Annotated in this window: 59 protein-coding genes and 1 pseudogene (2 of these 60 running past the window's edge); 26 read left to right on the top strand and 34 right to left on the bottom strand. The window is 71.8% G+C overall.

The genetic code is table 11. The annotated features are described in order from the left end of the window. Positions 1-153: the 5' end (the start) of an LppY/LpqO family protein gene (locus IE295_RS08705; protein ID WP_190062925.1), read on the bottom strand. 786 nt of this gene lie to the left of the window's left edge; 153 of the gene's 939 nt are visible here — the first part of the coding sequence; the start codon lies at positions 151-153; the stop codon falls past the left edge of the window. A 358-nt stretch (positions 154-511) separates the two neighbouring features. After that, entirely contained in the window at positions 512-682 is a 171-nt protein-coding gene (locus IE295_RS08700) for a hydrophobic protein (protein WP_190062924.1), read from the bottom strand. Positions 683-838: 156 nt separating this feature from the next. On the opposite strand from IE295_RS08700, the gene IE295_RS08695 reads away from it, so the two are divergent. From IE295_RS08695 to IE295_RS08675, 5 genes are all read left to right on the top strand, one after another. Continuing rightward, positions 839-1,012 carry a CsbD family protein gene (locus tag IE295_RS08695; RefSeq protein ID WP_190062991.1) on the top strand — a complete coding sequence of 58 codons (174 nt, stop codon included), beginning with the start codon at positions 839-841 and terminating at the stop codon, positions 1,010-1,012. A gap of 394 nt (positions 1,013-1,406) precedes the next feature. Next, positions 1,407-2,510 carry an outer membrane protein assembly factor BamB family protein gene (locus IE295_RS08690; RefSeq protein WP_190062923.1) on the top strand — a complete coding sequence of 368 codons (1,104 nt, stop codon included), beginning with the start codon at positions 1,407-1,409 and terminating at the stop codon, positions 2,508-2,510. Between the two features lie 92 nt (positions 2,511-2,602). After that, on the top strand, positions 2,603-2,881 hold the full coding sequence (locus IE295_RS08685; RefSeq protein ID WP_190062922.1) for a hypothetical protein: 279 nt from the start codon (positions 2,603-2,605) through the stop codon (positions 2,879-2,881). 202 nt (positions 2,882-3,083) lie between these two features. Beyond that, positions 3,084-3,950, top strand: coding sequence for an HNH endonuclease family protein (locus IE295_RS33375; RefSeq protein ID WP_224323633.1), 867 nt, complete (start codon positions 3,084-3,086; stop codon positions 3,948-3,950). A 104-nt stretch (positions 3,951-4,054) separates the two neighbouring features. Then, positions 4,055-4,954, top strand: a complete 900-nt coding sequence (locus IE295_RS08675) for an aminoglycoside phosphotransferase family protein (protein WP_190062921.1) — start codon at positions 4,055-4,057, stop codon at positions 4,952-4,954. Positions 4,955-4,975: 21 nt separating this feature from the next. On the opposite strand, the pseudogene IE295_RS08670 reads toward IE295_RS08675, so the two are convergent. Continuing rightward, positions 4,976-5,738 (bottom strand): annotated as a pseudogene (locus IE295_RS08670) (tyrosine-protein phosphatase). A gap of 160 nt (positions 5,739-5,898) precedes the next feature. On the opposite strand from IE295_RS08670, the gene IE295_RS08665 reads away from it, so the two are divergent. Genes IE295_RS08665 through IE295_RS08655 form a run of 3 tightly spaced genes read left to right on the top strand, consistent with a single transcriptional unit; the run spans position 5,899 to position 7,267 of the window. Continuing rightward, complete coding sequence (locus IE295_RS08665; protein WP_190062920.1) at positions 5,899-6,411, top strand: hypothetical protein; 513 nt, start codon at positions 5,899-5,901, stop codon at positions 6,409-6,411. A gap of 1 nt (position 6,412) precedes the next feature. After that, positions 6,413-6,871 (top strand): hypothetical protein, encoded by a 459-nt coding sequence (locus tag IE295_RS08660; RefSeq protein ID WP_190062919.1) that lies wholly within the window; start codon positions 6,413-6,415, stop codon positions 6,869-6,871. A 57-nt stretch (positions 6,872-6,928) separates the two neighbouring features. Next, positions 6,929-7,267, top strand: a complete 339-nt coding sequence (locus IE295_RS08655; protein ID WP_190062918.1) for a peptidoglycan-binding domain-containing protein — start codon at positions 6,929-6,931, stop codon at positions 7,265-7,267. A gap of 116 nt (positions 7,268-7,383) precedes the next feature. On the opposite strand, the gene IE295_RS08650 is transcribed toward IE295_RS08655, so the two are convergent. Both IE295_RS08650 and IE295_RS08645 read right to left on the bottom strand, forming a co-directional pair. After that, positions 7,384-7,758, bottom strand: coding sequence for a DUF6355 family natural product biosynthesis protein (locus IE295_RS08650; RefSeq protein ID WP_224323632.1), 375 nt, complete (start codon positions 7,756-7,758; stop codon positions 7,384-7,386). A 203-nt stretch (positions 7,759-7,961) separates the two neighbouring features. Then, positions 7,962-8,270, bottom strand: coding sequence for a hypothetical protein (locus tag IE295_RS08645; RefSeq protein ID WP_190062917.1), 309 nt, complete (start codon positions 8,268-8,270; stop codon positions 7,962-7,964). Positions 8,271-8,531: 261 nt separating this feature from the next. Here IE295_RS08645 and IE295_RS08640 point away from each other — a divergent pair, with 261 nt between their 5' ends. Next, the gene (locus IE295_RS08640) at positions 8,532-8,804 is read left to right on the top strand and encodes a hypothetical protein (protein WP_190062916.1); all 273 of its coding nucleotides are present in this window, start codon (positions 8,532-8,534) and stop codon (positions 8,802-8,804) included. A gap of 49 nt (positions 8,805-8,853) precedes the next feature. Here the strand turns inward: IE295_RS08640 and IE295_RS08635 are convergent, their stop codons facing one another. Together IE295_RS08635 and IE295_RS08630 are read right to left on the bottom strand one after the other, a co-directional pair. Then, positions 8,854-9,453 (bottom strand): RDD family protein, encoded by a 600-nt coding sequence (locus IE295_RS08635; RefSeq protein ID WP_190062915.1) that lies wholly within the window; start codon positions 9,451-9,453, stop codon positions 8,854-8,856. A gap of 91 nt (positions 9,454-9,544) precedes the next feature. Continuing rightward, positions 9,545-10,411, bottom strand: coding sequence for an NAD(P)-dependent oxidoreductase (locus IE295_RS08630; protein WP_190062914.1), 867 nt, complete (start codon positions 10,409-10,411; stop codon positions 9,545-9,547). Positions 10,412-10,558: 147 nt separating this feature from the next. Between IE295_RS08630 and IE295_RS08625 the strand changes: the two genes are divergently transcribed. Next, complete coding sequence (locus IE295_RS08625; protein ID WP_443732319.1) at positions 10,559-11,524, top strand: GlxA family transcriptional regulator; 966 nt, start codon at positions 10,559-10,561, stop codon at positions 11,522-11,524. Positions 11,525-11,569: 45 nt separating this feature from the next. On the opposite strand, the gene IE295_RS08620 is transcribed toward IE295_RS08625, so the two are convergent. Beyond that, on the bottom strand, positions 11,570-12,427 hold the full coding sequence (locus IE295_RS08620; protein ID WP_190062912.1) for a helix-turn-helix domain-containing protein: 858 nt from the start codon (positions 12,425-12,427) through the stop codon (positions 11,570-11,572). A 151-nt stretch (positions 12,428-12,578) separates the two neighbouring features. Between IE295_RS08620 and IE295_RS08615 the strand changes: the two genes are divergently transcribed. After that, positions 12,579-12,950 (top strand): peptidoglycan-binding domain-containing protein, encoded by a 372-nt coding sequence (locus tag IE295_RS08615; protein WP_190062911.1) that lies wholly within the window; start codon positions 12,579-12,581, stop codon positions 12,948-12,950. A gap of 110 nt (positions 12,951-13,060) precedes the next feature. Here IE295_RS08615 and IE295_RS08610 read toward each other — a convergent pair whose 3' ends face one another. The 3 genes from IE295_RS08610 to IE295_RS08600 form a co-directional block, all read right to left on the bottom strand. Further along, a complete protein-coding gene (locus IE295_RS08610; RefSeq protein WP_190062910.1) occupies positions 13,061-13,633 on the bottom strand; it encodes a TetR/AcrR family transcriptional regulator in 573 nt (190 codons plus the stop codon). A 61-nt stretch (positions 13,634-13,694) separates the two neighbouring features. Then, positions 13,695-15,062, bottom strand: coding sequence for an amidase (locus tag IE295_RS08605; RefSeq protein ID WP_190062909.1), 1,368 nt, complete (start codon positions 15,060-15,062; stop codon positions 13,695-13,697). Next, positions 15,049-15,273, bottom strand: coding sequence for a hypothetical protein (locus IE295_RS08600; protein WP_190062992.1), 225 nt, complete (start codon positions 15,271-15,273; stop codon positions 15,049-15,051). The genes IE295_RS08605 and IE295_RS08600 overlap by 14 nt, the downstream gene beginning before the upstream one ends. 133 nt (positions 15,274-15,406) lie before the next feature. Between IE295_RS08600 and IE295_RS08595 the strand changes: the two genes are divergently transcribed. Then, entirely contained in the window at positions 15,407-16,366 is a 960-nt protein-coding gene (locus IE295_RS08595) for an MBL fold metallo-hydrolase (RefSeq protein ID WP_190062908.1), read from the top strand. On the opposite strand, the gene IE295_RS08590 is transcribed toward IE295_RS08595, so the two are convergent. The 5 genes from IE295_RS08590 to IE295_RS08570 form a co-directional block, all read right to left on the bottom strand. Next, the gene (locus IE295_RS08590) at positions 16,291-16,758 is read right to left on the bottom strand and encodes a nuclear transport factor 2 family protein (protein WP_190062907.1); all 468 of its coding nucleotides are present in this window, start codon (positions 16,756-16,758) and stop codon (positions 16,291-16,293) included. The genes IE295_RS08595 and IE295_RS08590 overlap by 76 nt on opposite strands. A gap of 114 nt (positions 16,759-16,872) precedes the next feature. Further along, positions 16,873-17,376 (bottom strand): carboxymuconolactone decarboxylase family protein, encoded by a 504-nt coding sequence (locus tag IE295_RS08585; protein WP_190062906.1) that lies wholly within the window; start codon positions 17,374-17,376, stop codon positions 16,873-16,875. A 117-nt stretch (positions 17,377-17,493) separates the two neighbouring features. Further along, positions 17,494-18,648: an AAA family ATPase gene (locus IE295_RS08580; protein ID WP_190062905.1), complete on the bottom strand. Its 1,155-nt coding sequence runs from the start codon at positions 18,646-18,648 to the stop codon at positions 17,494-17,496. 84 nt (positions 18,649-18,732) lie between these two features. Next, a complete protein-coding gene (locus tag IE295_RS08575; protein WP_190062904.1) occupies positions 18,733-19,947 on the bottom strand; it encodes an erythromycin esterase family protein in 1,215 nt (404 codons plus the stop codon). Positions 19,948-20,104: 157 nt separating this feature from the next. Next, positions 20,105-21,085 (bottom strand): alpha/beta hydrolase, encoded by a 981-nt coding sequence (locus tag IE295_RS08570; protein WP_224323630.1) that lies wholly within the window; start codon positions 21,083-21,085, stop codon positions 20,105-20,107. A 482-nt stretch (positions 21,086-21,567) separates the two neighbouring features. Here IE295_RS08570 and IE295_RS08565 point away from each other — a divergent pair, with 482 nt between their 5' ends. Then, positions 21,568-22,821, top strand: coding sequence for a DUF1266 domain-containing protein (locus IE295_RS08565; protein ID WP_190062902.1), 1,254 nt, complete (start codon positions 21,568-21,570; stop codon positions 22,819-22,821). 59 nt (positions 22,822-22,880) lie between these two features. Here IE295_RS08565 and IE295_RS08560 read toward each other — a convergent pair whose 3' ends face one another. Then, a complete protein-coding gene (locus IE295_RS08560; RefSeq protein WP_190062901.1) occupies positions 22,881-24,479 on the bottom strand; it encodes an amidase in 1,599 nt (532 codons plus the stop codon). 165 nt (positions 24,480-24,644) lie between these two features. On the opposite strand from IE295_RS08560, the gene IE295_RS08555 reads away from it, so the two are divergent. From IE295_RS08555 to IE295_RS08525, 7 genes are all read left to right on the top strand, one after another. Next, positions 24,645-25,325: a hypothetical protein gene (locus IE295_RS08555; protein ID WP_190062900.1), complete on the top strand. Its 681-nt coding sequence runs from the start codon at positions 24,645-24,647 to the stop codon at positions 25,323-25,325. A gap of 236 nt (positions 25,326-25,561) precedes the next feature. Then, positions 25,562-25,975 (top strand): hypothetical protein, encoded by a 414-nt coding sequence (locus IE295_RS08550; RefSeq protein ID WP_190062899.1) that lies wholly within the window; start codon positions 25,562-25,564, stop codon positions 25,973-25,975. 238 nt (positions 25,976-26,213) lie between these two features. Next, a complete protein-coding gene (locus tag IE295_RS08545) occupies positions 26,214-27,140 on the top strand; it encodes a pseudouridine-5'-phosphate glycosidase (protein WP_190062898.1) in 927 nt (308 codons plus the stop codon). Further along, positions 27,137-28,042, top strand: coding sequence for a carbohydrate kinase family protein (locus tag IE295_RS08540; RefSeq protein ID WP_190062897.1), 906 nt, complete (start codon positions 27,137-27,139; stop codon positions 28,040-28,042). Before IE295_RS08545 ends, IE295_RS08540 begins: the two co-directional genes overlap by 4 nt. An 87-nt stretch (positions 28,043-28,129) precedes the next feature. Next, a complete protein-coding gene (locus IE295_RS08535; protein ID WP_190062896.1) occupies positions 28,130-29,701 on the top strand; it encodes an AMP-binding protein in 1,572 nt (523 codons plus the stop codon). Positions 29,702-29,894: 193 nt separating this feature from the next. Then, on the top strand, positions 29,895-30,674 hold the full coding sequence (locus IE295_RS08530; RefSeq protein WP_190062895.1) for an SDR family oxidoreductase: 780 nt from the start codon (positions 29,895-29,897) through the stop codon (positions 30,672-30,674). 177 nt (positions 30,675-30,851) lie between these two features. Continuing rightward, positions 30,852-31,889: a PP2C family protein-serine/threonine phosphatase gene (locus IE295_RS08525; protein ID WP_308013222.1), complete on the top strand. Its 1,038-nt coding sequence runs from the start codon at positions 30,852-30,854 to the stop codon at positions 31,887-31,889. Between the two features lie 17 nt (positions 31,890-31,906). Here IE295_RS08525 and IE295_RS08520 read toward each other — a convergent pair whose 3' ends face one another. The 6 genes from IE295_RS08520 to IE295_RS33370 all read right to left on the bottom strand — a co-directional run bounded on the left by IE295_RS08520 (position 31,907) and on the right by IE295_RS33370 (position 37,314). Then, a complete protein-coding gene (locus IE295_RS08520) occupies positions 31,907-33,034 on the bottom strand; it encodes a hypothetical protein (protein WP_190062893.1) in 1,128 nt (375 codons plus the stop codon). Continuing rightward, positions 33,031-33,900, bottom strand: coding sequence for a PP2C family serine/threonine-protein phosphatase (locus IE295_RS08515; protein WP_224323629.1), 870 nt, complete (start codon positions 33,898-33,900; stop codon positions 33,031-33,033). The genes IE295_RS08520 and IE295_RS08515 overlap by 4 nt, the downstream gene beginning before the upstream one ends. A gap of 15 nt (positions 33,901-33,915) precedes the next feature. Beyond that, on the bottom strand, positions 33,916-34,701 hold the full coding sequence (locus IE295_RS08510; RefSeq protein WP_224323628.1) for a vWA domain-containing protein: 786 nt from the start codon (positions 34,699-34,701) through the stop codon (positions 33,916-33,918). 64 nt (positions 34,702-34,765) lie between these two features. After that, positions 34,766-35,599 carry a hypothetical protein gene (locus IE295_RS08505; protein WP_190062892.1) on the bottom strand — a complete coding sequence of 278 codons (834 nt, stop codon included), beginning with the start codon at positions 35,597-35,599 and terminating at the stop codon, positions 34,766-34,768. A 275-nt stretch (positions 35,600-35,874) separates the two neighbouring features. Then, positions 35,875-36,333 (bottom strand): hypothetical protein, encoded by a 459-nt coding sequence (locus IE295_RS08500; RefSeq protein ID WP_224323627.1) that lies wholly within the window; start codon positions 36,331-36,333, stop codon positions 35,875-35,877. 3 nt (positions 36,334-36,336) lie between these two features. Next, a complete protein-coding gene (locus IE295_RS33370; protein ID WP_308013221.1) occupies positions 36,337-37,314 on the bottom strand; it encodes a serine/threonine-protein kinase in 978 nt (325 codons plus the stop codon). Between the two features lie 227 nt (positions 37,315-37,541). Between IE295_RS33370 and IE295_RS08490 the strand changes: the two genes are divergently transcribed. Next, entirely contained in the window at positions 37,542-38,750 is a 1,209-nt protein-coding gene (locus tag IE295_RS08490) for a GDSL-type esterase/lipase family protein (protein ID WP_190062890.1), read from the top strand. A 28-nt stretch (positions 38,751-38,778) separates the two neighbouring features. Here IE295_RS08490 and IE295_RS08485 read toward each other — a convergent pair whose 3' ends face one another. Next, positions 38,779-39,927 (bottom strand): FHA domain-containing protein, encoded by a 1,149-nt coding sequence (locus IE295_RS08485; RefSeq protein ID WP_190062889.1) that lies wholly within the window; start codon positions 39,925-39,927, stop codon positions 38,779-38,781. Between the two features lie 127 nt (positions 39,928-40,054). Here IE295_RS08485 and IE295_RS08480 point away from each other — a divergent pair, with 127 nt between their 5' ends. Further along, positions 40,055-41,851 (top strand): serine/threonine-protein kinase, encoded by a 1,797-nt coding sequence (locus IE295_RS08480; protein ID WP_224323626.1) that lies wholly within the window; start codon positions 40,055-40,057, stop codon positions 41,849-41,851. 63 nt (positions 41,852-41,914) lie between these two features. Here the strand turns inward: IE295_RS08480 and IE295_RS08475 are convergent, their stop codons facing one another. Continuing rightward, positions 41,915-42,628, bottom strand: coding sequence for a transglycosylase SLT domain-containing protein (locus IE295_RS08475; RefSeq protein WP_190062888.1), 714 nt, complete (start codon positions 42,626-42,628; stop codon positions 41,915-41,917). A gap of 369 nt (positions 42,629-42,997) precedes the next feature. On the opposite strand from IE295_RS08475, the gene IE295_RS08470 reads away from it, so the two are divergent. Beyond that, entirely contained in the window at positions 42,998-43,468 is a 471-nt protein-coding gene (locus IE295_RS08470) for a hypothetical protein (RefSeq protein ID WP_190062887.1), read from the top strand. 64 nt (positions 43,469-43,532) lie between these two features. Here the strand turns inward: IE295_RS08470 and IE295_RS08465 are convergent, their stop codons facing one another. From IE295_RS08465 to IE295_RS08455, 3 genes are all read right to left on the bottom strand, one after another. After that, on the bottom strand, positions 43,533-43,991 hold the full coding sequence (locus IE295_RS08465) for a hypothetical protein (RefSeq protein ID WP_190062886.1): 459 nt from the start codon (positions 43,989-43,991) through the stop codon (positions 43,533-43,535). Positions 43,992-44,095: 104 nt separating this feature from the next. Then, on the bottom strand, positions 44,096-45,040 hold the full coding sequence (locus tag IE295_RS08460) for a hypothetical protein (RefSeq protein ID WP_190062885.1): 945 nt from the start codon (positions 45,038-45,040) through the stop codon (positions 44,096-44,098). A 148-nt stretch (positions 45,041-45,188) separates the two neighbouring features. After that, positions 45,189-45,812 (bottom strand): hypothetical protein, encoded by a 624-nt coding sequence (locus IE295_RS08455; protein WP_190062884.1) that lies wholly within the window; start codon positions 45,810-45,812, stop codon positions 45,189-45,191. 330 nt (positions 45,813-46,142) lie between these two features. Here IE295_RS08455 and IE295_RS08450 point away from each other — a divergent pair, with 330 nt between their 5' ends. Then, on the top strand, positions 46,143-47,135 hold the full coding sequence (locus IE295_RS08450) for a helix-turn-helix domain-containing protein (protein ID WP_190062883.1): 993 nt from the start codon (positions 46,143-46,145) through the stop codon (positions 47,133-47,135). An 18-nt stretch (positions 47,136-47,153) separates the two neighbouring features. Here IE295_RS08450 and IE295_RS08445 read toward each other — a convergent pair whose 3' ends face one another. Beyond that, positions 47,154-48,140 (bottom strand): glycoside hydrolase family 43 protein, encoded by a 987-nt coding sequence (locus IE295_RS08445; protein ID WP_224323618.1) that lies wholly within the window; start codon positions 48,138-48,140, stop codon positions 47,154-47,156. A 223-nt stretch (positions 48,141-48,363) separates the two neighbouring features. Here IE295_RS08445 and IE295_RS08440 point away from each other — a divergent pair, with 223 nt between their 5' ends. Next, positions 48,364-49,476, top strand: a complete 1,113-nt coding sequence (locus tag IE295_RS08440) for a YihY/virulence factor BrkB family protein (RefSeq protein ID WP_190062881.1) — start codon at positions 48,364-48,366, stop codon at positions 49,474-49,476. 47 nt (positions 49,477-49,523) lie between these two features. On the opposite strand, the gene IE295_RS08435 is transcribed toward IE295_RS08440, so the two are convergent. The 5 genes from IE295_RS08435 to IE295_RS08415 form a co-directional block, all read right to left on the bottom strand. Further along, positions 49,524-51,350: an ABC transporter ATP-binding protein gene (locus IE295_RS08435; RefSeq protein ID WP_190062985.1), complete on the bottom strand. Its 1,827-nt coding sequence runs from the start codon at positions 51,348-51,350 to the stop codon at positions 49,524-49,526. 75 nt (positions 51,351-51,425) lie between these two features. Further along, entirely contained in the window at positions 51,426-51,860 is a 435-nt protein-coding gene (locus tag IE295_RS08430) for a lasso peptide biosynthesis B2 protein (protein ID WP_190062880.1), read from the bottom strand. Further along, entirely contained in the window at positions 51,857-52,114 is a 258-nt protein-coding gene (locus tag IE295_RS08425; RefSeq protein ID WP_190062879.1) for a lasso peptide biosynthesis PqqD family chaperone, read from the bottom strand. The genes IE295_RS08430 and IE295_RS08425 overlap by 4 nt, the downstream gene beginning before the upstream one ends. Before the next feature lie 65 nt (positions 52,115-52,179). Further along, complete coding sequence (locus IE295_RS08420) at positions 52,180-54,030, bottom strand: lasso peptide isopeptide bond-forming cyclase (RefSeq protein ID WP_190062878.1); 1,851 nt, start codon at positions 54,028-54,030, stop codon at positions 52,180-52,182. 24 nt (positions 54,031-54,054) lie between these two features. Then, positions 54,055-54,165: a keywimysin-related RiPP gene (locus IE295_RS08415; protein ID WP_190062877.1), complete on the bottom strand. Its 111-nt coding sequence runs from the start codon at positions 54,163-54,165 to the stop codon at positions 54,055-54,057. A 479-nt stretch (positions 54,166-54,644) separates the two neighbouring features. Here IE295_RS08415 and IE295_RS08410 point away from each other — a divergent pair, with 479 nt between their 5' ends. Then, positions 54,645-54,821, top strand: partial view of a hypothetical protein gene (locus IE295_RS08410; RefSeq protein ID WP_190062876.1) — the 5' end (the start) only. Its footprint extends 711 nt past the window's final position; the window shows 177 of its 888 coding nt (coding positions 1-177); the start codon lies at positions 54,645-54,647; its stop codon lies beyond the right edge, outside the window.

Below are 54,821 nucleotides of genomic sequence, written 5' to 3'. Positions count from 1 at the left end.
GGGCCCCCACATCGCTCCCGTCCGGCGCAGCACCTGCGCGACGCCCTGCCAGTCGTGGAGGGTGGTGTCGACCGGCCTGAGGAGGCGCCGGTGGCCCGTACCGCCGACCGCCCTGGCCGGCGAGCGCGTACACCCCGCTGCCAGCCCTGTCACGACGGGAGCCACCGCCCCGGCGGCGGCCAGCAGCCCGCGCCGCGCGAGCCTTCCACCCGTCCCGTGTTCCCCGCCTGCCGCCCCTGTTCCCGGTCCCGGCATGTCCCCCACCCTCCCGCCGGCCCCGCCACGGCGAACCGGCTCGACGACACTCGCAGGGTATGCCTGATATGCCTGATCGCTGCACTGATGGGCGCTTTTACGACTCCATCAGGTGAAGGGGCCTGATCTGCTGTTTGCCTGCGCCACGGCGTGATGCCGGTCGGATTGCGCATCGCCCCCGCCGCCCCTGCGTGATAGGGGGCCCGGCACGTCACGTGCCGGGCCCTCGGTGGTGCGGAGTGCGGGTGCGCTCAGGTCACCATCGGTACCAGCGTCCCCGGCCACCGCCGGGGCCGGTGGAACGCATGACGAAGCCGAGGAGCCAGAGCACCAGGACGACGACGGCGACCCACCACAAGACCTTCACGGCAAATCCCGCGCCGAAGAGGAGCAGCGCGAGGAGCAGGACCAGAAGAAGGGGAACCATAGTTATCAACCTCCCGAAGCCGCTTGTTCCCCGAATTCGGGTGCGCACACCCATTCCCTTCCCCGTGATTTCCGTTCTTGGATGCTGTCGTTTACGTGGGGGCGACCGGGGCAGCTGATATGCGATCGCACGATGACCGAAGAGAAAGGCTGCCTGATGAGCGCGAGCGAGAAGGCCAAGGCGAAGGCCGAGCAGGCCAAGGGCAAGGTCAAGGAGGAAGCGGGCCGCGCGGTCGGCAACGAGAGCAAAACGGCCGAGGGACAGGCCGAGAAGTCGAAGGGTGATCTTCGCGGCGCCAAGGAGAAGATCAAGGACTCTTTCAAGGACTGATTTCCTCGGGCGCGCAAGTAAAACCAGAGGGTGACAACCGCAAGGTTGTGACCCTCTGGTTTTCACCCGGCTTCCGTGAATACGCCCGCGGCGGCAGGACTTTCGGTTTCCACGGTCATGCCGGTGCGGAGTATGTGCGCAGCCGGCCGCGCCGGCCGGCGCGGTGTCAGTCCGACCCACCCGGGCTCCCCCGTCCCACGGAACTTTCGGGCAACGGCTCCGGCACGATCCCCCCTTCTGTCACCCTCTGGTGTCCATGAGCTCCATGGATTCCGCGAACCGGCATCACGCCCCACGGCGTCGACTGCGCACTGCCTTCGCTGTCGTCGGCCTCCTGTGTGCCGTGGCCGCGTGCGGCGGCGGGCACCCGGCCGGGAAGAGCCGGGCAACCCGGGTGACGAAACCGGAAGTTGCGGCCGGATCCTTCCCGGAGACACCCACCACCACGTTCCAGGGCGCCTGGCCCGCCCCGGCCGACGAGGACGATCCCTCCGACGTGGTGACACTGGGCGCGCGCCTTGCCTATGCCTACGACCAGGACGACGTCGGTGTCACCGCCTTCCGGCTGGACTCCGGTGACGTCGCCTGGCATGCGGCCGTACCGGACGGCACCACCGTCGCACAGGCGCCGCGCCTGGTGGGCAACAAGGTGATCTGCGCCTTCGCCACCACGCAGCAAGACAGGGGGACTTACGCCGGCCGGCGCGGCATCACTGTCGTCGCCCTGGACGCCGGCACCGGCAGGAGTCTGTGGACACGCGAGATCGCCGGCGGCGAGGTCACGGACGCCGGGGCCGCCCCTCATGTGGTCGGCGCCGACACCCGGCACGTGCTCGTCTCCGCGTACGAGCAGGGCTACGCGCAGACGCCACCCCTGTCCGCCCTGCTCGACACGCGAACCGGGCAAGTCATCTGGACGGACACCGACTTCAAGGGAGTGGACCTGGAACCGACGGTGGCCGTCGGCGTGCGCGGCGACGGTGACTTCGCGGGCAAGTCCACCTCTGACGCCGCTCAGTTGTGGAAGCGGGACCTTCGACTCGGCGAGGCCCGGACGTCGGACCCCGGCCCCGGACTGACCTGGGCCGACGACGCCGAGGCGGGCGGCACCCTGCTGATCGACCCCGCGACCGGCGCGACCCGCCTGGACTCCGGTGACACCTCCCTGGAAGGCTGCCACTACGACGGCTGGAACACGACGGTCTGCGCCGGGGCCGACGGTTCCGGCGACGCGGCCGTATGGGCCGTGGACGTGCGCACCGCACGGGTCCTGTGGCGCCTGCCCGATGCGTCGGCGCACCGCATCGCGCCCGACATCACCTCGGCGTGGCACGGCGTGGTCTACGCAGAGGCCGGCCAGACCATGACCCTCGACGCCCGCACGGGCAGAGACCTCCGCACGGACATCGGTCCCGTCTCCCCCACCCTGGTCAACGACGGCTACGGCCTGGTCCACGATCGCGCGGCCCGGACGATCGACGTCTACCGGGCCCGCTGACGCCACCCTGAATGCCGACCTGTATGCCGCCCTGGTGCCGCCGTCTCCGGCCGGGGCGGCACTGCCCCTGATGACCGGGAGATGATGCTGTCATGTCAGACGAACCGAAGCGCCCCCTCAGCGAACTTCGCGCGGGCGAAACCGTCCGGGCGACCATCACCAGTCATCAGCCATGGGGCATCACGGCGAAGCTCGACGCATACGAGACGGTCGGCGCGTCACTGGACACCATCCGCCGCCGCGGCGAGCCGGGAGTCGCGAGGCTGGCCCAGGACCTCCCGCCCGTGGGAACGACCCTCGAGCTGGTCATCGGCGAAGTACGCTCCTGGCACCACGCACCGTGGGTGTGGGTGGATCTCACGAGCGTCTAGGCGGCGATGCTGCCGCTCGGCCCGGGGCATTGGGCCGAGCGGGTGGAACGTGTCGCACGGTTGCCCGAACGGACGCCCTGCTACTGCGTGGCCGGATCAGCCGGGTCATGCTCGTCAGCACGGCCTTTCCGAAGGCGATCGTCCTCGCGTTCAGCTTGTCGCCCGCGCGGGGCGTCACGGCACACCGTCGAAGGAAATCCTCATGCCCCCGTACCCGTACCGAGGCCTGGTCATAGCCTCCGCCCTTGTCGGCACCGTGCTGCCGGCAGCGTTGTTCCCGGGCGCTGCGTCCGGCGCGGAGACGTCGCGTCCCGGCTCGCACACCGGCCGGCAGCACAGTCCGCCGCAGAACTTCGACGAGCTCGACTGCGAGGGACCCGAGGAGGACCGGCTCCCGCCGTCCGATTCGGGCCAGGGCGGGGTGCACCAGCTCGGGGTCGGTACGGCCGGAACGGATGGCGGCCCAGGTGGCCCGCGCGCCCGCAAGGCGCTCCGTGCCCCCACCGTCAAGTGGCCCCGGAACATGCCCGACCTGGACGACGCCACGCGCATGCTCCGGGAGCTGGAGGTCCGGCCGTTCGACAGCAAGGGTTTCGACCGGACCCAGTTCGGCGGCAAGAGCTGCTGGGTCCTGCACGGTGCCGACAAGTGCTCGACCCGTGAGCTCGCCCTCAAGGCCCTGTCCGATGTCCCGGTCACCCTGCGGGGCAGCTGCAAGGTCGTCGGCGGAAGCTGGCACAGCGCCTACGACAACATGACGCTCACCAACCCGCTGCGCGTCGACATCGATCACATCGTGCCGCTCAGGGTCGCATGGGGCTCGGGAGCCCGTGACTGGCCGGAGTACAAGCGCCGCGCGTTCGCCAACGACCTCAGCGGCTCCCCACAGCTCATCGCGGTCTCCACGTGGAGCAACCGCGACAAGGGTGACAAGATGCCGGACAAGTGGCTGCCCCAGGGCCACGAGTGCCCCTACAGCCGCGCCTGGATCGGGGTGAAGGACTACTACGGGCTCAGCGTCACCCAGGCCGAGAAGAACAAGCTCGAGCTGGTCCTCAGCCAGTGCTGATCCGCGCGACGCCGTTCGGTGACCGGCCCCCGTGACCACGGCCGCGGTGCCGGCCGGTAAAAGCGTTTGACGGTTGCCGGCGTCCGGCGATCGGATGGCGGCCCATGAGCACTGGACACCTGCATCCCGGACAGCACCCCGTCGACGACGCCCTCGTACGGCGGCTGGTCGCCGGGCAGTTCCCCCGGTGGGCGGGGCTGGCGGTGGAGCGGTTTCCGTCCGGCGGCACGGTCAACGGCATGTACCGGCTGGGCGACGACATGGTCGTGCGGCTGCCGCTGGTGAAGGGCGGGGCCGAGGACGTCTCGATGGAGCGGGAGTGGCTGCCTCGCCTCGCGCCCCTGCTGGCCACGGCCATCCCCGAGGTGCTGGGGGCCGGGGAGCCCGCCGAGGGGTATCCGTGGCCGTGGTCGGTGTACCGGTGGCGGGGAGGGGAGAACCCCGAGGCTGGGGCGCTGAGCGAGCCCGTACCGCTGGCCGGGGATCTGGCCGGGTTCGTGGCGGCGATGCGGAGCATCACCCTGCCGGGGGCGCCGACGGCCCACCGCGGCGGGCCGCTCGCCTCGCTCGACGCGGACACCCGCGCGGCGATCGAGGAGCTGCGCCGGATCCCGCAGGAGGACGTCGACTGTGATGCCGTGACCGCCGTATGGGAGGACGCGCTGCGGGCCCCCGGCTGGGACGGGCCGCCGGTGTGGCTGCACGCCGATCTGATGCCGGGCAATCTGCTGGTGGCCGGCGGCAGGCTGACCTCGGTGATCGACTTCGGGTGCATGGGGGTGGGCGACCCGGCCTGCGATCTGTTCCCGGCGTGGAATCTGCTGCCGGCCGATGCGCGGCAGGTGTTCCGCGACGCGCTCGGCGTGGACGACGCGACCTGGAACCGCGGCCGGGGGCGGACGCTCTCGCAGGCGCTGATCGCGCTGCCGTACTACCGGAAGACGAACCGGGCGATGGCGAACAACGCCCGGCACGTGATCAGGGCGGTGCTGGGAGAGGGCTGAGCCCCCGGGCGCGGGACGGGCTCAGGGCTGCAGGAGCTGTGTGCGAAGCGCGCCCACCAGGTCGTCGCCGACGCCGAGTTGTTCGGCGGCGTAGCCGTGCACCGATCCGTACCGCGTGGTCAGGTCGGCCAGGAAGAGCCGCATGATCTCGGCGGGGGGCGCGGCCGTAGGCGGGCCATCTGAGGGTCAGGTCGGGGTGATTGGCGTGCCAGTCGGCGACCAGGCGTTCGGTGGCCAGCTCGGTCAGGGCGAAGTCGGCGACGATGTCGTCCTCGTGCACCCCGAGGAGGGCGAGGACCAGCATGGCCAGCAGGCCGGTGCGGTCCTTGCCGGAGTGGCAGTGGAACACCAGCGGAGCGGTGTCGTCGGCGATGACCTCCAGCGCGCGCCGGATCTCCTTGACGCCGTCGTGGGCGACCTCGGTGTACTTGTCGGCCAGGAACCGCCCGGGCTCGACGTCCGGGTCCAGGCCCGCCTGGTCGTACGGCCGGTGCTCGATGCTCAGGTTGTGGTAGGCCAGCCCCTGGTGGGACGGTACGCGGCCGCTGCGTTCGATCTCCCAGGGATACCGGAGGTCGATCACGGTGCGGATGCCCAGGGCGGAGAAGCGGTCCGTGTCCCGGCCCCGCAACTTGCCCAGCGAGTCGGAGCGGAACAGCCGGCCCCAGCGCACCGTTCGGCCGTCGGCCGCCCGGTAGCCGCCCAGATCCCGGAAGTTGTGCAGTCCTTCGAACGCGATGTGTCTCTTCACGTGGGCCACCTTACGATCGCCCGCGCGGGCCATGGCGGCGATGGAGAGTGACGTCACAACCGGCTGTCCGGCCACCGTTCGCCGGCCTCTTCCCGTCGTCAGCCGGGTGTCAGGCGCCGCTGCCAGCATCGGAGGCCTTCGGGCCGTACCCGGGCCACAGCGGACAAGGAAGAAGAAGCAGAAAGGCACCGCCATGCCTGTGATCCCGCCCCGCCTCGCGCGGCGAAGAACCCGCCCGCCTGTCACGGGGAGACGCCGGAGGGCAGCCGCCCTCGCCGCCGCCGTCACCGCCGTCGCCGGCGGCAGTGTGCTGCTGCCCGTCGGTCCCCCGGCGTCCGCAGCCACGGCCACAGCCCCGGACGCAGGCGCGGGCGAGTGCCTGGCGCGCCCCGCGCAGAAGCACAAGGACTGGACGTCCATGCTCTACACCGGGGACATGGTCTGCTCGCACGACCTGGACAACACCCGCGTCCAGTCGACGACGCAGAGCCCGGTGAACGGGCAGATGCTGTTCTCGCCGAGCTGGTTCGTGTGCTGGAAGCCCGGCACCCCGCTCAAGGGCAGCGACATCTGGTACTACACGCAGGCCGACACGGTCACCGGCAACAAGCAGACCAAGGGCTGGGGTTACCTCCACTCCTCGGCGCTCAAGGTCACGCAGCACCCCGTTCCGGGCCTGCCCCGCTGCCGGTGGGGTGAGGAGTGACATGCGCGCCTCATCGCCCACCCCCCGCCGCCGCAGGGCCCGCACGGCCGCCGCGCTGGCCATGAGCCTGCTCACGGCCGCCGCCCCCGCCGCCACGGCGGGAACCCCCCGGACCGCCGGGACCACGGCCGTATGCAAGCTGCGCCCGGGGCAGTCGCACCGGGACAGCCTCGGCAACGTCTTCCAGCAGGACCTGTACTGCGACAACCTCCCCTCGGACGTGCTGGGCCGGTCGGCCTACGACGCCCCGGTGACCGGCCGCCTCAAGCTCTCGCCGAGCTGGTTCACCTGCTGGACGGAGGGCGAGGCCCCCGAGGGCCAGACCCGCGTCTGGTACTACACGCAAGGCGACGAGGTCGTGAAGATGCCCCGGATCAAGGGCTGGGGCGTCGTGCCCGCACGGGTCGTCCAGGCGCCCCAGCACCCGTTCCCCGGGCTGCCGCGCTGCCCCTGGGTCTGACGCCCGCCCTGCCCCTGGCTCGCCTCCGTCACCTTTCCCCACGTCCAGGAGACCCTCATGCCCGTACGCCGGCTCCCCGTCCTCCTCGCCACGGCGCTGGCCGCCGGCGCGATCGCCCTCGCGCCCACCACCGCCGACGCCATCGACGCGGGCAGCGGCGAATGGCGCCTGTGCCCCTACAGCGGCGGACACCCCCAGATCGCCAAGGGCAGCGCCAACGACGCCGTCGGCCACGCGCAGTGCGTCCTCAACAAGGTCTACGGCTACCGCAACGTCGAGATCGACAACAAGTTCGGACCCACGACCCTCGCCACCGTCAAGGACTTCCAGCTGTCCTTCGGCATCGCCAACGACGGGATCATCGGCCCCAACACCTGGGCCGCGCTCCATCCGTAAGCCCATGGGCCGCCCCCCCCTGGCGGCCCATGCCCCCCGGCGGCCCTGCCCGCCGCCCGCCACTGACGGCAGGCGGCGGGCAGGCCGCGCGGCTCGTGCGTCCCGCGGGGCGCGGATCAGGGGCCGGTGTCCCCGGGGTGGGAGCACAGACCGCCCTGGTAGTTGCTGTCGTACCAGGCTCCCGTGGCATCGAAGTCCAGGTTGGTGCGGCCCGGCCCGACGCAGCGGTGGTAGTTGGACCGCGGCCAGCGCTTGACCTGGATCCAGACGTTGGTGTTGGAGGCACAGTGCTCGTAGTAGGCACGCTCACCGTTGGCGCCCGGGTTCCAGCCGCAGGCGTTGATCTTCACCGGAGCGGCGCTCGCCGGAGCGGCGACGCTCGCAGGCGCGGCCACCGAAGCGGCCAGGGCACCGGCCAGTACGACGGCTGCCAGGCCGAGCCGACGACCACGGCGGGCGGGCTCGGTCTCGGATGATCCTCGAAACATCATGTTCTCTCCCTCTTCGTTGGGAAGGCCGGCTGATGCCGTGGACATCAGCCTGGACGTCGCGCCCATAGCGTGGCCAGAGCCTTCGAAGGTGATCGAAGGGGGAGAAAGACATATCTGGGGACGAACAGGCTTTCGGGTGGCACCGCCTGCCCGTGCCCTCCGGCTGGTCGTCCGGAGGGCACGGGGTGGTGTCTGCGCGTTCTTCAGCGGTGGTAGTACAGGTGCCACTGGTAGTCGTACTGGCCGGTGTGCCTTTCCTCCCGCTTGCAGCGGTACTCGCTCCACTTGTGGTCCTGCTTGCCCTGCTCGCCGGCCTTCTTGCAGGCCGCCTCGTCGTCGTACCAGGCGCCCGGCTTCCAGTCGCCCTTCACCTCCTCGCTCACGGCGCTGCTCGTCGCATTGGGGGTCTCCTCCGACGGAGCCGCTACGGCCGTTCCCGCCGTGCCGGCGAACAGCAGTCCCGCGGTGGCCACCGCCACCGCCGGAGCGAGGCGGAAGTTCCTCGATTTCACGGGGTTCCCTCTCTCGTTTTGAGCGTTTGCCCTGATAGTGGGCTCGGAACCACGCCGTCGGTAGCCGATGCCCCGGGCGCGTGGGAGCGGGGTTCCCCACCCCTCCCGCGCGGGCGGGTTCGAACCTCACGCGCGTGAGGGGACCTGGCCGGACGTCAACCGGAGTGCACAGGACGGCGCCGCGACCCGGCGGTGTGCCGGGAAGCCGGGGCCCGGGGCGGCCGGTAACGGGTACGCCCGCCGATGCGGCAGACTGCCCGCGTGACCACAGCACCCGCCCAGCCGCCCCGCGACCGTGCCCTCGGCCGGGGCCTCGAGGCCCTCATTCCGAGCTCCAGCGCCTCCTCCGCCGACGTCGCCACCGCCCTCGTGGCGCTGCTGCGCACGGTCGAGGTCCCCACCGGGCTGCTCGAGGCCGCCGCCGCGGCCCTGGACGCGGCGGTCGCCGGCCCGCTGGACGACCGGGGCCGGGAGTCGGCGGCGGCCGTCACGGAGCTCCTGCGCAAGGCGGTGGACGAAGCGCCGGGCTGCTGACCGGGCGTCGGCGCACCCGGCCTCCTCCTCGGGTGCGCCCTGGCCGTACCTAGCGGCGGCGCAGGTCCCGGCTGTGGACGTACCGCAGCCCGCAGCCGTCCTCGTAGGGGTCGCCGTCATCGCCGAAAATCCCCAATATCGGCTGCATCGGAAGCCACGTCAGGCCGAGGAGCCAGCGGCGCACCGCCTGCCAGAAGCGCGGCCGCCCCGCGTCGTCCGCGCGCACCACGCGCGTCATGAGCAGGAACTTGCCCACGGTGGTCCGGAACAGCACGGCTCCCAGCACGTGGTGGACGAAGGACACGCCGAAGAAACAGATGGCGACGTAGGTCCAGTAGGTGCCCGTGGTCTTGTCCTCCGCGAGCTGCATGGCGAGGCCGAAACCGCCGAAGCAGGTGATCAGGGCGTCGATCCCGGCGAAGAGCATGCGGCGCTCGTCGCCGACCTCCCGGGGGGCGGCGGGGGGCTGAGGGGGCTGCTGCGGCTGCTGAAGGTACGGATGTGCCTGCTGGTAGGGATGTGCATGCCCCTGCTGGTACGGATGCGCCTGCGCCTGCTGGTACGGATGTGCCTGCTGGTAGGGGTGCGAGTACGGGGGCTGTGGAGCGTAGGGCTGCTGTGGAGCCTGGTGGTGCTGAGGATCGATCACAGGGTGTCATCTTGCTGCACGTATGTGACAACTGATGCACAGAATGATCTATGAGCGGTAACTCAACTCCCTCAGGCCCCACGGCGGGCGGTCACGCGCCGTGCGGCACGCGGACCCCCTCGATCAGGCGGGCGTAGCTGTCGCCGCCGTGGCCGGCCGCGACCGCGCCTTCGATGGCGTCCTTGAGCAGCTGAGGCAGCCGGGTGTCCAGGCCTCGTGCGGCGCCGGCGTGGAGGAGGTGCTCGATGGCGCCGAGATGGACGTCGAGGGTCGCGTCGTCGCCGGGGTAGACGCCGGCGTCGATCTGCGGGGCGTAGGTGGACATGAAGGTGTTGACGGCGGCCGTCCAGCGGAGCGCGACCGGGGTGAACGTCCTCGCGTCGACGTCGTCGGCGCCGGTGAGCGCCACGCCCTGCAGCCAGCCGGCGAGGGTGGCCCACATCATGCCGAGGAGTGCGGTGTCGTAGAGGGAGGCCACGCCCGGGTCGTCGCCGAGGTCGACCGGGTCGCCCAGGCTCGCCAGGACCTCGCGGTGCTCGGCGAACGCCTTCGGCGAACCGCTGTAGAGCAGCATGATCGCGGAGCTGCCGATGCCGGGCGGGGTCGACATGATCGCGCCGTCGAGGTAGTCGATGCCGTGGGAGGCGGCCCAGGCCGCGCTCTCGCGGGCCTGCTCGGGCGAGCCGGAGGTCAGGTTCACCAGGGTGCGGCCGCGCAGTTCGCCCGTGAGCGGGTCGAGGAGGTGGCGCACGGCGTCGTAGTCGGAGAGGCAGACGACCACGAGCGGGCTCGCCCCGACGGCGTCGGCGGCGGTCGCCGCCCTCGCGGCGCCCCGGGCGACGAGGGCCTCGTCCTTGCCCGCCGTGCGGTTCCAGACGGTGGCCGCGTGGCCCGCGTCCAGGAACGCGCCGGCCAGAGCCGTCCCCATCGAGCCCAGGCCGAGAACGGTAACGTTCATGGGTTTATCCCCGTTTCGTCACGAATGATGATCACGTACGGACACCCTCGCACCGCGACGGACACCCGGGACAGTGGCCGAAGTGACACCTGTCGAAAAATTCCTGCCACCCCCTCGCCTAAGCTGATGATCATGAACGCCGGAAGCGTGGCCGTGGTCGTCATCGACGACGACGTCCCCATGTGGGACCTGTACGAACTGGGGGTGGTCTGCACCGTGTTCGGCATCCCCCACCTCGACCTCGCCGACCCCTGGTACGACCTGCGCCTGTGTTCCGCCGGGGGCGGCGAGAAGCGGCCCGGCCCCTTCGGCCTCACCCTGCACACCGCCCACGGCCTCGAGGCCCTGGAGGACGCGGACACCGTGATCGTCCCCTCCGTGCCCGAGGCCTGCATCACCGGCGAGCGGGAACTGCCCGCGGAACTCCTCACCGCCCTGCGCCGGGCGGCCGGCTCCGGGGCCCGCATGGTCTCCCTGTGTGCCGGCGCCTTCGCGCTCGCCGCCGCCGGGATCCTCGACGGCCGTCGCGCCACCGCCCACTGGATGCACACCCAGGACCTCGCCCGCCGCCACCCGCGCGTCCAGGTCGACGACTCCGTCCTCTACGTGGACGACGGCGACGTCCTCACCAGCGCGGGCGTCACCGCCGGCCTCGACCTGTGCCTGCACATCGTCCGCCGCGACCTCGGCGCCCACATCGCCAACCAGCTCGCCCGCCGCCTCGTCGTCCCGGCCCACCGCCCCGGCGGCCAGACCCAGTACGTCGACCTCTCCGTCCCCGAAACCGACGACGACAGCCTCGCCCCCGTCCTGCAGTGGGCCCGCGAACACCTCGACGCACCCCTCACCGTCGACGACCTCGCCGCCCGCGCCGGCATGAGCCCCCGCACCTTCTTCCGCCGCCTGGACGCCGTCACCGGCACCACCCCCCTCCAGTGGCTCCTGACCCAGCGCCTGGCCCGCGCCCAGTCCCTCCTGGAAACCACCACCCTGCCCGTCGAACGCATCAGCCACCTCAGCGGCCTCGGCACCGGCACCAACCTCCGCCGCCACTTCACCCAGCACTTCGGAGTGACGCCCACCGCCTACCGCCGCTCGTTCCCACCCGCCTGACCGTGTCCGCGCCGGGCCGACTTGCCGCCGGCGTACGGCGGCCGCTCATCCGGTCAGCAGCACGCTCGTCACCCGGTCCGGCAGGAAGTCCAAGGGGTCGTCGGAGGGCGAGCCCGCGCGGTCGGCGCGGAAGCGGGTGGGTGTGCAGCCGATCATCGCCGTGAAGGTGCGGTCGAAGTGCGGCTGGTCGTAGTAGCCGGCCTCGGCGGCCACTTGCGCCCAGGTCATCCCGGAGGCCTGCAACCGCAGGGCCTGCTGCAGGCGCGCCACCTGGGCCGCGGCCTTCGGCGTCTGACCGATCTGCCTGCGGAAGAGGCGTTCGAGGTGACGGCGGCTGCGCCCGACCGTGGCGGCGAGATCCTCCACGCGCACCCGTCCGTGGGTGCGCGCTATTTCGCGCCAGGCCCGGATGACGTCGGGGTGACACGGCCGGCCGGCGTGCAGACGCTCCGTGAGGACCTCGTCGAGCAGTGCGAAGCGCGTCGCCCAGTCCGGGCAGGCGTCGAGGCGTTCGCCGAGCCCCGCGAGAGCCGGGCCGCCGAGCTCGGCCGCTTCGGCGGCCACCGGGCCCCATTCGGACGGAGGAACGGCGAAGATGCGGTGGGCCGCCGGCGGAGTCAGCAGGACGGTGATCCCGTGCAGGCCACCGGTGTGCTGCCCGACGACCGCGGTCGTCCCCAGGCCGTTGACGAGCGACCTCCCCCTGACCGCTCGCCGCTGATCCACCGCGTCCACCATCCGCACGGGCTCGCCGAAGCCGAACATCACCTTGACGAGACCGTCCGGGACCACCAGCCGGCGCCGTGGCGGCCGCGCCGCGATCGAGAAGCCCCGGTAGCCGAGTACGTGACCGGCCAGTGCGGCGCATGGTCTTCGGCGGACCAGCTCGCGCGCGTGCGCCATGCAAGCCTCCCCTCACCGCCCCAGCACGATACTCCCGCCCGCCGGAATCCAGGCCGTGTCGCATTCGTACAAGCCCTCGGGAGCCGGATGGGGCACCTTCGACGCTGCTGCACCTCGGTGCGCACGCACCGAGGACGACTACGGAGGACTCATGACGCGCTTACGACGCATGACCACCGCCCTGGCACTCGGCTCGGTCCTCACCCTCGGCGGCCTGACGGCGACGGCCACCGCTTCGGCGACGGACTCCGCGTCCCTGCCCGGGCCGTACGGGTGCAACCACACCAACGCCGAGCCCACCATCTCCCGCGGTTCATCCGGCGCGGCGGTCAAGCAGGCCCAGTGCCTGCTGAAGCACTGGAACGTGCCCATCGGTTCCACGGGCGTCGACGGCAAGTTCGGGCCCAGCACGGAGAAGGGCGTCAAGGAGTTCCAGGGACGCCTGCACGACATCTGCGGGCTGGCCGTGGACGGCATCGTCGGCCCGAAGACCTGGCACGCGCTCAAGCACGACATCTGCTGAACGTTCGGGGTGCCCGGCCGCGAGGCCGGGCACCCGGTCCCGTTCACGGCCGGAAGGCGAACCGGGACCGCAGTGCCCGGGCCGGCCCGCGTGACGGGGGACGCGGCGGGTCACGGCAGGGGCATCAGGCGGTAGAAGACCGTGGCGACCAGGTCACGTGCGTACTGGGCGTCCAAAAGACCAGGACGGAAGAGGACGCGGTACATCATCGGGGCGACGACGTGATCCATGACGACGTCGGTGCCGGGTACGTGCTCACCGCGCTGTGCGGCGCGCTCGAGGATGGCCTCGACCTGCTCGACGGCGTAGGCGGAGCACTGCCCGGCGTTGCTTCCGTCCGGGTCGCCGGCCAGCGCGTCACGGATGTAGGCGCGGCCGGGCGGTGAGGACATCTCCTCGAGGAAAGCGGCCGCCCAGTGCTCCAGGTCCTCGCGCAGGCTGCCGAGGTCGGCGGGCGGTGCGTCGGGGCGCAGGTGTTCCACCGCGACGTCGGCCAGCAGTTCCTGGAGGTCGCCCCAACGACGGTAGACGGTGGAGGGCGTCACGCCGGCCCGTGCGGCGATGAGGGGGACGGTGAGGCCGCTCCGGCCCTGCTCGGCCTGGAGCTCCCGGACGGCCGCGTGCACCGACTGCTGCACGCGGGCGCTTCGTCCTCCGGGGCGGACAGCTGGTCTGGGGCTCATGCCGTCACCTTAACGCAAAGGAATTGCGCACCTGCCTGAACGTGGTGGCAGGGGAGCGTGGTCATGCCTCGAGGGCGGCGGGAAGCGGGATGACACCCCGGGCCTCCTCGTAGGCGCGGCCGATGCGCAGCAGTGTCGTCTCGGCCAGTGGAGGGCCGATGAGCTGCATGCCGATGGGCAGCCCCGCCGCGTCGAGGCCGACGGGGAGCGAGAGTGACGGCATGCCGGTGATGTTCGCCGGTGCCGAGAGCCTGACGTAGGCGTCGGAGACCGTTTCCGTGATTCCGCCCGGCCATTCGATCGTGTCCTGCCCGGCGCGGGTGGCGGTGGTGGGCACGGTCGGTGCCGCGATGGCGTCGACCTCGTCGAAGAGCCGTCTCCACGAGGCCCGCATGAGGGTACGGGCGCGCTGGGCGCGCAGGTAGTCGCCGGCCGGCACGTGCTTCCCGGCCTCGAGCAGGACGCGGACGTCCGGACCGTAGAGGTGGGAGGACGAGCGCAGCGTCGGCTCGTGCTGGGCGGTGGCTTCGGGCACCATCAGCCCCCACTGGACGGCCTGGACGTATTCGGTCATCGGGATGTCGACGTCGACGAGAACGGCGCCGAGTTCGCGCAGGTGCGTGAGGGCTGTCCGCACCGCCGCCTCGACCTCGGGGGTGACGTGGTCGAAGTAGTAGGTGCGGGGGACGCCGATGCGCATCCCGGCCGGACCTGCCGTCGGCTTCCGGGCGCCGGAGGGCGGTCGGGGGCCGGCGAGGGCCGCGAGTACGGGCTCGGCGTCGCGGACGGTACGGGTGAGGGGGCCGACGTGGTCGAGGGACCACGACAGGGGGACGACGCCGTGCCGGGGCAGGAGGTCGTAGGTGGGCTTGAGGCCCACTACGCCGTTGAGCGCCGCCGGGACGCGGATCGACCCGCCGGTGTCGGTGCCCAGGGCGAAGGTGGCGCTTCCCGAGGCGACCGCTACGGCCGAGCCTCCGCTGGACCCGCCGGCCACCCGGTCCGGGGCCCAGGCGTTGCGGGTCTGCGGGGTGGTCAGCCCGTAGGCGAACTCGTGCGTGTGGGTCTTGCCCAGCACGACGGCGCCGGCGTCGCGGAGCCGTGCGGTGACCGCCGCGTCGGCGGCGGCCATGTGGTGCGCGCGGACGCGGGAACTGGCCGTGGTCGGCAGGCCGGCGACGTCGATGAGGTCCTTGAGCGCCACCGGGATGCCGTGCAGCGGCCCCCTGTACCGGCCCGCCGAGATCTCCCGTTCCGCCTGCGTGGCGGCGAGGAGTGCGGCGTCCTCGGCGACCGTGACATAGGCGTTGAGGTGCCCGTCCACTGTGCCGGCGCGGGCGAGGACGGAAGCGGTCAGTTCCACGGGCGACAGTTCGCCGGCGGCTATCGCCGCGGAGGCGTCGGCGAGCGTCAGTTCATACGGCCGCATCGGTCTCCTCCTGCCGGGCGCTGCAGGTCGCCTCGTGGGTCGAGTCGAAGGTCGCGTCGTACGTCGGGGCCGGAGGGGTGTCCCCCAAGTCCAGTGCGTGCAGGGCGCTGATGACCGTCCGGATGTGGCGGGCCGTGGCGGCGACCTCGTCGAGCGGGGCGGCTTGCGCGGGAGCGGGTGGGCCGGTGGGTGCGGGCGGGGCTGCGTCCACGGGAGTCGTCCTTTCGGGCGTACGGGCAGCGGGATGAACCCTCCGGCTCCGTAAAAGCGAAGGGTTTGCGTTAGTGGACCCTACGGGCTACGGTCCGTTAAAGCAAAGAAACTGCGTTAATGGAGGTCCACACATGAACGAGCCCCCGCTCTCCGACACTTCACGGGACCCGGCTCCCCTCTGGACCGTGGGTGACCATGTCGTGCACCGCATCGACGAAATGCCCCTGCCCCCGCAGACCGGCCGCTGGCTGCTCCCCGACGCCACCCCCGAGGCGGTCGCCCAGGCGCCTTGGCTCCGGCCCGACTTCGCCACCGCCGACGGCACCCTCCGTCTGGCAAGCCACACCTTCGCCCTCGAGACGAACGGCCTGCGCGTCCTCGTCGACACCGGCATCGGCAACGGCAAGCCACGGGCCAACCCGGCCTGGCACAACCTGAACAGCCCCTACCTCGGGCGGCTCACCGACGCGGGCTTCCCGCCCGAGGCCGTCGACCTCGTCATCCTCACCCACCTGCACACCGACCACGTCGGCTGGAACACCCGCGCCCAGGACGGCGCGTGGGTGCCCACCTTCCCCAACGCCCGCTACCTCACCTCCCGCACCGAGTGGGACCACTGGGCGGCCACCGACATGGACGAGCACCGCCGGCAGATGTTCCGCGACTCCGTCCACCCGGTCCGAGAGGCCGGACTTCTCGACCTGATCGACGTGCGCGACGGCGGCACCGAGGTGATCCCCGGACTGCGGCTGCTGCCCACGCCGGGGCACACGCCGGGACAGGTCGCGGTCGAACTCCGCGACGCCGGACGGTCGGCCGTCATCACCGGCGACTGCGTCCACCACCCCGTACAGCTGGCACGCCCCGGCATCCACAGCTGCGTCGACACCGACACCACCCAGGCCGCGCGCACCCGCCGAAGGCTCCTGGCCGCGCTCGCCGACACCGACACCCTGCTGCTGGGCACCCACTTCCCTCCGCCGACCGCCGGCCTGGTCGCCTCGGAGGGCGACAGCTACCGGCTCGTACCGGTGCCGTCGTCCGTCACCGGCCCCGCGCAGGCATCCGCGATGGCCGCCGTGTCCCAGTAGAAGGGGTGGACTTCGCGGATCCGCCCGTCCTCGACCCTGATCGTCTGCAGAATCGGGAAGGTGAGCTCGCGGCCGGTGGCACGAGCCCGCGCACGGACCCGGGTCAGCACCACCGCCGTCGCACCGGTGGCGAGGAATTCCTGCTCCACCATGTCGAAGGATTCCCACGCCTCGCTCATCGCGAGGAAGAACCGTTCCAGACCCGCGTGCCCACGCCAGGTTCCGCCATAGGGCAGTGCATCGGCCTGGTGCAGCACGACATCAGGCGCGAAGAAGGGGGCGAGGAGGTCGAAGGGGGCCTCCCCCGGACCCCCTGCCGCCAGATACCGCGCCTCGGCCGCATACATGCCGCTCAGGGCGGTTACCGAATCAGTCATGGCTGGACTCGTCATGACTCAAGAGTGATCAATCGAGAGGGACCACGCTGGCGGCAATCGGACATCGGCCTGCGGCCCGTCCCGGTCCCACGGCGGGACCAGGACGGGCCGGCACTCACGCGGCCGGTCTCACACCCACGGCTCGGCGAACGTCCGGCCGGGCACCGGCTTCGCGATGAGGGCGACCGGGATGAAGAAGTTGACCTGCCCGATCGCGATCATCAGGGTGGTGAGCGCCTTGGGGTCGTAGTGCTCGGACACCTGGGCGAACAGCTCGTCGGAGACCCTCTCACCGTGCGCGGACGGCTGGAGCACGGCTTCCACCAGAGCCAGCGCGGCACGCTCGGCACCGGTGAAGTACGGCGCGTCCTGCCAGGACGACACCGACGTGATCCGCTCCTCCGACTCCCCCGCCTTGCGCAGCAGATCCGTGTGCAGGACGGTCAGGTAGGTGTTGCCGACGATCTGGCCCGCCCGCAGCTGGATCAGGCCGATCGTGCCCCGCGGCACCGAGTGGTTGCCGGTGGCCTTGAACAGCGCCGCTGACACATCCGCCAGCTCGGGAACGAGCTCCACAGGGTCGGACATCCGCGAACTCATCGGCACCTCTGCAGTGATCGAACGTGCTTCCATGGCGTCTTCCTTCCGGGCTTTCACGTTGCTTTCACTGCCATGACGGATCGCGGCACACGAATGTGACAGCCGAGGCCTACGAACGTGTCGTCCGGTCCCGCCGTGCGATCGCTCGGCTCACCGCTTGGGCCAGTACCACAAAGGCTCGTCCAGGAGTCCTTCGCGCCCCGCCACCACCGTCTGCGCGCTCGCGTCCTTGACGAGGGTGATGGCGTTGACGTCGAGCCGGTGGCGTGCCGAGTTCCGGGCGAGTTCCTCGAGCAGTTCCGGGGCGTGGGTGACCACCACGATCTGGGTGTTCCTGGCCGCGGTGAGGATCAGGCCGGCGAGCGGGGGCAGCAGGTCCGGATGGAGGCTGGCCTCCGGCTCGTTGAGGACCAGGAGCGCGGGCGGCCGGGGAGTCAGCAGTGCCGCAGCCCACAGGAGGTAGCGCAGGGTGCCGTCGGAGAGTTCACCGGCCCCCAGCAGGCGCAGCAGGCCCCGCTGGCGCAGCTTCAGCTCGAACCGGCCGCCCTGGCTGTCGACCTGTACGCGGCTGCCGGGGAACGCCGCGTCCACGGCATCGTCCAGTGCCTCGCGGTCGCCGATCTCCCGGATCGTCTCCAGCGCGGCCGCGAGATCGGAGCCGTCGTGGCTGAGCACGGGAGTGCGGGTGCCGATCTGTGCGGTGCGGGCGGGTGCGTGCGCGTCGGTGCGCACGTGGTCGTAGAACCGCCAGGACCTGATGAGCTCGCGCAGCCGCAGCAGGTCGGGCGCGAGCTGCGGGTCGGCGAGTTCGCTGAGCATGCTGTCGTAGGGGCGGATGGCGTTGACCGAGCGGTGCCAGCCGCCGTCCGCGGTGCGGGTGCGTACGGCGGGGCCCGACCGGTCGCAGAGCAGGGTGGCCGGGCGCAGCACGGGGCCCGTCCACGTGCACTCGCGTTTGACCTCCGGGTCCACGTCGAAGATCGAGCCGTCGGGGACCGGGTGCCCGAAGTCGACGGCGTAGCCGAAGTCGGTCCCGGAGAAGCCGAGCCGCAGGCTCACGGGCTCGGCGCGGCCCGGGCCGTGCCCCGGTTTCTCGTGCCCCGCCCACAGGGTGGAGGGCAGCCCGCCTTCGCGGGCCAGCGCGGCGACGGCGCCGCCCCGGGCCGCCTCGGCGAGCAGCCGCAGGGCGCGGTAGAGGCTGGACTTACCGGTGCCGTTCGCGCCGGTGATCACGTTGAGCCTGTCCAGCGGCACGATCAGGCGGCGGAGGGAGCGGTAGTTCTCGACGGCAAGGGTGGTGATCATTGGTCTCACTGATGCTCGGCGGTCCTGTCCCCGCCAGTGTGCTGGGTGGGACTGACAACGCCGGGGTGGCAGCCGGGTCGCCGCTCACGGCAGCCATCGCACCGGGGACACCTCGCGGATGTGGATGAGCACGTCGAACGCGTCGGCGAGGGAAGCGACGGCCATGTGCCCGGTGTCGTCGCGGGAGGGGTCGTAGACGCCGCCGATGACGCGGAGCTTCGCCGGTCCGTCCCAGCGGCGGCGTACGCCGTCGTCGCGCAGGTCCAGCCAGTGGGCGGGCAGGTCGACCTGGCCGAGCAGCGCGTCGATCAGGTCCGTGCCCGGCGCCGGGACGGCGGTGACACCGAGGTCTCCGTGATGGAAGCCGATGGCCACGGAGACGTACGCGTCGCCGTACCGCTCGCGCAGCACGCTGCCGGTGCTGGGCTGCGGGCCGCGTTCGGGAGCCATGCCCAAGGTGGTCGCGGTCGCCGACGTGTGACCGATGCCGTCCCAGTAGACCACCCGCAGGCCGGTCCGGCGCTGGTGGTTGCTGATGACGTCGGCCCATACCGCGTCGTCGCCCACGTAGTTGCCCGTCCCGGCCACGCTGTGTTCATGGAAGTCGACGATCCGACGCATCCGCGCCAGGACGTCGTCGTCGCGGTCGAGGCCGGGCAGTGACCGGATCAGGGCGAGCGCGTCGCGGGCGTGGTCGGCGAACGGACGGCCGGGATGCGTCCCCCGGGCGCGCTGCACGTGCTCATCGGTGTGGTGAGCGGTCCGGATCGGGTCCAGGTGGGAGGCCAGCTCCGCCGACCGTTCCGGGGCCGACTCCTGGACGTGTGCGAGGACGGCATCGTAGTCCTGGGGCCGCGCCTGCGTGGGTTTCACACCGAAGATACGGACGGGGTCGTTCGGGTGGTCCCGGTTGAACTCCCGGATCCACTCCAGCGTCGCGGCCGTCTCGGCGGTGCGCCAGGGACGCCAGGCACCCTCGAGTGCGGCTTCGGCCGATCCGTCGCCGCCGTGCACGTACCGGTCGAGATGAGCGGCGGCGACGGCGGTGTCCTGTACGGCCAGTGCCCGGAACCCGTGGTTCTGGACCAGTCGGCGGAAGAGCCGGTCCCGCACGCCGAAGGTCTCCCGGGAGAAGCGCGTGGACTCCCCGAGGCCGACGACCAGTGTCGCGCCGGAAACCTTCTCGGCGAGCACATCGAACGCGGCGTCGGAGAGCGGGCGGGCGTCGGTGTGCCGCGGATCGGCCGGACGCACGGGGGAAGGGAAGGTGGCCTGAGCAGCGGTGGTGGTGTTTTCCATGCCGCCCAGACTCACACCTGAAGTTTGGTTGAGGTCAAGCGGCTTGAGCCCCGGCATGCGCGCCGGACGCGGCAACGCCCCCGGCACGGCACGCGGGCCGTGCCGGGGGCGTTGCCGGGCACAGGAAGTCGGGGCGCAGGGAGTCAGGACCTACGGGTCAGGGCCGGGGCGTGGGTCCCTGCATGTTCTTGCTGATCCACTCCATGGGGCCCGTGCCCAGGCCGCGGACGTACGTCTCGGCGTTGTGGACGCCGCCGGGTATTTTCGTCAGGTGGGTGTGGACGGGCCCCTTGTTGCCGTAGGTGCCGATGAACCCGTTGACGCCGTTGATGGTGATCGGGTGCTCCGCGGTGCCGTACTGGAAGGCGAGGTAGACGTCGGGGCCCTTGGTGTCGATGAGCTGCTGCGCGAGCTTCTGCGGGTTGTTGGCCTGCCGCTCGGCCTCGTGGCCCTTCCAGTGGGGCGAGTCGGGGACGATGTCGGGGCCGGAGGCGATGACCGCCTTGAACTTGTCCGGGTGCTGCAGGACGTTCTTCAGTCCGGCGAAGCCGCCGCTGGAGGAGCCCATGAACGCCCATCCGTCGCGGGACTTCAGGGTGCGGAAGTTGGCGCGGACGAAGTCGGGGACGTCCTCGGCGAGCCAGGTGCCCATCTTGGGGCGGCCGGGTATGTCGCTGCCGTCGTGGTAGTCCTCCTTCTTGTCGGTGCCCGGGTTGAGCACCGGCATCACCACGATGAACGGCTGGGCCTTGCCCTCCTGGGACCACTTCGCGATGGACGCCTGCAGCTTGAGGTTGCTACCGATCCAGTAGTTCCCGCTGGCGCCCGGGCCGCCGGGCAGGGCGACCAGTACCGGGAATCCGCTCTTCCGGTACTGCGGGTCCTTGTACTGCTTGGGGGCCCACACCCATACCTTTCCGGTGAAACCCGACTTCGCGCCGTGCAGCGTGGTCTTCGCGATGACCGTGCCGTCCGCCAGCCTGCTCTCCTCCCGCAGATCGGCGGCCGGACCCGTCGGCATCAGGGTCTCCGGCGCGTCGTCGACCTGCTCCTTCTGTTGGGGCTTGGCACCGGCCTGGCGGGAGGAGCCGGCCGCGTCGTCACCGAAGGTGACCGGCTCGCCCTTGCTGGACAGCACGCCGGTGTAGTGAAGGACCGGCCACGAAATGAGGCCCAGGCCGAGGACGACGACCGCCGCTATCCACCAGGGTCTGGCGCGACGGAAGCGATATCCCCGGCGTGGCGGCCGAGCGGGGTGGGAAAACGAGGGCATCAGTGGGCTCCGCAGCTGAAATCAGGTAGTAACGCCTCGGTACGGGCGTGGAGGACAAGGCCGCGCAGCCGTCCAGGGGCTGCGCGCCGGGTGGGCGAGGGACGGCCGGGCGTGCCGGCGGGGACGTGACGACGGGGCAGGAGCGGGCCGGGGACGGCACGCTGTGATCACTTATTGTGCGCCCTGCCTCCGCGGGCCGGAGAAGCGGCTGCCGGGGTCCGGTTCCGGACCGCACCGGACAGGAAGGGGAGGGGCGGGGCGAGGCGGGGAAGGGCCCCCGGTACCGTACCTGAGCGATCTTGAGGTCGTCGTCGGGACGACGACGGCAGCGGCACGGAAGGAACCCCATGCAGACGGCGTCCGCGGACGAGGCCCACGACGAGTTCTTTCCTGTCGTCCCGGCGCCGGACAACGGCAGCCTCTGGCAGGCGCCCACCGACCTGGAGCAGTACCTGTACAGGCTGAGCCGCGCCGGCAGGGCGTACGGCTACCTGCGCACCCTCGCCGTCGAGGGGGTGTACTACCCGGTGCGTCTCGACGAGGCCCAGGCGGCGGATGAGGACGAGCGCCCCATGCTGACCCTCCCGCTGCCCGACGGACGCACCGCGGTGCAGGTGTACACGTCGGGCCTGCTGCCGCGGCCGCATCCGCACCTGGTCTACGAGTACGCGAGCCTCGGCGCGCTCGCGGGGATCCTGCCCGACGGCGTGGACGTCCTCGCGGTCAACGCCGCCACGCCCTGCGAGGAGTACTTCTCCGCCGACGACGACGAACGGGAGACCTGGCTGGACCTGCACCACGAGCTGTTCGAACCGGACGGGCTGGGTGACCGCGTGGTGGCCCGCCGTACGGGCGCACCGCCGCAGGGCCCGCTGCTGCACGGCCTGGCCTGCGGCGCCCACCTGTGCTTCCAGAACGGCGACGCGTGGAACACCCCGCACTGGCACGGCATGGGCTACCGGGGCGAGGTCGAGCGCATCGCCGACAGCTGGGGCGTTCACGGGCGCGAGGACTGGCTCGCGATGCAGGAGCGGCTGCTCGAGCGCGACGTGAGCCCCTGGTACTGGGACTTCGTCCTCGGGGCCCGCGCCGCGCTCGCCCGCGTCCCCGGCACCCGCGTCGACCCCGGGCAGTGGCGCGACCTCGTCGCCTCGGAACTGCGGGCCCGTGCCCGGGAGGGCGGCGCCGCCACCGACGACCCGGAGTTCACCGGGTTCGTGGAGCAGCTGTGCGCGCTGGTGGGCGAGGTCCTGCGGTACGAGGCGCGGTTCCGCGCCGACGGGCTGCTGCCGCCGGACGGCTTCGTCCGCACGGTCGCCGCCTGGGACATCGGCCGTGCCTCCAAGATGGCCCGCTGGGGCCGGGGCGCCCGGTACGCCACGGAGTCAGAGATGTACACCGCCCTCGAGCGCGCGTCCCGGGCCGCGCGGGACGCGTACGGCTCGTGGGAGGAGTTCTCCGCCGGCTATGTGCTCGGCCGGTGCCTGCACTTCGACGAGGAGCACTTCGGCTCCTGGTACACCGAGGTCCTCCAGGCGCACCGCGCCCTGGCCGAGGACCCCGAGAGCCCGTGGCGTACGGTGCCGTTCGCCACCGCGTAGCCGTTGCGGCCGTTGGGGCCGTTGGGGCCGTTGGGGCCGTTGGGGCCGTGGGGCGGGCCCTACATGCCCGGACCCACCGACGGCAGGTAGCGCGGTGCCCGCCAGGCGTCCAGCCGGTGTTCCACCGCGGCCCCCAGCCTCAGCAGCCGGGCGTCCTGGTGGTCACCGGCCATGAGGAGCACGCCGACGGGCAGTTGGCCGACGAATCCGGCGGGCACGGACAACGACGGGTAGCCGGCCACGGCCGCGGGGGTGGAGGACGGGATCACGTCGTTGTCGCCTCGCGCGCAGTCGGTCGTCCAGGCCGGCGGGTTGGTCGGCGAGGCGATCGCGTCCAGGTGGTGGGCGGCCATGGTCTCGTCGATGGAACGCCGGGACAGGCTCTTCAGCTCGGCGCGCGCCGCCCGGTACTCCCGGCTGGTGGTGGGAGGCGCGACGAGAGCCTGTTCGAACAGCTCCTGGCCGGAGAAGCAGGTCCGCTCCGCCGGGTGGGTGCGGTTGAACTCGATCAGTTCGGCGAGGTTGCGCGGGCCCTGGCGGGTGGCGAGATAGGCGTCGATGTCCCGGTGGAATTCACTGAGCAGCGTGGGGTATTCGAGTTCGGCGAGTCGCTCCTGGTGCGGGAGCGTCACCTCGACGACCTCGGCCCCCGCGGTGCGCAGTTTCTCCGCCGTACGGGTCATCACGGCGTCCACCTGCGGCCCGAGCGAGGGCAGGCGCCACAGGCCGATCCGCCGGCCGCGCAGATCGCCGGGGTGTGCCGGCCGGTCCATGAGGTCGTGGGAGCCGCCGGGGCCCATGGCTTCGCCACCGCTGAGCACCGAGAGGGTGAGCGCGGCATCGGTCACGTTGCGGGCCATGGGCCCCGCGGTGTCCTGCTCGGCGGAGATCGGCACCACGCCGGCCTGGCTGACGAGTCCGCGACTGGGCTTGTGCCCGACCACCCCGTTCATCCCGGCCGGGCACACGATCGAGCCGTCCGTCTCGGTGCCGATCGCCACCTGCGCCAACGACGCGGCGAGCGCGGCGGCCGATCCGGAGGACGACCCGCACGGGTTCCGGTCCAGTACGTACGGGTTGTGGGTCTGCCCGCCCACCGCCGACCACCCCGATGTCGGCTTCGCCGCACGGAAGTTCGCCCACTCGGACAGGTTGGTCTTGCCCAGGACCACCGCCCCCGCGTCCCGCAGCCGGGTCACCAGGGCGGCGTCGGCGTCCGGCGGGGCCCCGGCCAGCGCCAGCGACCCGGCCGTGGTCGGCATGTCGCGGGTGTTCACGTTGTCCTTCAGCAGGACGGGGATGCCGTCGAGCGGGCCACGGGTCTCGCCGCGCCGATGCCTGGCGTCACTGGCGGCGGCCTGGCGCAGGGCCGTCGGGTCGGTGCGCAGGACCGCGTGGATCCTGGGATTGACGGCCTCGATGCGCCGCAGATAGGCGGTGGTCAGCGCCGACGAGGTCAACGAACCGTCCGCCATGCGGCGCTGCAACTCCGGGATCGTCACCCTGTCGAGATCGACCCCCGGCGTCCGGGGCGAACCGGACGGCGACGGACCGCCGGTGCCGGACCCCTCGGCTTGCGCACGCGGACCCGGCATTCCCGTCACAAGAGACCCCGCCATCAGAGCGACGATCAGTGCAGCAGTACTCCTCTTCCCCATGAGGCACAGCGCACTACATGCCCGCCTCCCGCGCAAGGGTGCCGCAACGGCCACTCGTGACCCCTGGCAGGGCAGTTGGGGGGCCTGACGAATCCCCGTACCCCGTGCGCGGGGGCCCGTTTGCTAGCGTCCCCCCGTCAAGGTCACTCAGGGGGGCGGCACACCATGCACGGGCACGGGCACGATCACACGGACGAACGTCAGCGGACCATACGGACGGCACCGTTCGGGTCACGGCGGCGCGCTGCCGCCCTCGGCGGCCTCCTCGCGCTGGTCGCCCTGCCGGCAACGGCATGCTCCTCCCCGGCCCCCGCACCCCGATCGAAGCCTGCGGCGACGTCGGCCCCCGCCACGCCCGCCGCACCGGCTGCCCCACAGGCACCAAAAGAGCCGAAGGAGCCGAAGGAAACAAAGGTCTACACCCCGGCGGACTTCTGCAAGGACAAGGACAAGGACAAGGACAAGGAGAAGCTGCTCGAACCGGCGAAACGGATCGTCCTCAGCATCGCGAACGCGGGTGACGACAAGGGCGTCATGGGTGCGACCGAACCGAAGCTCAACTGCGGCCCAGGGGTCGACAACGACGGCTACTTCGAGACCGACATGCCGATCGGCCCCTACTACCTCGCCGGCGACGCCAAGGTGCGCCTGCTGTCGTACAACGAGGCCACCAAGCGCTCGGAACTCCGGCCGGCCGACGTCGAGACACTCGCGGAGGTCGTCAGGACATGCGCGGCGGGAACGTCCCCCGCCCAGGGGTACACCTGTGCCGGCAACCTCTTCTACGCCAAGCTCGACGAGAAGACCGGAGTGGTCACCGACCTCACGGCCATCTTCCAGTCGTGAGCCCGGGCTGAGCCCGTCCGGGCGTCCCGGTGTCCCGGCGTCCCTCAGGGTCCCGTGGGAGATGACGTCCCAGCAGGTCACCGCGGGCTCGGTCCCCCTTCGGCCCGCCTTGGCGCCGGCTGCCTGACGGACGTGCCCGGGGCGGACCAGTCTGGTGCCGGACCGGGGGCGGCGAGGCAAGCGACCGCCCGCCCCGGTCCGGTCCGGCACCACGCTCATGACACGAGGGAGCCCACATGGACATCAGCAGCACCTCCGCACGCATCGGCCTCGGCGCGGCCGCCCTGGTCCTGGCAGGCGCCACCTTCGGCGGTGCCGGGGTCGCGGCAGCGGATTCTCCGAGCACGTCCGCGGCCTCCCGGGCGGCCACGTGCGAAGGGTGGAAGACGATCACACTGCCCGGCGCCAAGGTCGAGTACAAGGAATGCCACCGCACGCACGCCGGCAAGCGGCAGTCCAGCGTCTCTCTGTACGTCTGGGACAAGATCTACGCCGCGGAGCCCCGCGCCAGGGTCGTGATCGGCGCGTGGGAAGCCACGTACACGCACTTCAACCCCCATGCCCCGAACATCCCGCGCAGCCCGAAGTACGACACCGGATGGCACAACGGCAGTGACGCCAAGGTGACCCTGTCGATAAAGGTGGACTGAACCGTCCGGGGACGATGCCGGAGAGACCGCCGCTTCGCCGGAAGCGGCGGTCTCGATCGCGCGGTGGAGCGCCCGTACGGCCGGGATCGCGGCCAGGAGGACGACGACGTGGAACCACCTGTCCGACATGCCGTGATCAGACATGACAAGGCTTCCGGCGCCGTGGTTCGGGGAACGGCTCTGTGCATCAGCAATCGGGTGAGCGGCGCCGTGCTCGGCGTGATGGGAGGGGCCTGCGATGTCAGAGGTGTCAGGAGCACGGCTGCCGGTCGTGGCGGACGAGGTCCGGGAAGCTCTGGACCGTGGCCGTCCGGTGGTCGCCCTGGAGTCGACGATCATCGCGCACGGCCTGCCCCGGCCGCGGAACCTGCGGGTGGCCGAGGAGCTGGAGGAGCTCGTACGGACCGGTGGCGCCGTTCCCGCGACCATCGCGGTGCTGGACGGGCGGCCCCACATCGGCCTGGACGCGGCGCAGTTGGCGCGCGTGGCGGGCGAGGACGGCTTCCGCAAGCTGGGGCACCGGGACCTGGCACCGGCGGTGGCGGCGCGGGTGAGCGGGGCGACGACGGTGTCCGCGACCGCCTTCCTCGCCGCGCGGGCCGGCATCCGCGTCTTCGCGACGGGCGGCCTGGGCGGCGTCCACCGCGAGTGGGAACAGACCCAGGACGAGTCGGCGGACCTGCACCTGCTGGCGAAGGTGCGGATCGCGGTGGTCTGCGCCGGGGTGAAGTCGGTCCTGGACGTACCGGCGACCCTGCAGCGTCTGGAGACGCTAGGCATCGGGGTGCTGGGCTTCCGGACGACGGACTTCCCCGGCTTCTACCTCAGCAGTTCCGGTGAGCCGGTCGACTGGACGGCGGAAACGGCAACGGAGGTCGCCGACGTACTGCGTGCCCAGGACACGCTCGGCGGTCCGCCCTCGGCACTGATCGTCGCGAACCCCGTGCCCACGGCGCAGCAGCTGGACCCGGCCCTGCACGACCGGGTGCTGGGCCAAGCGCTGGAGGCGTGCGCGCGGGACGGCATCACCGGTCAGGCGGTCACGCCCTTCCTCCTCGACTACCTCGTCCGGCACACCGACGGCGCTTCCCTGGAGGCCAACGTGGCCGCGGTGCGGGGCAATGTGCGGCTGGCGGCCGGGATCGCCGCGGCGTACGCCTCATGACCGCTGTCGACGGCAGGGCGTTGCTCGTCGTCGGTGACGTGGTCACCGACGTCCTGGCCCGCCACCGCACACCGCTCGCCCCCGCGACCGACACGGCGGCCCGCATCGTCACCCTCCCGGGTGGCGCGGGTGCCAACGTGGCCTGCTGGGCCGCGCACTCCGGCGTCCAGGACGTACGCCTCCTGGCCCGGGTCGGCGCGGACGCGGCGGACCCGCACGAACGCGCACTCCGCGCGGCCGGTGTCCGGCCCCACCTCGTGGTCGACCCCGAGGCCCCCACCGGCACGGTCATCTGTCTGGTCGGCGCGGACGGCGAGCGGACGTTCCTCACCGACAGCGGCGCGGTGCTGCGCCTGTCGGCCGCCGACTGGAGTGACGGTCTCCTCGCAGGAGCCGGCCATCTGCACGTCTCCGGCTACCTCCTCTTCGCCGATACGAGCCGCGCGTCCGCCCGGCTGGCGATGGCGGCGGCCCGCGCCCGTTCCGTTCCGGTGAGCGTCGACCCGGCCTCCGCCGGCTTCATCGCCCGTTTCGGGGTGGACCGTTTCCTCACGGCCGTGGAGGGAGCGGACGTCCTGCTGCCCAACCACGACGAGGCCGCGCTCCTCACCGGACTGCCGGACCCGGCGGACGCGGCGGCCAAACTCAGCCGCCACTTTCCGCTCGTGGTCTGTACGCAGGGACCGCGAGGCGCGTTGGTGGCCGCATCCGGCACGATCGTTGCCAAGGTTCCGGCCGAGCCCGCCACCGCCGTGGACACCACCGGCGCCGGCGACGCCTTCACCGGCGCGTTCCTCGCAGCCCGCCTGGCGGGCCACGCCCCCGTCACAGCCGCACGCCACGGCTGCCGCGCCGGCGCCCGAGCAGCCGCCCACATCGGCGCCCGCCCCCAAAGCCCCTGAAGACTGGACGGGAGACACGGCCAACGGGCCGCAGTGCGCCGCACCGTTCCAGGTCCATTCCGCCAACGCCGCCAAGGAGAGCCGAACATGAGCGAGGACCACTCCGCCGCCTTCGTCAGCTACCCCACAGCGATCCTCGACGTGCTGTCGCGCACCCCTGACCGGCCCGTGCTGACCGCCGCCGACGGGCGGCGGGTCACCGCCGGGGAGCTGAGCGACAGCACGTACCGGACGGCCAGGGAACTGGCCGAACGGGGGGTCGGCCGCGGCGCCACCGTGGCCCTGCTCACCGGCAACACCCCCGAATCCCTCGTCGCACGCTATGCGGCGCACCTCGCCGGCGCCCGGGTGGTCCACCTCTACGAAGGGATGGCCCCCGCGGTGCTCGCGCGCATCGTGCGGAGCGTGGACACCACGATGCTGCTCGTCGACTCCACCCGGCACGCGGCCGCGAAGGAACTGCTGTCCCTCGTCGAGCCGCCTGCCGTGCTCGGCCTGGGGCCCGGCCCCTTCGGCGAGGACATCCTGGCGGCCTCCTCCCGGCACGAAGGGCATGTAGGGCGTGTAGGGCATGAAGGGCACGAACCGCCGGCGTTCGCGGCCGCGGTCGGACCCGGGGACGACCTCTCGATCGCGTTCACGGGCGGCACCACCGGCATCCCCAAGGGAATCCGCACGACCCACGGCCCGTACCGCCAGGGACTGGACCACCCGCTCCCCGACGCGGGCGAGCCGCCCCGCTACCTCGCCTGCACACCGCTCGCCCGGCTCTCCGGCCCCCTCACCGACAAGACCCTGTGCCAGGGCGGCTCCGCCGTCCTGAGGCTCGCCTTCGACCCCGGCGACGTCCTCGCGACGATCGAGCGGGAACGCATCACCCACATGTGGCTCCTGCCGCCCCTGCTCCACCGGCTGCTCGACCACCCCGCCCTGGCCGACACCGACCTGTCGAGCCTCACCCGGATCACCTACGGCGGCTCCCCCGCCTCCGCGACCCGCCTGCGCCAGGCCGTCGACGTCTTCGGCCCGGTCCTCTACGGCTGGTACGGCCAGACGGAGGTCCCCGCCATCGCCGAAGCCCGTCCCCACGAACACACGGTGACCGGGCGCGAAGGCCGGATCACCACCGGCCGTCCGCTGCCCTGGGTCGAGGTCGCCATCCGCGACAGCGGCGGCCGGACCCTGCCGTCAGGGGAGGAAGGGGAGATCCAGGTGCGCTCCCCCGGCGTCATGCCCGGCTACTGGAAGCGCCCCGACCTCACCGCCGAGGTCCTGCGGGACGGGTGGCTGCGCACCGGGGACATCGGCTACCTCGACGACGACGGCTACCTCTTCGTCGTCGGCCGCCTCAAGGACGTGATCATCGTGGTGGGAGGCCACGTCCACCCCACCGAGATCGAGGAGCTCCTCCTCTCCCACCCCGCCGTCGCCCGGTGCGCGGTCTTCGGCACCCAGGACGCCGACGCCGGCGAGCACGTCCACGCCGCCGTCGTCCCCCGCGACGGCCACACCCCCGACCTCGAGGGGATCCGCGCCTTCGTCACCGCCCACAAGGGCCCCATGTACGCGCCCGAGGCCCTCCACCTCCTGCCCGACATCCCTCTCACCTCGGCGGGCAAGCCGGACAAGGAACTGCTGCGCAGGACGCTGGGCGGCTGATCACCTCCTGGCCCGGCACGCCTGCGTCGTACCCCCACACCTGTACGCGGCATGACGCCCCGTCCGCACGGAAACAGCCCCATGGAATGCTGGGCGCGCGGGCGCGGCCGGTACGGCCGGGTCACAGGATGAGCAGGTGCCGGGCACAGCGCGGCCCGGCGCGGCCCGGCCGGACTTCGGAGGTGCGTGAGCAGTGGACAGCAGGCCGATCCTCGTCACCGGTGGCACCGGCACCCTTGGTCGCGCCGTCGTGGCACGGTTCCTCGCCGACGGCGTGCCGGTGCGCGTGATGAGCCGCCGGGCGCGGCGGGCGGAAGACGACCGGCCGTACGAGTGGGCGGTCTGCGACCTCGCCGACGGCACGGGCCTCGACGACGCCTTGGCGGATGTGCGGGCGGTGGTGCACTGTGCGACCAACTCCCGCAATGACGTGGCGACGACGCGGCGGCTGGTCGAGGCCGCGCGGCGGTCGGGGGTCCCGCATGTCGTCTACATCTCGATCGTCGGCATCGATCGGGTGCCTCTCCCCTACTACCGGGCGAAGCTGGAGGCGGAGCGGATCATCCGGGAGTCGGGGCTGCCCTGCAGCATTCTGCGCACCACGCAGTTCCACGACCTGGTGGCGACCGTGGTCCGCGTCCAGCGCCGGCTGCCGGTGGTGCTGACACCGCGTGGCGTGCGGTGCCAGCCCATCGAGGTGACCGAGGTCGCCGACCGTCTGGTGGAGCTGGCTCAGGGAGCACCGGCGGGACGGGTGGCCGACATGGCGGGTCCCGAGGTGCGGGACTTCCGTGACCTGGCGGAGGCCACGCTGCGTGCGGCGGGTCTGCGCCGACGCGTGGTGTCCGTGGCGCTGCCGGGAAAGATCTTCCGGAAGATGCGGGCGGGAGGCCTTCTCGCCCCGGACCGGACAGTGGGCACGCGGACGTTCGAGGAGTATCTGGCCGCCCGTGCGCGGGCCGGGCGGTCCTGAGGGCCTCCGGGGCGGCCACGGTGGCCGGTGTGCCCGGGGCGGATGCGCGGACGAGTGGACCGTCGGGGCCGCACGGGGGAACCTGTAAGCATGCGGTCGCTCCTCCGCTCACCGCCTCGGCCGGGAACGGGCGCCCTCAGCCGGCGCCTCTTCACAGTGGCGGAGTGCGTACCGTTCGTGATCGCCTTGCTGGTGGTGGGCATCGAGTTCTCGCCCGCGCACTTTCTGTACACCGGTCCTCTCCTCACGGCGACGCCGGCGCTGGCCGCGGTGACGATGGGGCCCCGGGGCACCCTTTCGGCGGCGGCTGTCGCGGTGGCCGTGAGCGTGGCCACCGCGACCCACAATGACGCCTGGGGCACCCAACAGGTCTACACCAATTTTCTCGCGCTTTTCCTGGTGTCCGTGGCCAGCATCACCACCAGTAGCGCCGTGCAGGCGCGCAGGCACAACGAGCTCGAGCAGATCCGCCGCATCGCCGCGGCGGCGCAGGAGGTCATCCTGCGGCCCGTACCCCCTCGGCTGGGGCCGGTCCGGACCGCCAGCATGTACCTCGCGGCCGAGACGGGGGCGCAGATCGGCGGCGATCTCTACGAGGCCGTGCAGACCCGGTACGGGGTCCGGATGATCGTGGGGGACGTCCGGGGCAACGGGCTGCCCGCCGTGCGCGCGGCCGCGGCCGTGCTGGGCGCGTTCCGGGAGGCCGTGCACTACGAGGACGACCTCGTGGAGGTGATCCACCACTGCGCGGCCGCGCTGCGACGGGAGTGCGCCGTACCGGGTGCGTTCGACCAGGAGACCCTGGCGGAGGCGTTCGTCACCGCCCTCGTGGCCCAGGTGCCGGACGGACCCGTGGTCGAGGTGGTCAACCGGGGTCATCCGCCTCCGCTGGTGCTGCGCCAGGGCAAGGTCCTGACCCTGATGCCCACCTCCGCGATGCCGCCCATGGGCCTGGAGGACCTCGTCATCGGCCTTCCCGACACGGCTGAGCGCTATCCGTTCGCGGCCGGCGACCGCCTGCTGCTGTACACCGACGGCGTGATCGAGGCCCGCGGCCACGACAACGGCTTCTTCCCCCTGGCCGAGGCCATGGAGCAGGTGCACGCCCGTACTCCGCAGGAGTACCTGGAACAACTGCACCAGGAGTTGGTCCGGCACACCCAGGGCCACCTGGCGGACGACGTGGCGATGCTCCTCGTCGAACGTTCCCCGTAGCCGGCCCGCCCTGGTGCTCAGGCGTACGTCATCAGGACCACCACCAGGATCAGTACGATCACGGCCGCCGCGATCAGCACCGCCCGCACCCCCCATTCCGGCTCCGGAAGGGGTGTCGCCCCGAAGGGGTCCTGGCCCGTGGTGGCGAGGCGGGCGCACCAGGGGCAGGCGTCCAGGTGGGATCCGTAGGTGTGGAGCGTGCGGGCCTTGCACGTTCGTACGCGCGGCCGTTCCTGGTCCAGGGCCAGCAGCCATTCCCGCGCGGAGGGCCGGGCCGGTGGATTGGTCACCCCCAGCCCGAAGGCGCGGTGGGCGAGGGCGAGCAGCGCGGGCGGCAGGACGCTCGGGTCGATGACACCGCGCGGGATGACCACGCGTTCGGGCCGTACGACGTAGGAGCAGCTGGCAGCGATGTTGTCCTTGACCGTGGCCTGCGAGTCGCTGTCGTGCAGCACGCCGCCGAAGGGGTGGTTGCCCCCCGTCAGGATCTGGTAGATGAGCACCGCCAGCGCGAAGTCGTCGCTCGCGCGGGTGGCCGGGCCGCCCGCCTGCCGTTCGGGGGCGGAGTAGTCGGCGGTGTGCATCAGGCAGGGGAACGCCTCGCGCGACACCGGGTCGGTGAAGGCGATGGAGTCGCAGTCGAGGAAGGTGATGAACCCGTTCCGGTCGACGACGACGTTGTTGCTGGAGAAGTCTCCGATGACGAGGTCCTCGTCGTGCATCCGGGCCGTCATGAAGGCCAGGTTCCAGCTCACCCCGAGCAGGAACTTCCAGTCGGCGCGGTCGGGGAACATGCGCAGCCGCTGGGCGCGGGAGAACAGGGCCACCAGTTGTACGTGCTCGGGTTCGCCGAACTTGCGCATGGCGTAGCCGACGAATTCCCCGCCCGGGTCGCGTGCGGGCGCGGTGGGCCAGGCGAGCTCCGGCTGCTGGGTGAAGTCCACGGGGCGGCCGCCCAGCGGCGCCATCGTCAGCATGCGGCACAGGCGTCGTTCCTGCTCGGGGCCGGGCGGCTCGTGGTAGATCTTGACGACGGATCCGGGGTGCCCCTCGACCGCGAACACGGCCGCCTGGCCACCGCTCTTGAGCGGGTTGTCGGCGAGCACGGCGCGTTCACCGCCGATGAACACGACGCGGCCGGTCATGGCCGCACCGCCCTGAGCAGCGTCTTGTCGTCTGCGTTGAAGGCCGTCAGCCGGTCGGAGCGCAGCAGTTCGGCCAGCGCCAGGTCGTCCGCGTGCGGATCGGGGCCGGGGGCGTCGAGGGAGCGCAGGACCGCCGAGGCGAAGGAGGCGTTGGCGCCGCGCGGCCGTCCGGCCGACCTGGACAGCGCGGCCTGCGTCAGCCCGTCCGTGGAGAGCAGGACGCCGTCGATCCCCTCGTCGCAGACGCATTCGGTGTGGACCCAGTGCTCGGCGTCGGGCGAGGTGAGGAAGACCGTCTCGTTGCTGTACTCGCTGACGGCGTCCGGCTGGGGAAGCAGGTGGAACAGCCGCTCTCCCCCCTCGGCCCCCGACCGGAGCACGACGAAGCCGTCACCGACGCTGAGATGCCCCAGCCAGGTGGGAGCGAGCACCACCACGGTGAGGGTTGCCGCGAAGTCGTCCGGGTCGCCGTCCGTACGGCTCACGAACTCCTCCCGTACGTCCTTGAAGGCGTCCAGCAGCAGGGCGTGCACCGCGTCGGCGCTCTGCGGCCGTACCTCGGCGCGCTGTCCGAAGTGCGAGGTGGCCAGCTGGACCGCGAACCTGGCGCCCTGGCCCGAGTGGGGACGGCTGCCGGCACCGTCCGCGACCGCCAGCACCACCACGGCGGCGTCCGGCGGCCCCACCACCGCGGAGTGCCACGCGTCCTGACAGGGGATGCCGTCCCGCCGGTGGCGGTACCCCTCGACGCTCATCCCGTGGATCCGCCACGCCGACTGCGCCGGCCCGTCGCGCCTGTCGTGGGCGTCGCGCCTGTCGTGGGCGTCGCGCCCGTCGTGCCTGTCCCGCCCGTCGTGCCTGTCCACGGCGCCCGGGCCCCGTCAGGATTCCCAGGCCGGGCGCTGGGTCTTGAACTGGCTGAATATCTTCTCGAACACCTCGTCCCCGGCGCCCTTCTGCTCGGCGGTGGCACTGGCCGACATCATCTGGAGCAGCTGGCGGAACGGGAAGCCGTTCAGCCGGGCGTTGAACTTCGGGGCGAAGGCCTGCAGCACTTCTTCGCCGCGCGGCGTGATGCCGCCCACGCCGATCGCGTACAGCCTGAAGTGCCTCGCCTGTTGCTCGGCGGCCAGCACGGGGACCACCCGCTTCCAGTTGTCGGTGAGATGTCCGGTGCCGTCGGTGGGCAGGCCGTCGGTCACCAGGCAGATCTGGGGGCGGTAGTACTGCAGCCCGGACCGCCGCAGCTCTGTCTTGCGGGCCGAGACGATCCACATGGCCAGTTCCAGGGCCTCGGTCATCAGCGTGACGCCCTCCGCGAAGAGCTGCGGGGGCCGGAAGGCGTGGGCCGGCACGAAGGGGCTGTCCGGCGACTGCGGGGGCAGCTGTCGCGATCCCTTCCAGGTGCTCACCCCCTGCTGCCCGAACGTGACGACGGCGACGTCGACGCTGTGGCTGAGGCTCACGTCGTCGTGCAGCTCCCGGGCCCATTCGCGCAGGGCCTCGTTGAGCGTCTGTATCGGGGGGCCGGACATGGAACTGGAGGTGTCCAGGCAGAGCACCAGGGGCAGGCGCTGGGCGTTGTTCTCGAACTCGATGTCTTCGTATTCGGTCCGCACTGTCCTGCTGCGGGCGCGGTCGTGGCGCATGGCTGCTCCGGAACTCATGACGGGATGGTGGGTGGTGAAGCGTGCGTGGTGGGTGCGGGTCCGCTGCCGTCGCCGCCCTCGCCTACCGTCCCGCGTCGCGCGGGAAGGCGAGGAGGACGCCGGGGCCGGGGCCGGGCCCCGCTCGCCCGTCGGCCTCGAAGACGTCGACGACCTCGCCGAGGGCGGGGGCCGGCTCGCGGGGATCCGCCCAGGCGGCCCGGCGCAGGCAGCGCCCGAGCTCGACGTAGCCCTGCGGGTGGAGTCCCGTGCGTACGGTGGCCGAACGCCGCGGACCGGACGGCACGGCGACGGGCTTGCGGCGCCGGGGGGCCACTGCCGGACGGGGCGAGGGGGCGCCGGGACGCGGGGCGGGGCCCGGACCGGTCGGGGCGGGGGCGGGCAGTGCGGTGGCGGGCGTCCAGTTCCTGCCGGAGGAGCGGACGATGAGGACGCCGAGGATCGCCAGCAGCGCCAGGAGTCCCCCGCCGGTCACGGTGAGGAGCCACCGCGAGTCGTCCGTGTCGTGTGCCTTGTTCGTGTCGCCCGGGCCGCTCGCGCCGGCCCCGTCTCCCTTGGCTTTGCCACCGTCCCTGGCGCCGATGATGATGTCGCGGTCGACCTCTCCGGCGAACTTGTCGTTGATCAGCTGCTGTCCCTTGATGTCGCCTTTGGCATCCCGGCTCATCTTGCACAGGTCCTCGCAGGGGGCGGCCCGGGAGAGGAACTTGCGGGTTTCGTCGTCCAGTTGGCTGAATACGCTGTCCCGGCCGACGAACCGGTTCCCGGCCAGTATGAGGAGCAGCGTCCCTCCGGGCCCCGTCTGTACCTTGTCCGCCACCTGCACTGTCAGCCTTGTGCGCAGAGCGTCCCTGAAGCCCTTGAGGTCCTCGTCGTTCGGCTGTTTGCCGTCCCTCAAGATGCCATCCGGCTTCACGGGCCCCTCAAGCCTCACCATGACGGGGCTTCCCGTCATGGCCCTTTCGGCCCAGCACTGCAGCGTGGCATCAGTGCACGGTGTGGACTCGGCAGCGGAAGCGTTCGTATGCGGCACTGCCGTCGTCAGCAGGCCGACGAAAAGGATCGCCAGCAATGACCGGCCCATGGCACCCCCCTCAGCCCGGGCGAAGTGCGGCAATTCTAGGGATGATTACCGGCCACCGCATGGGGATGCACAGTTTCCGCGCATATTCATTAAAGCCTGAACACCTGGTGGCACCTGGTGAACATCTGGACGGCCGCCTCGACCCACTCACCGGCGAGCACACGGAAGTCCGAGGCGGACATCCGGCAGGTCAGCGGTAGGACGCACGATCCGGCGAGACAGGGGTGCGGCCCGCGCACGTCCCAGACGGAGAGCACGGGGATCAGCTGCTCGACGTTCCAGGCGTTCGCGGCGGCCGCCCCCAGCGCCAACTGGCCCTTCGACAGGAACCGGCCGTCGGTCATAAAGGCGACGAGAAGCCTCGCCGTCGTCATGAATCTCACGGTCATCACACGCCCCACCTCTGGAAGGTCGAATTCCAGCGATATGGAGGTGGCGTCCGGGACGGAATGGAAATTGCTGTGCGCCGCCCAGTCGCTCACCATCCAGCGCCAGTGGGCGCCCACTTCGCGCTCGTCCCACGCCTGACCCGTCTCACCGTCCGCCACGGCTCACCGCCTCCACGACGCCTCCACGACCATGCCGTCGGTCAGCCCGGCATCGAGCAGGGCCTGGGCATGCGACAACAAGCAGGAGGACACGGAAGCACCGGGTGTGCCGGTCGACCCCCGCTCCGCCACCTCACCGGCACGCTCACGAATGGTCTCGGCGACCCCGGCGGGCGGCCAGGACTCCCCCGCGACCTCACCGGAACGGGCCGCGAACTCCGCCAGCAAGGCGTCGGTACCGGGGCGGTCCCCCGGCGACTTCGCCATGCACCATGCGATGAGGCTCCGCAGCCCGGCCGGTACCGCGTCCAGCCGCGGCTCCTCGTGCGCGATGCGGTAGAACAGCCCCTCCTCCGGGCCGAAGGGCGCCCGGCCGGTCGCGGCGAACACCAGCACGCCCCCGAGGGAGAAGACGTCGCTCGCCGGCCCGACCCTCGCGCCCCTCACCTGCTCGGGCGACATGAAGGGCGGCGTGCCCATGACCACGCCCGGCAGGGTGAGACCGTGCCGGCCGTCGACCAGCGAGATCCCGAAATCGATGACCCGCGGCCCGTCCTCCGCCAGCAGGATGTTCGACGGTTTGAGGTCCCGGTGCACCACATGCGCACCGTGGATCGCCTGCAGCGCCTCCACCAGGCCCGCGCCCAGCTCCCATACCTGCTCCTCCGGGAGCGGGCCGCCGGTGCGCACCGCCTCCGCGAGGGACGGGCCGGGTACGTACACGGTCGCCAGCCACGGCGGATCGCCCTGCGTGTCGGCGTCGACGACGGGAGCGGTGAAGGCACCGCCGACGGCTCGAGCGGCGTCCACCTCGCGCGCGAAGCGCTGCCGGAACGCCTCGTCGGCGGCCAGCTCCGGACGTACCACCTTCACGGCCATCGCCCGCCCGCCCGGCGAACGGCCCAGGTACACCCAGCCCATGCCCCCGGCCCCGAGCCGCCCCACGATGCGGTAGCGGCCGACCCGTCGGGGATCACCCACCGGCAACTCCACCCTCACCACCCCCCTCGCACGGCTCCGGCGGCCCGGCCGCACCGCCGTGGACACGTGGACGTGCAGAGTGTCCCGCGAATAGCCCCGTCCGGTACCTGCCCCGCGCACATCGGCGGGTGGCGTTGCAGCGTGACGGGGCGGCACGGACCACGGAGGAGACCGGGTACGGAGGAAAATCATGTGCGCCCCAGGTATTCGCTTGACAGGGTGGGTCCATGAATTCCCAGCTCAACGACGTCCCCGGCCGACGCGAGGAGGAAGAGGTGACCGCCTGGATCACCACGCCGGTCGATCCCCGGCTCCTGCGCGGCGCCCTCGACGTGGAACGCACCGAGCACGGCGTGCTGCCGCACCGGCTGCCCGCCCGGGCCCGGAAGCAGTTCCCCGACCAGTCCCTCGCCATGGTCGAGGCCCAGCCCTCCGGTGTGCGGCTGGTGTTCCGCACCCGGGCCACCGCCATCGAGCTGGACGTACTCCCCACCAAGAGGGTCTACCAGGGCGCTCCCGCCCCTGCCGACGGCGTGTACGACCTGCGCGTCGACGGCCGCCCGGCCGGGCGGGACAGTGTGGCCGGCGGCAACGTGCAGGTCATCGACATGGCCACCGGGTCCGTGGTCACCCGCCCCGGGCCGCCCGGCACCGTCCGGTTCACCGGTCTGTCCGCCGACGCGAAGGACGTCGAGATCTGGCTGCCGCATACGGAGATCACCGAGCTGATCGCCCTGCGCACCGACGCGCCGGTCGAGGCCGTGCCGGACCGCGGCCGCAGGGTGTGGCTGCACCACGGCAGTTCCATCAGCCACGGCTCCAACGCCGACAGCCCGACCGCGACCTGGCCGGCGCTCGCCGCCGACCGGGGCGGCGTGGAGCTGATCAACCTGGGGTTCGGCGGCAACGCCCTCCTCGACCCGTTCACCGCACGCGCCCTGCGCGACACCCCCGCGGACCTGATCAGCCTCAAGATCGGCATCAACCTGGTCAACACCGACCTGATGCGTCTGCGCGCCTTCGCCCCGGCGGTCCACGGCTTCCTCGACACCATCCGCGAGGGGCACCCCACCACTCCCCTGCTGGTCGTCTCCCCCGTCCTCTGCCCCATGCAAGAGGACACCCCGGGTCCCCTCGCCCCGGACTTCGATGGCTCGACCGTGCGATTCCGGCCGCTGGGCGACCCGTCGGACCGCACCCGGCTGACGCTCAACGTCATCCGGGACGAGCTCTCCCGCATCACCGCGCTACGGGCGGCCGACGACCCCAACCTGCATTACCTCGACGGCCGTTCGCTCTACGGCGAGCCCGACTTCGCCGAGCTGCCGCTGCCCGACGGGCTCCACCCGGACTCCGCCGGCCACCGCCGCATCGGTGAGCGCTTCGCCGAGCTGGCCTTCGGTGACGGCGGCCCGTTCGCCGCCGCGAACCGCTGAGCGGAGCTTCGGGGAGCGCCCCGAGGGCTCAGCGCAGCGACGTCGGCAGGGAGGCTTCCGGCGGAGCCGACGGGCCCGCGGGGCCGGTCCGCCAGGCTGCCGCCAGCTCCGCCGGGAAGCGCCGGCCGCTGCGGGTGAGCACCACGCCGGGCGCGAGTTCCACCTCGTCGCCGAGTCCGAAGCGCCGGTCCCGGTCCCGGGGCAGCCGCTCCCACGGGCCCGGGCGGCCACGGCGGTCGGCGGTGCGCATCCGGGTGCCGTACGTGCTGACGTCCCGGACCCGCAGGATGCCGTCGGTGGTGGAGACCACGACGTGTTCACGGCTGATGCGCGCCGCCACCTTCGGGGCCAGCAGGCCGTACAGGGCGATGCCGTCCGCGGGGTTGCGGCCGACCGCGGTACGGGAGCCCTCCTCCACGGTGTAGCGGGCCGCGCAGCCGCCGTCCACCATGGCCTTGAGCTGGGCCATTGCCGGGCGGGGGCCGGCATCGGCCAGCGGCCGGCCGTGCACCTCGCAGGTGGGGACACCGCGCAGCATGCGGGGCAGCAGCACGCGGCCGCTGCGCGGGTCGTAGAGGGAGCAGCGGCGCTCCGGGCAGCGCCAGAAGCGGTTGATCACGGCGGAGATCGGCTGCTGTGAGCCCTTGAGGAGTCCCTGCTTCTTGAACGCCGCGAGCTCGTCGCTCCGGGAGATCTCGGCCTCCGTGCGGACGCCCATGTCCAGCGGGACGAGCCGCACCGACCCGGACGGTCCCGCCACCGGCTTGAGGAAGCGGTCGGTGTTCCCCTGGATCCAGGGGTGTTCGCGACGGTGGCCGGTCAGGAGATCGCCGGTGACGGTCCGGGTGTGCGCGGCGCTGGTCATCTCCATCAGTTCCAGGATGCGCCGGTCGGCGTCGCCGACCTCCTCGACCAGGCCCTCCTCGACCCAGCGCCGCAGCGTCGCCGCGTCGCGCGGGTCGGTGAACTCGCGGGACCCGCCGAGCAGACTCGCGTCGGCCACGGGGTAGACGGGCACGTCGGGATCGCCGGTGAGGCGCACCAGGGCCCGCACGACGAGCCGGAACCGGTCCAGGGAGCGGGCCCCCGGGGCGCCGAGCGACCGGTCGCGCACCACGTTGGACAGGTCGACCAGATAGTCGGCCAGGTCCGCCGCGCCTGGCAGGTTGTGCTCCATCAGCCCTCCGGGCCTTCCCGTCGTTCATCAGGTTTTCGGCCACCGTGGCGCGGTGCCGCCGCTAGCATCGCACCCTCAGAACGACCGGGGAGGGATTCTCATCGAAATCTCGGGAAAGCAGGGGCACTTGAAGCCCCTGCGCACGGACGACCCGCGAGAGGTGGCGGGTTATCAGCTGCTGGCCAGGATCGGCGAGGGGGGCATGGGATCGGTGTTCCTTTCCCGCACCCGGGGGAACCAGCCGGTGGCTCTCAAGCTGATCCGCAGGGAGCTCGCGGACGAGGAGGAGTACCGCCTGCGCTTCCAGCAGGAGGCCCGCGCCGCACGACAGGTGCGCGGCTACCACGTCGTGCCCGTCGTCGACCACGACACCACCGGCGCCAGACCCTGGATCGCCGGCACCTACATCCCGGGGCTGCCGCTGAACACCGCGCTCGACGACTTCGGCCCGCTGCCCGCCCCGGCCGTCCTCCAGCTCGTCGGCTGCGTGGCGGAGGCGCTGCGTGCGGTCCACGCGGCCGGGATCATCCACCGCGACCTGAAGCCGAGCAACATCCTGCTCGGCTCCGAGGGGCCATGGGTGATCGACTTCGGCATCGCCCGAGCCGCCGACTCCACACAGCTCACCCGCAGCGGCGGCGTCGTCGGCACCCCTCAGTACATGTCCCCCGAGCAGGTCGCCGGGCTCCCCCTCACTCCGGCCGCCGATCTGTTCTCGCTGGGGCTGGTGGCGGCCGTCGCCGCCACCGGTCACCATCCGTTCGGCGAAGGGCAGGCGACCACGCTGGCCCACCGGATCGGCAACACCGCCTCCCACCCGCCCGACCTGAGCCGCTACCCCCGTGAACTGCGCCCGGTCCTGGACCGCTGCCTCGACGGCGACCCCGAACGGCGGCCGGGACCCGAGGAGTTGGCGGCGATGTGCGAGGAGGCGAGCGGCCGGAGGCTGCGCGACTTCGACGGCTGGCTTCCCGCCTCGATCGCCGCCGAGACGACCCGCCGGGAGCAGGCCCTCGGGGCGCTCCCCGAAGCTCCGCTCACCACGGAGGGCGAGTCCACGCAGACCGGGAACGGACAGCCGACGGGGAACGGACAGACGGGGTACGGGCAGTCCGGATACGGGGCTACGGCAGGACGGGACGCCCTCGGGCCCGACGGGCCGACCCAGCCGCCGCACACCGGCGGCCTTCCCGGCGGCATGTCGGCCGACGCGGGGTCGGCGACCGGCGCCACGGCAGCTCCGGGCGCACGCCGCCGCCGTACCCCGCTGCTCGCGGCGCTCGCCCTGACCGCCGTCGCCGGAGTGAGCGCGTTCGCGTACTGGTGGCCGGACGGCGACGAGGCGCCGTCTTCGGCGCGCAAGCCCGGGACGGGCGTGACCGCGCCGGTCGCACCGCCCTCCCAGAGCCCGTCCGTGAGCCGGTCCCCGACTCTCCCGCCGAGCGCCGCCGTCCTCGCCAGCCCCCCTGCGGGCGCTGCCGCCGGCACCGGAGCCGCGCCGGGCGCGCCCCTCTTCGCGGGAAGACAGCTGACGCTCCGCCCGCCGAGCAACGGCTCCCTCTTCGTCGACCTCGACACGCCGCAGAGCAGCACCGAAAACACCAAGTCGACGACCGCGGAACTGCGGTACGAGGCCGTGGACGGGGGATCCGATCTCTTCCAACGGTTTCGCTTCAGCACGACGACGGGCGTGAGCAGCGGCACCACCTACCAGGAGTGCCTGGCCGGCGCGCAGACCAACGTCCTGCCGGCGGACGTCACCAAGAAAGACCTGGTCGACCACACCACCCTCCACAAGGGCATGGTGCTCTGCACCATCACCACGGAACACAACCTGGCGATGATCGAGATCAAGGACGTCGTCGGCCAGAACGAACTGCCTTCGTTCGACACGCTGCTCACCCTCTGGAGGTATTCCGGATGAGCCAAGGCCCCCCGGGAACGAGTCCCGGGGGGCCTTGGGTGGTGTGTCGTCCGCTGAGTTCGATCAGTAAGCGGAGTTGACGTTGTCCATGGAGCCGTACTTGTCGGCCGCGTAGTTGCAGGAAGCGGTGATGTTGGCGACCGGGTCGTAGATGTCCCACGAGGTGCCCTCGACGTGATACGCCTTGAACGTCGGGTCGATGATCTGCAGCAGACCCTTCGACGGCACACCGTTCACCGCATTGACGTCCCAGTCATTGATCGCACGCGGGTTACCGGTGGACTCACGCATGATGTTGCGCTTGATGCCCTCGTACGAGGCCGGGATGCCCTTGGAGCGCAGGACGTCCAGCGACTCGCTGATCCAGCCGTCCAGGTTGTCCGTGTAGGCCTTCTTCACCGGAGCGGCCGGCTTGGCCGGGGCGGGCTTGGCGGCGGGCTTGAGGGCCTTGCGCTCGATGGAACGGCTGGCGCGCTCACGGTCGGCCTTGGCCTTCGCCTCGGCGTCCGCCTTCGCCTTCACCGCGGCCTTCGCGTCCACGCCCGCCTTCACGGCGGCGTCGTCGGCAGCCTTGGCCAGCTCGCCGTCCTGCGTCACACCGAACTCCTGAGCGCTCAGCGCCACCGGCGCCACACCCGCACTGTGAGCGTCCGCGGCGGAAGCCTGCGGGACCAGGGCGAAGGTCAGAGCGGCGGCACCAGCAGCGGTCACGAGACCAGCGGCGGAGAACTTGTGGGCCTTGGACAGAGCGGTATAGCCGGAGACGGTGGAACGCATGAGGATCTGAAACCCTTCCGATCGCTTACGTCGCAGTGGCCGTCGTTGGCGCAAAGAAAGAGCGCCGTTTCTCGGTCGACGGCGCCGTGCGACTCCGCAATTGTTAGCGGCGCGAAAACCCGCTGGCAAAGGTGTGACCTACGGCGAAACGCCGTACCCCCACACCCCCGACACGAGATCAAATGCCGGAATCCGGCCACGAATCGGGTACGGCCCTCTTTCGTATGTGACCCACGCCCCATGAGCGGCCTCACAACCCGAGCCGGGTTCGCGCACTCCACGTGAGCAAGCGGGCACCACCCGGCGCGGAGGTCGGGAGGCAGACGCTAGAATGAGATGTTTGTTCGATTCCTAGGGGTGGGGACCAGAGTGAGAGCGGAACTGAGGGACGTCGCGAGCGAGCTGGCCGGCGTGCTGTGGCAGCGGCACACGATCTACCGGGACCGAGCCGGTCAGGTGGTCATCCGAGGCGAGCACGTACAGCGCTGGATCAGCCTCGCTTCCACGGGCGGCAGCGACGAGGCCCTTCTCCGGGCGGGACGGATCCTCGACGGCGGCACCACCGCCCCGGCGCGCGCGGAAGCCGTGGTCTCCCTCTCCGCCGGCACGGCCGCCCTGGCCGCGGTCTGCCGCCGGCTGCTCGCCGAGACCACCGACGACGCCACCGCTCCGGCGACGCGGACGCCCCGCGCGCCTCGGGGCCGGCGTCGGGCGCGGTCGGGGTCGCGCCGCGATGGGCACAGCGGCCCCCACACCGGGCTCACCTCGTGGATCGTGATCGTGTGCACGGCCGGATTCCTCGGCCTCTGCCTCTACAGCGCGTGGGCGAACGGCAGCTGAGCGCGGCGGCCCGACAGCCGCTTCGGCTTGTCGGCCCGCCGCGCTCCCAGCGGTGTCTCGTCGGTCAGCAGGCGTCGACCCAGTCGTGCGAGGAGATGTTGTCGTTCACCTTCTCGCCCTGTCCTCGGCCGGGGGCGGTGAACACGGTCCCCGCCGCGTTGAGGTCGGGAATCGACTCGCCCTGGTGGAGACAGACCCACGAGCCGGTCATGGCCAGGCCCCAGTGGAGCCGGACGTCCTTGAGGCGGCCGGGGAATCCGTTGTTCCACACGTCGGAGACCTTGTTCCGGCATCCTGCCCAGTTGGCGTTCTCCTTGTTCCAGCGGCAGTGGGCGCCGCCGGCGTGGTGGTGCTCCCAGGCGTAGAGGAAGCCGTCCGGCTCGGCGGCCCGGGCCGGGGCGGTGTGCGGCTGGGTGGTCGCGGCGGCCGTGGGTGCGGCCGCCTGGGCCCCGGCCGGAACCAGGGTGGTCACGATCGCGGCCGCCAGTCCGGCCAGCAGGGTGCGCGTACGAATCTTGTGCATGGTCCTTCGCTTTCTGTCACGGCCGTGCGGCCTGGTGCCGCACGGCGTCCGTCTCCCGCTCCGGCGGTCTCACCGGCGGGGGGCTTGTCGGTCCGGCCGAGTCGTCAGCGCTCACCAAGGGCGTCGATCACTGCGCGCGCCCGTGGCAGCGCCTGGGCCTCCAGGCGGACCTTCAGATCGATGTCGCGGCGGTACTGGCGGCGCAGCGCCGTTCCGTAGTGCTCGTCGAGGCGCCGGGCGAGGCCGGCGAGGCCGGACCGCCTCGCGCACCGAGCCTCTGCCAGGGCGAGTGCGGTCTCCTGCTCCCGCGGCATGGGGTCGGTGGTGGAGAGGGCGGCGGCACGGGTCCGGTCCGGGCTGGTGTACGGATGGCCGGCACGGCGCATGCAGTGCGCCCACGCGGTGAGGCCGTCGGTGTAGCGGGGGTCGGCCATGACCCGGGCCCTGCGCAGGGAGTCCAGGGTCCGTACGGTGTTCGAGTGCTGGAACCAGGCCCTCAGGTCGCCGTACAGCCGGCGCTGCGCGGTCGAGACGCATCCGCGGTCGCTGCGCTGCACCACGCCGCCGGTGGGAAGGGTGGCGCGCACCCCGTCGGGGCTGGGGCCGTTGGCGGTGACGAGGGCCTGGGCCCGGCGCCTCGGGGGCAGCGACAGGAAGTACCGGCGGTTGGGGTCGTGCCGGGCCAGTTCCCGCAGATGCTGCCGTGCGTCGCGGCCGTAGCCGTCCGCTTTCGCCCGGACCGGATCGTCGAGCACGTAGAGAACGGACTCATAGGGAAAGGAACGGTCGCCCGTGGGTGAAGCCTCGCTGGGCACCGGGTGGTAGTCGAAGCCCGCGCGGCGCATGCAGGACCGCAGGAGCAGCTGCTCCGCGTCGTGCAGCAGCCGCTGGACCTGTGCGGTGGGGGCACCGCGCGGGGCCCCCGCGCCCCTCGGCTCGTGGCCGGGGTGCGGCCATCGGGCCCACCACGCCGCCGTCACCAAAAGCGCGACCGCGGCACCGGCGGACAGGAAGGTCAAGGTCCGCGTGCGGGACCGTACGAACAGCATGTCGGCTCCAGAAGGCCGTCGTGGCGGTTCGGCAGGGTGCGGGCCGGCCTTCCGGCCGGGAGAGGCAGGGGGCCGGCCCGCGTCGCCGGTCCCGGTGCGCGGCGTCGTACCGACGGCCGCGCACCGGGGCCCGGATCCTGCCGGCGGGTCAGCCAGTGATGTTGACCGGGCGGTAGGCGTGGTATCCGTCGCGGCCGTTCACTCCGTAGGAGTGCTGCTTCCACCGCGTGCCGGCGCCGCCGCCGGCCTGCTCGTAGGACTTGTACGCGGTGTGGGCGGTGTTGGCCCAGCCGTCGAAGATGACGACGTGGCGGAAGTTGGCGCTGTCGCTGTCGGCCTTGATGACGAGATCGCCGGGGGCGAGCTGGTTCATGGCGATCGGACGGGTGTAGCGGCTGCTCTTGAGCTTGACCGTGTTGGGGCCGGGAGCCCCCAGGCGCAGGGCCATGGAGGCGTAGCCGGAGCAGTCCTGCCGGTAGCCGTCCTTCCAGTGCTTGACCTGGCTGTACGGGACGGGGCGGCCGTTGTTGGCGGTCAGCCAGGTCTTCGCCCGCTCCAGTACTTGGGCGCGGCTGATGCCGGGCGCCGCGACCGGGGTGTCCGGGGCGGGGTTGGCGGCGGCGTGGGCGGCGACCGTCGGCACGGTGGACTGAGCCGCGGGTGCCGAGGGAGCCGACAGAGCCGTGGAACCCGCGCACACCAGGGCGGTCAGCGCTGCCATTTTGCATCGCTTGATCACGGTGGCGGACAGGGGGTTGGGCATGACGGACATGGGTGTCTCCCGTGTGGGTGAAGGGTGATGCGGCGATCGGCGCGCCAGAACGCTGTGCGCCTCGTCGCGGGGATCGGCTCGGGGCCGCGGTGTTGTGGCGTCACACGCTCGTGTCGCCACGCCGTCGGCGCAGCGGTGGACCGGTTGCTCCCGGTCCGGCTGCCGAGCCGGTGATCCGAGTCTGTGGCGACGCGTCACCCACCACAAGAATGTCCCGTTTGCTTCGGCAAGGTCGGGATCCCTAGGGTTCTGACCTGCTGGGACGTGCTCATCCCGGGATGGGAGAACCTGTTGGGACGGGCATCGTCGGATGTGAGGACGGGAGACGCCATGGCCGGCGGTGACAGGCGTGACAGCAATCCGGCACGGCAACTGGGAAACGCGTTACGTGCTTTGCAGCGGCGGTCCGGCCGCACGCTGCGCTCCCTGGAGGACGACGTACCGACCAGTGACTCGTCGCTCTCCCGGTACTTCTGCGGGAGCACGGTCCCGCCCTGGGGCACGGTCCGTGCCCTGTGCCAGGTGCTGGGCGCCGACCCCATGGAGTACCGGACCCTGTGGGAAGCGGCCAACCGCAGCCAGGCCAGGCCGTTCGAGGACGCTGGGCAGGCTGAAGGGCCGGCTGAAGGACCGGCTGCCGGGCCGTCTGATGGACCGGCGGTGGAAGCAGTCGGCGAACCGGCCGACAAGTCGGCCGATGACCCGGCGGACGACTCGGCGGACGACTCGGCTGAGGTCCCGGCCCCTCAAGTCCGCCGTCGGCGCGGCTCAGTACGTACGCGGCTGCGCGGCCGCTGGGCGTACGCCGCCGCGGGAACCGTCGCGGGCTTCCTGCTCGGCGCCGCGCTCACGTCGCTCACCCTGCGGCCGGAGCCGGCATCCACGCTCGGCTCGCGCACCACACAGGCGGCCGGCAAGGAGGGGCACGCGCCGCAGCACGCGGTGAAGCTGTCGGACGACGTACGGATCTTCGTCAGCCGGACCACCGGGCGCTGTCTGGACGACAGCATCGACAAGAAACTGCGTTCCTACGACTGCAACGGCATGAGCTACCAGCGGTGGACGGTTCATCCCTTCCCGGACGGGACGCGGCAGCTGAGGAATCACGCCACGGGCGCGTGTCTGGCCGACGGCGACGCGGGGCTGCGAGCGGTGCCCTGCTCGACGGACGCCTCCGCCGCGCAGACGTGGACGGTGACCACGTGGCCGGACCAGGCGGTGGAGCTCAAGAGCAAGGCGACGGGGGCATGTCTGGACGACGACGGTGATGCCGGGCTGCGCGCCCTCCCCTGTGACCGCTCCCGTCACCAGCAGTGGGGCTGACGCGCGTTCCGGCCTCGGTCAGGCCGCTCCCCCGCCGCCCCGCACCTCGGGGCGGCCGTTCGTGAAGGCGAGGTCGGCGACGTACATGGCCCGGGGTGAACCGGGGGCGCGCCTGCCGTGGAAGACGATGCGGTCACGGCCGTCCGGGCCGGTGACGACGTCCTGGCCGCCGGGGCTGCGGATCGTGCCGGCGAAGGACCTGGTGCTCATCAGCGGAGCGTCGGCCTTCGTGTACGGGCCGGTGAGGCCGCTCGCCACGGCGTAGCCCGTCTTGTAGGCGTCCTCGCCGTAGAAGTCGGCGGAGTAGAACAGCACGTAGTGCCCGCCGCGCTTGACGAGGGTGGGTGCCTCGACGACCTTGCCCTCCCAGGTCCGGTCCTGCTTGATCAGCCGGATGGCCTGGCCCGTGGTGCGGGTTCCGTCCCGGGAGACGGGCTGGAGGTGGAGCCAGGTGTCCATTTCGCAGCAGTTGCCGTCGTTCTTCCAGAGCATGTAGCGATGGCCGTTCTCCGTATAACTGGAGGCGTCGATGGCTCCGCCCTGTGCCACCGGGCAGACCAGAGGGCCGTCGCCGACCGGCCGGAACGGGCCGTCGGGCGAGGACGAGAGGGCGACGCCGATGCACTGCTTGCCGCCGGCCCGGTCCAGCGCGGTGTAGTGCATGGTGAAGCCGGGGCCGTTGTCGTACACCTCCGGAGCCCACACCTTCCTGCGGTCCGGCACCGCCCAGGCCCCGAGGGCGGGCAGCGCGTCGGCTCCCGCGACCGTCCAGTGGACCAGGTCGCGCGAGGTGGCGTGCTGGATGTTCTTCCCGTCGCCGTTGGTCGCGTAGGCGTGGTAGGTGCCGCCCACCTTCACGATGTCGGGATCCGCGAATTCCCGGTCGATGACAGGGCCGCTCACGGCGGCGCCGGCCGGGGGCGCGGCGTGGCAGACGACGGCCGTCAGGGCGGCGAGGAGAACGAGGAGGCGTGTGGGCCAGTGCGTGGCGGCGTGGTGGAGCACGGGATCCTTCCTTCGGCTTGCCCGCTCGGTCGAGCGCTTCTTCAGCGCGAGTGTGGTGCGTGGGGGCCTCCCGCGGGGGTGCGACCGGCTCCGCGTCACGCTTTCGGATGGCGGCCCGCCGGCGGTCCGGCCGCCGCGCGGGCGTGGGCCGTCGGGATGACAGCGGGCGGCGTCGAGGCGTTCCCAGGGGTTGGCGGGGAGGGTTTGGGATATCCGTGCTGTCATGGCGCGGCATGGGCGGAACGACAGCGGGGGCGAGGAACACCGGCACTACGGCGGACGCGAACATGCCCGTCCGGACGCGGGGCCCGGCCGGGGCGAGGGGCCGGGGCCGTACGGTACGCGGGACGCGCCCGACCAGCCGACCGACATGGGCAGGAAGTCGTGGTGGGCGGTGTTGCGCCGCACGGCGGCGGAGTTCAAGGACGACGAGCTCGCCGACCGGGCGGCGGCGCTGACCTACTACGCGGTGCTGGCGCTGTTCCCCGCGCTGCTGGTGCTGGTGTCGCTGCTGGGCGTCGCGGGCGAGTCGGCGACGAAGAGCATCCTGGAGAACCTGAAGAAGTTCACGCCCGGCGCCGCTCGCGACATCGTCACCGACGCGGTCGAGCAGCTGCGGTCCACCGGTGGCGTCGGATCGATTCTGGCGGTGGTCGGTCTGCTGGCCGCGCTGTGGTCGGCATCGGGGTACGTGGCGGCGTTCATCCGCTCCGCCAATGCCGTCTACGACATCCGCGAGGGGCGCCCGGCGTGGAAGGTGACCCCGTTGCGCCTTGCCCTGACGCTGGTGCTGATGGTTCTGGCGTGCGTCAGTGCGTTGCTCGTGGTGTTCACCGGAGCTCTGGCCCGGCAGATGGGCAAGGCGCTGGGCGTGGGCGACGCGGCGCTCACGGTGTGGTCGATCGTCAAGTGGCCGGTGCTGGTCCTGCTGGTCACCATCATGATCGCGATCTTGTACTGGGCCGCGCCGAACGCGCGGGCCCGCGGCTTCATGTGGGTCACCCCGGGCAGCTTCCTGGCCCTCCTGATCTGGCTGGCCGCCTCGGCCGGCTTCGCGCTGTACGTGGCGAACTTCGGCTCGTACAACAAGACGTACGGCACCCTGGCCGGCGTGATCATCTTCCTGGTGTGGCTCTGGATCACGAACCTGGCGATCCTGCTCGGCCTGGAATTCGACGCGGAACTCTCCCGGCAGCGCGCGATCATCGGCGGACACCCCCCGGACGAGGAGCCCTACATCCAGCCCCGCGACACCCGCGCCTGGCCGGACAAGGAGCGCGAGGACCACGAAGGCCATGAGGACCGCGACGGCCGCGACGGCACGGGCGGCGACTGACCGGGGCGCGGGGAGTGGGGTAACGATCCTTCCTGGGCCTCCGTCGCTCAGTGCGCGGGCAGGGGGCCGGCCGGGTCCATGGCGGTGGTCGTGGCACGCAGGGCCTGGCCGGCCGCCAGCTGCCGGTAGACGGCACTGCGGGCGAGGAGTTCCTCGTGCTGTCCACGGGCGATGACGCGGCCCGCGTCCAATACGACGATCTGGTCGGCGTGCTGGACGGTGGAGAGCCGGTGCGCGATCACCAGGAGCGCGCATTCCTGAGTGATGTCCTTCAGTACGCGGCCCAGGGCAGCTTCGTTGATGGCGTCGAGGTGAGAGGTGGGTTCGTCCAGCAGGAGCAGCGAGGGCCGGGTGAGGAGGGCGCGGGCCAGGGCCACGCGCTGCCGCTCCCCCGCCGAGAGGGTGCTTCCCCTCTCGCCCAGCATGCCGGTCAGACCGCCGGGGAGGCGGTCGACCACCTGGTGGAGGTTCGTGAGTTCGATGACGCGCTGGACGTCGGCCGGGCTCGCCGTGGGGGCGGCGTAGGTGAGGTTGTCCCAGAGGGAGCCGTGGACGACGTGGGTGTTCTGGTCGACGACGGCGATGCGGGAACGGCAGTCCGCGCGGCTCAGTCCGGCCGCCGGGCGGCCGTCGAACAGCAGCGTTCCGGAGTCCGCTTCGTAGAAGCGTGCGACCAGGGCGAAGATCGTGCTCTTGCCCGCACCGGAGCTCCCGACCAGGGCGACCTGTCGCCGGTGCGGCACGGTGAGGGAGACGCCTCGCAGGACCGGGCGGTCCGGGAGGTAGCCGAACCGGACGTCCTCCAGGGCGAGGGCGGGTGCTTCTCCGCCGTCGGGCGGTGAAGCCTTCTCCGTCCCGGCAGGCGTGGTCCGGCGCGCGGACGGGCCCTCGGCTTCATCCGTCGCGGGCTCGGGTTCCGGCGTGGGCTTCGCCTCCGCGGGTCCCGTGGGTTCCGCCCGGAGCGCGAGGGCTTCCTCGATGCGCTGGAAGGCGCCCATCCCCCGCTGGATCAGGCCGACGGCACGGAAGACCGACGACAGGGGCACCACCAGATAGGTGGCGTAGAGCAGGAAGGCCACCAGGTCACCGAGCGAGTTGGCGTGCCCGTTGACGCGCATGCCCCCGATGACCAGGACGAGCAGGAACGATCCGTGCACCGCGAGCTCGACGGCCGGGCTCATCACCGATGCCAGCCGGGCGGTACGGACGCCCGCGTCGTACGCCGTGTCGACGCACTGGCCGATGCGTGCGGCCTCACGGTCCTCGGCCCGGTGGACCCGCACCATGGGCAGCGCGCCGAGTGCCCGCTCGAGGTCGGCGGCGATCGCCCCGACGGCTCCCTGCATGCGCTCGGCGGCGGCGCGGATCCCGGCCAGCAGCGAGCTGACGACGACGGCGGCCGCGGCGACGGTCAGTGTGACCAGGAGCAGCAGCAGAGGATCGATCCAGACCATCAGGGCGATGGCACCCACGGCGACGAGGGAGCCGGTCACCAGGTCCACCAGCGCCTGGGAGACGACCTCGCGCAGCAGGGAGGTATCCGCGGTGACCCGGGATATGAGGTCACCGGTGCGGTGCTTGTCGTACTCCCGCATCTCCAGCCTCAGCAGGTGGCTGACCAGGCCGCGGCGCAGTCCGCGGACGATCCTCTCCCCCATGCGCTCCAGGACGAAGCGGCCCACCGCGCCGGTGGCCGCCTCGGCCAGGAACAGGCCCGCGAGGAGCAGGAGCGGCCACACGAGGTGACCGCCTCCGCTCGCGTCCACGATCCTCTTGGCGAGCAGCGGCTGGGCGAGCCCCAGGACGGATCCCACCAGGGTGAGCACGGTGGCGACGGCCATGGAGGAGCGGTGGCCGGTGGTGAGCCGGAACATGGCCACGACCGCGCCCCGTGCCGAGCGGTCGTCATCGCGTCGCGTTGTCCTGCCCACCTTCGCTCCCGGGGTTCGTCACGTGTTCGCCCGGTGCGCGGGCGGCACGGTGATGAGGCGGCTGAAGTAGTCGTCCGGTACTCCCTCGTCCACCGGGCGACCGTCGATCTCGACCCACGCGTGCGCGGTGAAGGGCGGCACCACGCGGACTCCGGTGCACCAGGTCGGCCAGGTGCCCCGCAACCGGCAGAGCAGGGCGGTGGCCAGGGAACGCGGGAGGCAGCCGCGCGGGCCGGCGCAGAACAGGCTGACCGCGCACACCGCCTCCCGCGCGGTCCTCGCCTGCGCGGCGGAGGCCGGCACGGCTCCGCGTCGTACGAGACCGAGCACGGTCCGGATCCGGCGCGGCGGCAGGAGGGACAGGCCGAAGGCCACGAGCAGAACGAGCCGCGCCCCCAGCTTCCGTGCGAGAGGAACGCCGGTCGGCCGGTGCAGTGCGCTCGGGGTGGTCATGAGGCGACCAGCCCCGCCTGCCGCAACTGCCCGATGAGGGCGGCGACGTCGTGCGCCGCCTGGGGCCGGTCGATCGCGAATTCCGCGACGACCGCGTCGACCGCGTCCGCTTCCCCGCCCCCTTCCAGCAGGGTCTGGACGACCAGCGTGCCGGTGGGATTGAGCTCCCAGTACTGGCCACTGCGCTGGTCCAGCAGAACCGTGCCGTAATCGGTCCTCGCGGTCGAGACGTCCGTGGCGAACCGCAATGCCATGAATACCGTTCCCTTTCTGCGGAACGCCGGCGCGTTCTCCGCCGGACGCCGGCGCACCTCGCGTGTCAGGTACTGAGGGCTTTCTCCTGGTGTTGCGGCAGGTTCCGCAGCCATACCTCGCAGGCGATCGTGGAGTAGAGGATCGCCTCCTTCAGTCCGGGAGTGGAGGGCCGCTGGGCGAGGGTGCGCAGGGCGCCGCCGTCCACCAGGCCCATGCGGTCCAGGTGCGAGCCCTCCCACAGCTCCATCAGATCGCCGCGGTGCTCGCGCAATCCGTTGGAGGCGTCCATCGAGGCATGCGCCTTGTTGGAGCGCCGCAGGCATGCGTCCGGTACGACTCCGCGCATGGCGGCGGCCAGCAAGGGCTTGTAGGCCCAGGGGGTGACGCGCTCGGCGGGATCGACCGCCAGGCATTCCTCGATCACCCGGTCGTCGAAGAACGGCGAGGCCATCGGCACGCCCGCCCGGGCCGCCATGCCGTCCCACTGACGGACGATCCGGGTGCAGATGCGGACCTGCTCGAGGTCGGCGTGCAGGCCGCGGTCCGGGTGGAGCGGCTCGGCACGCGCCGCCGTGTCCCGCAGGGCTCGCCCGACGGCGTGTGCCGCCTCGGGCGTGACCCAGTCGAACAGGCGCGGTGAGGAGCCCCAGCCCAGCGCTCCGTCGACCGGGGGCGGCAGGGGGTCGCGCAGCCGCCGGCTGGAGGCGGCGAGCCACTGTCCGTACGGCCGGGAGTCGGCCAGGACCCGCGCCGTGTCGCCGAGCGGCCACTGGAAGAGGGTTTTGAAGCCGCGCAGCTGCCGCAGGGCGAGCAGTGGTCGCGTGCGGATCAGGCGGTGGTAGTACGCCTCGGAGCACCAGGCCACGTGGTCGCCGCCGATGCCGGTCAGGTGCAGCCGGCTGCCGCGCTCGGCCAGCCCCGGCAGGTGGTGCAGGACCCGGGCCCGGTCCATGACCCCGATGGTCGGTTCGTCCATGAGGTCGTCGATGGTCAGCAGGCCGGTGTAGACCAGCGGGGACTCGTCGGCGTCCCAGACGACGTGCTCGACGTCCGGGAGGAAGCCGGCGGCCTTCTCGGCCCAGTACAGGTCGCTGTCCGCGGGATCGCGGCCCGGCCAGGTGCTCGCCACCACATGGGCGGGCGAGGCGGCCGCGAGGAAGCAGACCGAGGTGGAGTCGAGACCGCCGGAGAGGTCGCAGCTGACCACGCCGCCGTCGCGCGTGCGGGCGTCGACGGCCTCGGACAACGCCTGCCTCACCCGGGGGGCACCCTCGGCCAGGGAACGCGTCGGCTCCGGGGGCGTCCACCAGCGTGAGCGCCGGGCCGTCCGCCCGTCGGGCGCGATGATCAGCGCCTCCTCCGGGGGCACGGCCGTGACACCACGCCACAGCGACGACTCGAACAGCGGGTAGGGGACGGGCCACAGCAGCCGGGTGGCCAGCTGTTCCTCGTCCGGCTCCGAGCCGATCGCGGCGGCGAGCACATCGGCACGGGTGGCGGCCACCTCCACGCCGCCGACGGACGCGTGGAAGACCAGGCGGAGACCGGACGCGGTTCCCTGCACACGCAGCCGTCCGTCGAGGGCCGCCACGAGGTGGAAGCTGCCGGACAGTTCCCGGGCCAGGCCGTCGAGATCGGCGAGGTCGCGTATCCGGGCCGCGTGGCGCTCGAGCTCGGCCGGCCCGACCGGGCAGCAGCCCACGACAGCGATGGCGGTCCGCCCGGCGCGAGCCGTGACGATTTCCTTCTCGCTCCACCGGCCGATCAGCCAGGGCCGGCCGGAAGCGTGATCGAGGGTTCGGGATGGGGGGCGGGGGAAGGAGCGGGCCGCGGCGAGCGCGTCCTCGCAGTCCGGAAGGACCACGAAGTGCGCGTCACCGGGGCCCACTCCCCCCGTCTCAGAGGACGGCGGCATGGCGTCGAATCAACCTGCCGGCGCTCAGTTCTTGCTGAGGATCAGACGGTCGTTGCCGTGGGTCTTCAGCAGCCCGGTCTTCTTGCGGAACGTACCGAGCTGAACGAGCGTCGGAGCTTCGTACGCCTTCTTCATGAGATCTCCTCAGATTGGGTGTACCCGAGACCCTGGCCAATTCGGGGTCCGCGATTTCCGGTCCCCGAAGCAGCGGAACTCGTGCATTTCGCGCCGCACGCCAGGGCGTTGAACGTATGAAAATATTAGCCACACCCCCGAGAGGCGTCGCAACCTCTGTCGGGAATTCGCCGTATCAGAAAGTTCAATCAACGCCGCCACCGATACGGCTGATGCCAGGGTGATTTCGGGATTCTCGAGGGAAGGGGAAACCCGTTCACCAGTGCGGCGAAATACGAAAAGCCCTTCACTTCGTGCGGCTTCGTTCGGCGAATTCACGTCCAGGGCAGACGTTTTCGACGGGGACACCGGCTGTGCGCCCACTCCGTACGGGCGCGGAGGGGCGGTCGAACGGGTGTGAAGGAGCAGTGGGTGGCGGCGTTGGCCCGGAATCGTTGCCGCCTGCGCGGCACGGCCGGTATGCCAGGGGTGAGGACGTCGTGCGCGACCAACCCTCCGCCGTGCCCCGTACGGTGGAGAGAACGCAGAGGCAGTCGATGAGCCAGGACCAGTCGGGCCCCTACGGCATACCGCCGCACCAGCCGTACCCGCCGCCACCGTCGCGGCCACCCGGCAGGGGAGGCAGGGGCAGGACGATCGCCCTCGTGGCGGGGGCG

The sequence above is a fragment of the Streptomyces griseocarneus genome (genome assembly GCF_014655595.1).
Taxonomy (GTDB): domain Bacteria; phylum Actinomycetota; class Actinomycetes; order Streptomycetales; family Streptomycetaceae; genus Streptomyces; species Streptomyces griseocarneus.
This window is presented reverse-complemented; position numbering and strand designations above follow the sequence as displayed.

Bases quoted from the DNA above. Each gene is read 5' to 3' on its own strand.
- IE295_RS08700 (WP_190062924.1), bottom strand. From the start codon at position 682: ATGGTTCCCCTTCTTCTGGTCCTGCTCCTCGCGCTGCTCCTCTTCGGC.
- IE295_RS08695 (WP_190062991.1), top strand. From the start codon at position 839: ATGAGCGCGAGCGAGAAGGCCAAGGCGAAGGCCGAGCAGGCCAAGGGC.
- IE295_RS08685 (WP_190062922.1), top strand. From the start codon at position 2,603: ATGTCAGACGAACCGAAGCGCCCCCTCAGCGAACTTCGCGCGGGCGAA.
- IE295_RS33375 (WP_224323633.1), top strand. From the start codon at position 3,084: ATGCCCCCGTACCCGTACCGAGGCCTGGTCATAGCCTCCGCCCTTGTC.
- IE295_RS08675 (WP_190062921.1), top strand. From the start codon at position 4,055: ATGAGCACTGGACACCTGCATCCCGGACAGCACCCCGTCGACGACGCC.
- IE295_RS08665 (WP_190062920.1), top strand. From the start codon at position 5,899: ATGCCTGTGATCCCGCCCCGCCTCGCGCGGCGAAGAACCCGCCCGCCT.
- IE295_RS08660 (WP_190062919.1), top strand. From the start codon at position 6,413: ATGCGCGCCTCATCGCCCACCCCCCGCCGCCGCAGGGCCCGCACGGCC.
- IE295_RS08655 (WP_190062918.1), top strand. From the start codon at position 6,929: ATGCCCGTACGCCGGCTCCCCGTCCTCCTCGCCACGGCGCTGGCCGCC.
- IE295_RS08650 (WP_224323632.1), bottom strand. From the start codon at position 7,758: ATGATGTTTCGAGGATCATCCGAGACCGAGCCCGCCCGCCGTGGTCGT.
- IE295_RS08630 (WP_190062914.1), bottom strand. From the start codon at position 10,411: ATGAACGTTACCGTTCTCGGCCTGGGCTCGATGGGGACGGCTCTGGCC.
- IE295_RS08620 (WP_190062912.1), bottom strand. From the start codon at position 12,427: ATGGCGCACGCGCGCGAGCTGGTCCGCCGAAGACCATGCGCCGCACTG.
- IE295_RS08615 (WP_190062911.1), top strand. From the start codon at position 12,579: ATGACGCGCTTACGACGCATGACCACCGCCCTGGCACTCGGCTCGGTC.
- IE295_RS08610 (WP_190062910.1), bottom strand. From the start codon at position 13,633: ATGAGCCCCAGACCAGCTGTCCGCCCCGGAGGACGAAGCGCCCGCGTG.
- IE295_RS08605 (WP_190062909.1), bottom strand. From the start codon at position 15,062: ATGCGGCCGTATGAACTGACGCTCGCCGACGCCTCCGCGGCGATAGCC.
- IE295_RS08595 (WP_190062908.1), top strand. From the start codon at position 15,407: ATGAACGAGCCCCCGCTCTCCGACACTTCACGGGACCCGGCTCCCCTC.
- IE295_RS08590 (WP_190062907.1), bottom strand. From the start codon at position 16,758: ATGACGAGTCCAGCCATGACTGATTCGGTAACCGCCCTGAGCGGCATG.
- IE295_RS08585 (WP_190062906.1), bottom strand. From the start codon at position 17,376: ATGGAAGCACGTTCGATCACTGCAGAGGTGCCGATGAGTTCGCGGATG.
- IE295_RS08580 (WP_190062905.1), bottom strand. From the start codon at position 18,648: ATGATCACCACCCTTGCCGTCGAGAACTACCGCTCCCTCCGCCGCCTG.
- IE295_RS08575 (WP_190062904.1), bottom strand. From the start codon at position 19,947: ATGGAAAACACCACCACCGCTGCTCAGGCCACCTTCCCTTCCCCCGTG.
- IE295_RS08565 (WP_190062902.1), top strand. From the start codon at position 21,568: ATGCAGACGGCGTCCGCGGACGAGGCCCACGACGAGTTCTTTCCTGTC.
- IE295_RS08560 (WP_190062901.1), bottom strand. From the start codon at position 24,479: ATGGGGAAGAGGAGTACTGCTGCACTGATCGTCGCTCTGATGGCGGGG.
- IE295_RS08555 (WP_190062900.1), top strand. From the start codon at position 24,645: ATGCACGGGCACGGGCACGATCACACGGACGAACGTCAGCGGACCATA.
- IE295_RS08550 (WP_190062899.1), top strand. From the start codon at position 25,562: ATGGACATCAGCAGCACCTCCGCACGCATCGGCCTCGGCGCGGCCGCC.
- IE295_RS08545 (WP_190062898.1), top strand. From the start codon at position 26,214: ATGTCAGAGGTGTCAGGAGCACGGCTGCCGGTCGTGGCGGACGAGGTC.
- IE295_RS08540 (WP_190062897.1), top strand. From the start codon at position 27,137: ATGACCGCTGTCGACGGCAGGGCGTTGCTCGTCGTCGGTGACGTGGTC.
- IE295_RS08535 (WP_190062896.1), top strand. From the start codon at position 28,130: ATGAGCGAGGACCACTCCGCCGCCTTCGTCAGCTACCCCACAGCGATC.
- IE295_RS08520 (WP_190062893.1), bottom strand. From the start codon at position 33,034: ATGACCGGCCGCGTCGTGTTCATCGGCGGTGAACGCGCCGTGCTCGCC.
- IE295_RS08510 (WP_224323628.1), bottom strand. From the start codon at position 34,701: ATGAGTTCCGGAGCAGCCATGCGCCACGACCGCGCCCGCAGCAGGACA.
- IE295_RS08490 (WP_190062890.1), top strand. From the start codon at position 37,542: ATGAATTCCCAGCTCAACGACGTCCCCGGCCGACGCGAGGAGGAAGAG.
- IE295_RS08485 (WP_190062889.1), bottom strand. From the start codon at position 39,927: ATGGAGCACAACCTGCCAGGCGCGGCGGACCTGGCCGACTATCTGGTC.
- IE295_RS08475 (WP_190062888.1), bottom strand. From the start codon at position 42,628: ATGCGTTCCACCGTCTCCGGCTATACCGCTCTGTCCAAGGCCCACAAG.
- IE295_RS08465 (WP_190062886.1), bottom strand. From the start codon at position 43,991: ATGCACAAGATTCGTACGCGCACCCTGCTGGCCGGACTGGCGGCCGCG.
- IE295_RS08460 (WP_190062885.1), bottom strand. From the start codon at position 45,040: ATGCTGTTCGTACGGTCCCGCACGCGGACCTTGACCTTCCTGTCCGCC.
- IE295_RS08455 (WP_190062884.1), bottom strand. From the start codon at position 45,812: ATGTCCGTCATGCCCAACCCCCTGTCCGCCACCGTGATCAAGCGATGC.
- IE295_RS08450 (WP_190062883.1), top strand. From the start codon at position 46,143: ATGGCCGGCGGTGACAGGCGTGACAGCAATCCGGCACGGCAACTGGGA.
- IE295_RS08440 (WP_190062881.1), top strand. From the start codon at position 48,364: ATGGCGCGGCATGGGCGGAACGACAGCGGGGGCGAGGAACACCGGCAC.
- IE295_RS08435 (WP_190062985.1), bottom strand. From the start codon at position 51,350: ATGTTCCGGCTCACCACCGGCCACCGCTCCTCCATGGCCGTCGCCACC.
- IE295_RS08430 (WP_190062880.1), bottom strand. From the start codon at position 51,860: ATGACCACCCCGAGCGCACTGCACCGGCCGACCGGCGTTCCTCTCGCA.
- IE295_RS08425 (WP_190062879.1), bottom strand. From the start codon at position 52,114: ATGGCATTGCGGTTCGCCACGGACGTCTCGACCGCGAGGACCGATTAC.
- IE295_RS08420 (WP_190062878.1), bottom strand. From the start codon at position 54,030: ATGCCGCCGTCCTCTGAGACGGGGGGAGTGGGCCCCGGTGACGCGCAC.
- IE295_RS08415 (WP_190062877.1), bottom strand. From the start codon at position 54,165: ATGAAGAAGGCGTACGAAGCTCCGACGCTCGTTCAGCTCGGTACGTTC.